Annotated in this window: 59 protein-coding genes and 1 other RNA gene (2 of these 60 running past the window's edge); 26 read left to right on the forward strand and 34 right to left on the reverse strand. The window is 46.4% G+C overall.

Going from position 1 to position 57051, the window contains the following annotated elements:
- From ileS to murJ, 4 genes are all read right to left on the reverse strand, one after another.
- A protein-coding gene (ileS, locus tag ABWW54_RS14295) for an isoleucine--tRNA ligase (protein ID WP_353413125.1) crosses the window boundary here: on the reverse strand, window positions 1–1974 show its 5' portion. The gene continues 864 nt to the left of window position 1, outside the view; the window shows 1974 of its 2838 coding nt (coding positions 1–1974); it begins with the start codon at window positions 1972–1974; its stop codon lies off the left edge, out of view.
- Window positions 1975–2122: 148 nt separating this feature from the next.
- On the reverse strand, window positions 2123–3043 hold the full coding sequence (gene ribF, locus ABWW54_RS14300; protein WP_353413127.1) for a bifunctional riboflavin kinase/FAD synthetase: 921 nt from the start codon (window positions 3041–3043) through the stop codon (window positions 2123–2125).
- A 3-nt stretch (window positions 3044–3046) separates the two neighbouring features.
- Window positions 3047–3445: a hypothetical protein gene (locus tag ABWW54_RS14305; RefSeq protein WP_353413128.1), complete on the reverse strand. Its 399-nt coding sequence runs from the start codon at window positions 3443–3445 to the stop codon at window positions 3047–3049.
- Window positions 3445–4989, reverse strand: a complete 1545-nt coding sequence (gene murJ, locus ABWW54_RS14310; RefSeq protein ID WP_353413130.1) for a murein biosynthesis integral membrane protein MurJ — start codon at window positions 4987–4989, stop codon at window positions 3445–3447. The genes ABWW54_RS14305 and murJ overlap by 1 nt, the downstream gene beginning before the upstream one ends.
- A 164-nt stretch (window positions 4990–5153) precedes the next feature.
- Between murJ and rpsT the strand changes: the two genes are divergently transcribed.
- Window positions 5154–5420 carry a 30S ribosomal protein S20 gene (gene rpsT / locus ABWW54_RS14315; RefSeq protein WP_353413132.1) on the forward strand — a complete coding sequence of 89 codons (267 nt, stop codon included), beginning with the start codon at window positions 5154–5156 and terminating at the stop codon, window positions 5418–5420.
- Between the two features lie 87 nt (window positions 5421–5507).
- Here the strand turns inward: rpsT and soxR are convergent, their stop codons facing one another.
- On the reverse strand, window positions 5508–5969 hold the full coding sequence (gene soxR, locus ABWW54_RS14320; RefSeq protein WP_353413134.1) for a redox-sensitive transcriptional activator SoxR: 462 nt from the start codon (window positions 5967–5969) through the stop codon (window positions 5508–5510).
- Window positions 5970–6079: 110 nt separating this feature from the next.
- Here soxR and ABWW54_RS14325 point away from each other — a divergent pair, with 110 nt between their 5' ends.
- Together ABWW54_RS14325 and ABWW54_RS14330 are read left to right on the forward strand one after the other, a co-directional pair.
- Complete coding sequence (locus ABWW54_RS14325) at window positions 6080–6466, forward strand: VOC family protein (RefSeq protein ID WP_353413136.1); 387 nt, start codon at window positions 6080–6082, stop codon at window positions 6464–6466.
- 75 nt (window positions 6467–6541) lie between these two features.
- Window positions 6542–7102, forward strand: a complete 561-nt coding sequence (locus ABWW54_RS14330) for an LOG family protein (RefSeq protein WP_353413138.1) — start codon at window positions 6542–6544, stop codon at window positions 7100–7102.
- Between the two features lie 6 nt (window positions 7103–7108).
- Here the strand turns inward: ABWW54_RS14330 and ABWW54_RS14335 are convergent, their stop codons facing one another.
- Both ABWW54_RS14335 and ggt read right to left on the reverse strand, forming a co-directional pair.
- Window positions 7109–8134: a PepSY-associated TM helix domain-containing protein gene (locus ABWW54_RS14335; RefSeq protein WP_353413139.1), complete on the reverse strand. Its 1026-nt coding sequence runs from the start codon at window positions 8132–8134 to the stop codon at window positions 7109–7111.
- A 490-nt stretch (window positions 8135–8624) separates the two neighbouring features.
- The gene (gene ggt / locus ABWW54_RS14340; RefSeq protein ID WP_502907821.1) at window positions 8625–10322 is read right to left on the reverse strand and encodes a gamma-glutamyltransferase; all 1698 of its coding nucleotides are present in this window, start codon (window positions 10320–10322) and stop codon (window positions 8625–8627) included.
- A 163-nt stretch (window positions 10323–10485) separates the two neighbouring features.
- Between ggt and ABWW54_RS14345 the strand changes: the two genes are divergently transcribed.
- Entirely contained in the window at window positions 10486–10980 is a 495-nt protein-coding gene (locus ABWW54_RS14345; protein WP_353413141.1) for a hypothetical protein, read from the forward strand.
- 17 nt (window positions 10981–10997) lie between these two features.
- Here the strand turns inward: ABWW54_RS14345 and ABWW54_RS14350 are convergent, their stop codons facing one another.
- Together ABWW54_RS14350 and ABWW54_RS14355 are read right to left on the reverse strand one after the other, a co-directional pair.
- Window positions 10998–11612 (reverse strand): glutathione S-transferase family protein, encoded by a 615-nt coding sequence (locus ABWW54_RS14350; protein WP_353413143.1) that lies wholly within the window; start codon window positions 11610–11612, stop codon window positions 10998–11000.
- A gap of 19 nt (window positions 11613–11631) precedes the next feature.
- A complete protein-coding gene (locus ABWW54_RS14355) occupies window positions 11632–12282 on the reverse strand; it encodes an START domain-containing protein (RefSeq protein ID WP_353413145.1) in 651 nt (216 codons plus the stop codon).
- A gap of 196 nt (window positions 12283–12478) precedes the next feature.
- On the opposite strand from ABWW54_RS14355, the gene ABWW54_RS14360 reads away from it, so the two are divergent.
- Both ABWW54_RS14360 and trhA read left to right on the forward strand, forming a co-directional pair.
- On the forward strand, window positions 12479–13054 hold the full coding sequence (locus ABWW54_RS14360; protein ID WP_353413147.1) for an HD domain-containing protein: 576 nt from the start codon (window positions 12479–12481) through the stop codon (window positions 13052–13054).
- Window positions 13055–13072: 18 nt separating this feature from the next.
- On the forward strand, window positions 13073–13684 hold the full coding sequence (trhA, locus tag ABWW54_RS14365) for a PAQR family membrane homeostasis protein TrhA (RefSeq protein WP_353413148.1): 612 nt from the start codon (window positions 13073–13075) through the stop codon (window positions 13682–13684).
- Between the two features lie 44 nt (window positions 13685–13728).
- Here the strand turns inward: trhA and ABWW54_RS14370 are convergent, their stop codons facing one another.
- Genes ABWW54_RS14370 through ABWW54_RS14385 form a run of 4 tightly spaced genes read right to left on the reverse strand, consistent with a single transcriptional unit; the run spans window position 13729 to window position 18610 of the window.
- On the reverse strand, window positions 13729–15498 hold the full coding sequence (locus tag ABWW54_RS14370; protein ID WP_353413150.1) for an N-acyl-D-amino-acid deacylase family protein: 1770 nt from the start codon (window positions 15496–15498) through the stop codon (window positions 13729–13731).
- Window positions 15499–15515: 17 nt separating this feature from the next.
- Window positions 15516–16436, reverse strand: a complete 921-nt coding sequence (locus ABWW54_RS14375; protein WP_353413152.1) for a bile acid:sodium symporter family protein — start codon at window positions 16434–16436, stop codon at window positions 15516–15518.
- 27 nt (window positions 16437–16463) lie between these two features.
- Window positions 16464–17759, reverse strand: a complete 1296-nt coding sequence (locus ABWW54_RS14380) for an aq_1923 C-terminal domain (RefSeq protein ID WP_353413154.1) — start codon at window positions 17757–17759, stop codon at window positions 16464–16466.
- Between the two features lie 53 nt (window positions 17760–17812).
- Window positions 17813–18610 carry a glycosyltransferase family 2 protein gene (locus ABWW54_RS14385; protein WP_353413156.1) on the reverse strand — a complete coding sequence of 266 codons (798 nt, stop codon included), beginning with the start codon at window positions 18608–18610 and terminating at the stop codon, window positions 17813–17815.
- A 111-nt stretch (window positions 18611–18721) separates the two neighbouring features.
- Between ABWW54_RS14385 and ABWW54_RS14390 the strand changes: the two genes are divergently transcribed.
- Window positions 18722–20071, forward strand: coding sequence for an MptA/MptB family glycosyltransferase (locus ABWW54_RS14390; RefSeq protein ID WP_353413157.1), 1350 nt, complete (start codon window positions 18722–18724; stop codon window positions 20069–20071).
- On the opposite strand, the gene ABWW54_RS14395 is transcribed toward ABWW54_RS14390, so the two are convergent.
- The gene (locus ABWW54_RS14395) at window positions 20061–20474 is read right to left on the reverse strand and encodes a hypothetical protein (protein ID WP_353413159.1); all 414 of its coding nucleotides are present in this window, start codon (window positions 20472–20474) and stop codon (window positions 20061–20063) included. The genes ABWW54_RS14390 and ABWW54_RS14395 overlap by 11 nt on opposite strands.
- An 852-nt stretch (window positions 20475–21326) precedes the next feature.
- On the opposite strand from ABWW54_RS14395, the gene ABWW54_RS14400 reads away from it, so the two are divergent.
- The 3 genes from ABWW54_RS14400 (at window position 21327) to ABWW54_RS14410 (ending at window position 24010) form a co-directional block, all read left to right on the forward strand.
- On the forward strand, window positions 21327–22523 hold the full coding sequence (locus tag ABWW54_RS14400) for an RtcB family protein (RefSeq protein ID WP_353413161.1): 1197 nt from the start codon (window positions 21327–21329) through the stop codon (window positions 22521–22523).
- 216 nt (window positions 22524–22739) lie between these two features.
- Complete coding sequence (locus tag ABWW54_RS14405; protein ID WP_353413163.1) at window positions 22740–23687, forward strand: hypothetical protein; 948 nt, start codon at window positions 22740–22742, stop codon at window positions 23685–23687.
- Between the two features lie 2 nt (window positions 23688–23689).
- On the forward strand, window positions 23690–24010 hold the full coding sequence (locus tag ABWW54_RS14410; protein ID WP_353413164.1) for a hypothetical protein: 321 nt from the start codon (window positions 23690–23692) through the stop codon (window positions 24008–24010).
- A 53-nt stretch (window positions 24011–24063) separates the two neighbouring features.
- Here the strand turns inward: ABWW54_RS14410 and ABWW54_RS14415 are convergent, their stop codons facing one another.
- The gene (locus ABWW54_RS14415) at window positions 24064–24768 is read right to left on the reverse strand and encodes a M50 family metallopeptidase (RefSeq protein WP_353413166.1); all 705 of its coding nucleotides are present in this window, start codon (window positions 24766–24768) and stop codon (window positions 24064–24066) included.
- 144 nt (window positions 24769–24912) lie between these two features.
- Here ABWW54_RS14415 and ABWW54_RS14420 point away from each other — a divergent pair, with 144 nt between their 5' ends.
- Entirely contained in the window at window positions 24913–25335 is a 423-nt protein-coding gene (locus tag ABWW54_RS14420) for a DUF302 domain-containing protein (protein WP_353413168.1), read from the forward strand.
- 13 nt (window positions 25336–25348) lie between these two features.
- Here the strand turns inward: ABWW54_RS14420 and ABWW54_RS14425 are convergent, their stop codons facing one another.
- The 3 genes from ABWW54_RS14425 to ABWW54_RS14435 all read right to left on the reverse strand — a co-directional run bounded on the left by ABWW54_RS14425 (window position 25349) and on the right by ABWW54_RS14435 (window position 28564).
- Entirely contained in the window at window positions 25349–25765 is a 417-nt protein-coding gene (locus ABWW54_RS14425) for a hypothetical protein (protein WP_353413170.1), read from the reverse strand.
- A 106-nt stretch (window positions 25766–25871) separates the two neighbouring features.
- The gene (locus tag ABWW54_RS14430) at window positions 25872–28064 is read right to left on the reverse strand and encodes a xanthine dehydrogenase family protein molybdopterin-binding subunit (protein WP_353413171.1); all 2193 of its coding nucleotides are present in this window, start codon (window positions 28062–28064) and stop codon (window positions 25872–25874) included.
- 2 nt (window positions 28065–28066) lie between these two features.
- Complete coding sequence (locus ABWW54_RS14435; RefSeq protein WP_353413172.1) at window positions 28067–28564, reverse strand: (2Fe-2S)-binding protein; 498 nt, start codon at window positions 28562–28564, stop codon at window positions 28067–28069.
- Between the two features lie 398 nt (window positions 28565–28962).
- Here ABWW54_RS14435 and ABWW54_RS14440 point away from each other — a divergent pair, with 398 nt between their 5' ends.
- The 6 genes from ABWW54_RS14440 to mgtE all read left to right on the forward strand — a co-directional run bounded on the left by ABWW54_RS14440 (window position 28963) and on the right by mgtE (window position 36011).
- Window positions 28963–30063 carry a helix-turn-helix domain-containing protein gene (locus tag ABWW54_RS14440; RefSeq protein WP_353413174.1) on the forward strand — a complete coding sequence of 367 codons (1101 nt, stop codon included), beginning with the start codon at window positions 28963–28965 and terminating at the stop codon, window positions 30061–30063.
- Between the two features lie 24 nt (window positions 30064–30087).
- A complete protein-coding gene (locus ABWW54_RS14445) occupies window positions 30088–30792 on the forward strand; it encodes a c-type cytochrome (RefSeq protein WP_353413176.1) in 705 nt (234 codons plus the stop codon).
- On the forward strand, window positions 30792–31964 hold the full coding sequence (locus tag ABWW54_RS14450; RefSeq protein ID WP_353413178.1) for a cytochrome-c peroxidase: 1173 nt from the start codon (window positions 30792–30794) through the stop codon (window positions 31962–31964). The genes ABWW54_RS14445 and ABWW54_RS14450 overlap by 1 nt, the downstream gene beginning before the upstream one ends.
- A gap of 38 nt (window positions 31965–32002) precedes the next feature.
- On the forward strand, window positions 32003–33547 hold the full coding sequence (locus ABWW54_RS14455; protein ID WP_353413179.1) for a parallel beta-helix domain-containing protein: 1545 nt from the start codon (window positions 32003–32005) through the stop codon (window positions 33545–33547).
- Window positions 33548–33568: 21 nt separating this feature from the next.
- Window positions 33569–34570 carry an NADPH-dependent aldehyde reductase Ahr gene (ahr, locus tag ABWW54_RS14460; protein ID WP_353413181.1) on the forward strand — a complete coding sequence of 334 codons (1002 nt, stop codon included), beginning with the start codon at window positions 33569–33571 and terminating at the stop codon, window positions 34568–34570.
- Window positions 34571–34670: 100 nt separating this feature from the next.
- Window positions 34671–36011, forward strand: coding sequence for a magnesium transporter (gene mgtE / locus ABWW54_RS14465; protein WP_353413183.1), 1341 nt, complete (start codon window positions 34671–34673; stop codon window positions 36009–36011).
- Window positions 36012–36057: 46 nt separating this feature from the next.
- Here mgtE and ABWW54_RS14470 read toward each other — a convergent pair whose 3' ends face one another.
- Window positions 36058–36489, reverse strand: a complete 432-nt coding sequence (locus ABWW54_RS14470; protein WP_353413185.1) for a lasso peptide biosynthesis B2 protein — start codon at window positions 36487–36489, stop codon at window positions 36058–36060.
- Window positions 36490–36558: 69 nt separating this feature from the next.
- Here ABWW54_RS14470 and ABWW54_RS14475 point away from each other — a divergent pair, with 69 nt between their 5' ends.
- Window positions 36559–37281 carry a type II secretion system protein N gene (locus ABWW54_RS14475; protein WP_353413187.1) on the forward strand — a complete coding sequence of 241 codons (723 nt, stop codon included), beginning with the start codon at window positions 36559–36561 and terminating at the stop codon, window positions 37279–37281.
- A 51-nt stretch (window positions 37282–37332) separates the two neighbouring features.
- On the opposite strand, the gene lnt is transcribed toward ABWW54_RS14475, so the two are convergent.
- From lnt to gcvH, 6 genes are all read right to left on the reverse strand, one after another.
- Window positions 37333–38799, reverse strand: a complete 1467-nt coding sequence (gene lnt, locus ABWW54_RS14480; protein ID WP_353413189.1) for an apolipoprotein N-acyltransferase — start codon at window positions 38797–38799, stop codon at window positions 37333–37335.
- Between the two features lie 50 nt (window positions 38800–38849).
- Window positions 38850–39461 (reverse strand): hypothetical protein, encoded by a 612-nt coding sequence (locus tag ABWW54_RS14485; protein WP_353413191.1) that lies wholly within the window; start codon window positions 39459–39461, stop codon window positions 38850–38852.
- Between the two features lie 59 nt (window positions 39462–39520).
- Window positions 39521–40312 (reverse strand): prolipoprotein diacylglyceryl transferase, encoded by a 792-nt coding sequence (gene lgt / locus ABWW54_RS14490; RefSeq protein WP_353413193.1) that lies wholly within the window; start codon window positions 40310–40312, stop codon window positions 39521–39523.
- A gap of 23 nt (window positions 40313–40335) precedes the next feature.
- Entirely contained in the window at window positions 40336–41274 is a 939-nt protein-coding gene (locus tag ABWW54_RS14495) for a carbohydrate kinase family protein (RefSeq protein WP_353413195.1), read from the reverse strand.
- 73 nt (window positions 41275–41347) lie between these two features.
- Window positions 41348–41842 (reverse strand): thiol peroxidase, encoded by a 495-nt coding sequence (tpx, locus tag ABWW54_RS14500; protein WP_353413197.1) that lies wholly within the window; start codon window positions 41840–41842, stop codon window positions 41348–41350.
- Between the two features lie 15 nt (window positions 41843–41857).
- Complete coding sequence (gene gcvH / locus ABWW54_RS14505; protein WP_353413201.1) at window positions 41858–42244, reverse strand: glycine cleavage system protein GcvH; 387 nt, start codon at window positions 42242–42244, stop codon at window positions 41858–41860.
- 212 nt (window positions 42245–42456) lie between these two features.
- Here gcvH and ABWW54_RS14510 point away from each other — a divergent pair, with 212 nt between their 5' ends.
- Entirely contained in the window at window positions 42457–43485 is a 1029-nt protein-coding gene (locus ABWW54_RS14510) for an extracellular solute-binding protein (protein ID WP_353413203.1), read from the forward strand.
- Window positions 43486–43515: 30 nt separating this feature from the next.
- Window positions 43516–45135, forward strand: a complete 1620-nt coding sequence (locus tag ABWW54_RS14515) for an ABC transporter permease (protein ID WP_353413205.1) — start codon at window positions 43516–43518, stop codon at window positions 45133–45135.
- A 9-nt stretch (window positions 45136–45144) separates the two neighbouring features.
- Here the strand turns inward: ABWW54_RS14515 and fur are convergent, their stop codons facing one another.
- Window positions 45145–45558, reverse strand: coding sequence for a ferric iron uptake transcriptional regulator (gene fur, locus ABWW54_RS14520; protein ID WP_353413207.1), 414 nt, complete (start codon window positions 45556–45558; stop codon window positions 45145–45147).
- A gap of 213 nt (window positions 45559–45771) precedes the next feature.
- Here fur and ABWW54_RS14525 point away from each other — a divergent pair, with 213 nt between their 5' ends.
- Window positions 45772–46650: a substrate-binding domain-containing protein gene (locus ABWW54_RS14525; RefSeq protein ID WP_353413209.1), complete on the forward strand. Its 879-nt coding sequence runs from the start codon at window positions 45772–45774 to the stop codon at window positions 46648–46650.
- Here the strand turns inward: ABWW54_RS14525 and ABWW54_RS14530 are convergent.
- Genes ABWW54_RS14530 through ABWW54_RS14540 form a run of 3 tightly spaced genes read right to left on the reverse strand, consistent with a single transcriptional unit; the run spans window position 46642 to window position 49737 of the window.
- Window positions 46642–47844 carry an FAD-dependent monooxygenase gene (locus ABWW54_RS14530; RefSeq protein ID WP_353413211.1) on the reverse strand — a complete coding sequence of 401 codons (1203 nt, stop codon included), beginning with the start codon at window positions 47842–47844 and terminating at the stop codon, window positions 46642–46644. The two genes, ABWW54_RS14525 and ABWW54_RS14530, sit on opposite strands and share 9 nt — an antisense overlap.
- 11 nt (window positions 47845–47855) lie before the next feature.
- Window positions 47856–49160 (reverse strand): aminopeptidase P N-terminal domain-containing protein, encoded by a 1305-nt coding sequence (locus ABWW54_RS14535; protein ID WP_353413488.1) that lies wholly within the window; start codon window positions 49158–49160, stop codon window positions 47856–47858.
- Window positions 49161–49167: 7 nt separating this feature from the next.
- The gene (locus ABWW54_RS14540; protein ID WP_353413213.1) at window positions 49168–49737 is read right to left on the reverse strand and encodes a UPF0149 family protein; all 570 of its coding nucleotides are present in this window, start codon (window positions 49735–49737) and stop codon (window positions 49168–49170) included.
- 393 nt (window positions 49738–50130) lie between these two features.
- Between ABWW54_RS14540 and ABWW54_RS14545 the strand changes: the two genes are divergently transcribed.
- The 5 genes from ABWW54_RS14545 (at window position 50131) to ABWW54_RS14565 (ending at window position 53368) form a co-directional block, all read left to right on the forward strand.
- Window positions 50131–50430 (forward strand): cell division protein ZapA, encoded by a 300-nt coding sequence (locus tag ABWW54_RS14545; protein WP_353413215.1) that lies wholly within the window; start codon window positions 50131–50133, stop codon window positions 50428–50430.
- Between the two features lie 65 nt (window positions 50431–50495).
- Window positions 50496–50693: non-coding RNA, 6S RNA (ssrS, locus tag ABWW54_RS14550), on the forward strand.
- A gap of 126 nt (window positions 50694–50819) precedes the next feature.
- A complete protein-coding gene (locus ABWW54_RS14555) occupies window positions 50820–51407 on the forward strand; it encodes a 5-formyltetrahydrofolate cyclo-ligase (RefSeq protein WP_353413217.1) in 588 nt (195 codons plus the stop codon).
- Window positions 51408–51540: 133 nt separating this feature from the next.
- Window positions 51541–52032 carry a peptidylprolyl isomerase gene (locus tag ABWW54_RS14560; RefSeq protein ID WP_353413489.1) on the forward strand — a complete coding sequence of 164 codons (492 nt, stop codon included), beginning with the start codon at window positions 51541–51543 and terminating at the stop codon, window positions 52030–52032.
- A 100-nt stretch (window positions 52033–52132) separates the two neighbouring features.
- Window positions 52133–53368 carry a TCR/Tet family MFS transporter gene (locus ABWW54_RS14565; RefSeq protein ID WP_353413219.1) on the forward strand — a complete coding sequence of 412 codons (1236 nt, stop codon included), beginning with the start codon at window positions 52133–52135 and terminating at the stop codon, window positions 53366–53368.
- 55 nt (window positions 53369–53423) lie between these two features.
- Here ABWW54_RS14565 and ABWW54_RS14570 read toward each other — a convergent pair whose 3' ends face one another.
- The 5 genes in view from ABWW54_RS14570 to ABWW54_RS14590 are tightly spaced (at most 42 nt apart) and all read right to left on the reverse strand, a layout consistent with a single transcriptional unit that may run on beyond the window.
- Window positions 53424–54086: a hypothetical protein gene (locus tag ABWW54_RS14570; protein ID WP_353413221.1), complete on the reverse strand. Its 663-nt coding sequence runs from the start codon at window positions 54084–54086 to the stop codon at window positions 53424–53426.
- Between the two features lie 5 nt (window positions 54087–54091).
- Window positions 54092–55387: an ammonium transporter gene (locus ABWW54_RS14575; RefSeq protein WP_353413223.1), complete on the reverse strand. Its 1296-nt coding sequence runs from the start codon at window positions 55385–55387 to the stop codon at window positions 54092–54094.
- Window positions 55388–55389: 2 nt separating this feature from the next.
- Window positions 55390–55842, reverse strand: coding sequence for a chemotaxis protein CheX (locus ABWW54_RS14580; protein WP_353413225.1), 453 nt, complete (start codon window positions 55840–55842; stop codon window positions 55390–55392).
- Entirely contained in the window at window positions 55842–56207 is a 366-nt protein-coding gene (locus ABWW54_RS14585; protein WP_353413227.1) for a response regulator, read from the reverse strand. The genes ABWW54_RS14580 and ABWW54_RS14585 overlap by 1 nt, the downstream gene beginning before the upstream one ends.
- A gap of 42 nt (window positions 56208–56249) precedes the next feature.
- A protein-coding gene (locus tag ABWW54_RS14590; RefSeq protein ID WP_353413229.1) for an ATP-binding protein crosses the window boundary here: on the reverse strand, window positions 56250–57051 show its end. 1130 nt of this gene lie beyond the right edge of the window; only the last 802 of its 1932 coding nucleotides appear in the window; its start codon lies off the right edge, out of view; the stop codon is at window positions 56250–56252.

Here is a 57051-nt window from a genome sequence, read left to right on the forward strand (position 1 = left end):
AGTCCGTTGTAGTATCTCTTTAGAGATTGTCATTTCGCTTCGATAATCAGTGGCGGCAATCCACAATCTCAGAACATCCGCCCCCAAGGAGTTAATCACCTCTTGCGGTGCCATGACATTGCCCAACGACTTTGACATTTTCTTGCCATCCTTATCGACCGTAAAACCATGCGTTAGCACTGTTTTATACGGCGCCTTTCCAGTCATGGCAACGCTGCTCAGCAAACTCGATTGAAACCAGCCTCGATGCTGATCAGATCCTTCTAAATACAGATCCGCCGGACCCTGAAGTTCCTCTCTAGCGTTAACGACACTGTTGTGCGTCACACCAGAATCAAACCAAACGTCTAACGTGTCTGTCACCTTATCGTATTGATCGGCCTCGTCACCAAGCAGCTCTGAGTCATCAAGGTCATACCAAGCTTGTATACCTTCTTGCTCAATCCGCTGCGCCGCCAGCTCCATCAACTGAACCGTATCAGGGTGCATCTTACCGGTCTCTTTATGTAAATAGATTGCAATCGGCACCCCCCAATTCCTCTGCCGAGACACACACCAATCAGGCCGGCCTTCAACCATTGTCTTAATGCGCGCCTTACCCCAGTCGGGCTCCCAATCTACCGTGTCGATCGCTTTCAGAGATTTATAACGCAGCGCTTGATCGCCTTTTAAATACTCCATACCGATGAACCATTGCGCCGTCGCACGGTAGATCATGGGTGTTTTATGACGCCAGCAGTGTGGGTAACTGTGCTCATATTCCACGTGCTTAAGTAGCGCACCTCGTTCAGCCAACACCTCAATCACATGAGGGTTAGCCTTAAACACAAACTCTCCGGCAAACAGTTCCGTAGATTCTAGGAATGTGCCGTTTGAGCCAACGGGGTTATTTACAGGAATATTGTATCGTTTACCAACCGCGAAATCGTCCCCACCATGAGCTGGCGCTGTATGAACCGCGCCAGTACCAGCCTCGATAGTGACGTGATCACCCAAAATAGCCGGCACCAACTTATCGTAAAAAGGATGCTTAAGATTTAATAATTCCAAGGCCTGCCCCTTAAAGCGAGCCAAAACCTCGATATCCCCTTCTATTTCATACCGCTCCAGCGCCGATGTCATTAACTCTTCAGCCAAAATCAGCTGTTCATCGCCCACATTCACAAGCACATACTCAAGCTCAGGATGAAGTGACACCGCCTCATTCGCAGGCATAGTCCATGGTGTGGTGGTCCAGATAACGACAGCCGGCATTCTTAATAAATCGAGCGAAACGCCTACCCGACTTGCTAAGTCCGCTAGGTCCGCTACGTCAAACTTCACGTCGATGGCGGGCGAGACCTTATCTTGATATTCCACCTCGGCTTCAGCCAGAGCCGACCCGCACGCTGGACACCAGTAAACAGGCATCAAACCGTGGTACAAATGCCCCCCTTCCACGATCTTCGACAAACTGCGAACAATGTTTGCTTCAGTTTCAAACGCCATCGTCAAATAAGGGTTCTCCCAATCGCCCTGAACACCTAAGCGCTTAAAGTCCGCCTTTTGCGTCTCAACCTGTCTTTGAGCGTATTCGCGGCACTTTTGGCGAAATGTCTTTTTATCAATTTTTTGCCCAGCCTTACCGTGCTTTTTCTCCACTTGAATTTCAATAGGCAGACCGTGACAGTCCCACCCGGGCACGTATGGGGACCGCATCCCTTGGAGGTTGCGAGACTTAACAATAATATCTTTAAGAATTTTGTTAACAGAATGACCGATATGAATATTACCGTTGGCGTACGGTGGGCCATCGTGCAGGACATAAGTAGGAGCATCGGCGCGTTGCGATTGCAGGTTATGGTAGGCATCAATTTCCGACCATTTCTTTAAAATTTGCGGTTCGCGATTCGGTAAACCAGCTTTCATCGGAAAGGCGGTTTTGGGCAAATTAATGGTGTCTTTATACTGACTGCCGGGTTTGTCTTTACTCATTTTTAAGGTCGTTCTACTGAAAGCGTATGTTTTTTGCCTACTGCCCAAGATGAACAATAAGTATTATTCGGTATAACCCTTTATTCTAAGTTACTTAGGCCCAACCACCAATCACTGATGGCAGCAATTTCACTCTTTTATCGGAGTTTTAACTGAATAGAGACCTAGCCTTGGCCGCATCTAGTCCAATTTGCTGTTTCAAAAGCTCGAAACTCTCAAATTTCTTTTCATCGCGAATTTTTTCGAGAAAAGTAACCTCGAGAGTATCTCCGTAAATTTGAGCATCAAAATCAAAAATGTGCACTTCCAACCGGTTTTCATTGCCATCAACAGTAGGTCGCTTCCCTACATTCGCAACTCCATTTAAAACACCATAGATTGAATGCGTCACCGTCACCGCAAACACGCCTGAAATCGGGACTTGAAACTGTGACAGAATCAAGTTCGCGGTCGGAAAACCTATTGTTCTACCTAATTGCTGACCTTGCTCTACTTGCCCGTTAATAGTATATGACCTACCAAGCAACTGACGAGCCAAATCGAAATCTCCTTCTTCTAGCGCCACTCTTACTCGTCCGCTACTGACTCTATCACCGTAAATTTCAAACGTGTCATGTGCTGTCACGTCAAAACCGTACTTTTGCCCGGACGCTTGCAACAACAAAAAGTCACCAACCCTATTTTTCCCAAAACGGAAGTCGTCGCCGACACACAAATACTTAACACCCAGCCCATCCACCAACACTTCTTTCACGAAGCCTTCAGGGGAGTAGCTCGCAAACGACGCATCAAAATCAATACACAACACTCGATCAACGCCCAGCTCAAACAATAATTGCGCTCGCTCTTCAATGCTTGTCAGTCGAGGAACAGACCGTGGCCGAAAGAACTCCTTAGCCAACGGCTCAAACGTAATCACCGTTGAGGGGGCGTCAAGCTCATGACTCTTATCAATCAAGGTAGAGATTACGTGTTGATGACCCTTGTGCACACCATCGTAGTTTCCGATTGACGCAACACTTGGACGGTGGCTTTCTAGTAACTTGGGTAAGCCTCGAATTAGTTCCATTGTTTACAAAGCCCAATCTGGGTCATTTTCATCTATGTAGTCGTTAAGTTTTGCCCTTATTGTATCGCCATTGGGCCGAAAAAAGGCAATTTGCAGCTCAGGATAACGCCAGTTCAATCTGCCAACTCCGACGTCAAATTCAATTACCCAAAGAGCGGCAGCCACGGCGCCCAAGCGTGCCACTTTTCCACGCCATTCACAGACCTTCAGCTCATACTCTCGCTCAACCTCTGCTCGGCGCGGATCATTTGATAACATACGATCCAACCTGTACTGCAGCGGCTCGAGCTCTACCACATAACGGGCTGTAATCTTATTTAACAATGGCAATAGCGCCTGAGCCTCAGACAAATTAAAGAGCTTATGCTCTGGCGATATTTCAACCGGTTTTACCCCCTTCATCACTCAGCCTTTTGTCTGAGCAATAGCTGCTTGGGTCGAATTCCTAGCAAATAGAGCGAAATAAAATACGAAACACCGCCACAGCCCACCAAAATCGCCAAACGAAAAAAACGCTCCGATAACGACCATTCGAACCATACCCGGTCAACTTCGTTCAAATAAGAGATCACAAAACTCATAACGCCAACCGCCATAAACACGCGCAATAAATACCAAAACCATCCAGGCTCTGGAGTATATATTCCTCGCATCCGCAAAGTGACATACAACAAAATAGAGTTCACCCAAGCTGCAATGGAAATTGCCAACGCCAACCCCGTGTGTTGCATATGCCCAACCAACGAAAAGCTAAGCAGAATATTAACCGCAACCGCAACAACAGCGATTCTCATTGGAGTTTGTGTATCTTGTCGCGCAAAAAAACCGGGCGCCAGCACTTTAACAAAAATAAATCCGCACACCCCCAACGAAAACGCCCTGAGCGCCAACGCGGCCATCTCTACATCGGCAGACTTAAACGCGTTATATTGAAAAATCGTCGATAATAAGGGTACAGCAAGAAAAAACAAGGCCATCGTAGCGGGCAGTGCAATCAGGGTTACCCAGCGTAGAGCCCAATCCATCATTTTTGAAAATTCCATTGCATTTCCGGCATCGTGCACCTTAGACAGACTTGGCAACACAACAGTTGCCAAAGCGATGCCAAAAACACCAACAGGAAACTCCATCAAACGGTCGGAGTAGTAAAGCCACGAGATGCTCCCCGTGACCAAAAACGACGCCAACCAAGTATTGACCAACATGTTTATCTGAGCAACGGAGACACTAAATATGGCTGGCAGCATCAAGCGAAATACGCGTCGTGTTGGCTCGTTAGTTTTATCAATTCTAAACGAAGGCAGATACCCTTCTCGCAACAAACTTGGAATTTGAAATGCCAGTTGGACGCCGCCAGCAATCAATACGCCACATGCCAACGCTCTTGCCGCGTTGTCAAAGAAGGGCACCAAAACGAACATCGCCAAGATCATACAGACGTTAAGAATGACCGGCGTAACCGCTGGCACCGCAAACCGGTTGAGCGTGTTTAATATACCCGCTGACATGGCTACCAATGATATGCAAAACAGATAAGGGAACATGACCCTTAACATAACGACGGTTTCCGTGAATTGAGTCGAACCGACGGAATAACCTGGTGCGTAAAGACCAACTAAGGCTGGGGCAAACAAAATACCTGCCGTCGCCAATACAAAGGTAATCAAGGCCAAAAAACCTGCGGTGGAGTTTACAAATCGCTTGGCATCTTGTGTGTTTTGCGCCGTTAACTCACTGAAAACAGGGATAAATGCTTGCGCAAAAGCGCCCTCCCCAAAAATCCTACGCAGAAAATTTGGAATGCGAAACGCCACGAAAAAAGCATCCGCCAGACCCGTGGATCCAAGGACATTAGCCATGACAACATCCCGCACCAACCCGCTAATTCGCGAAACAAGAGTCATGACACTAACAATCGCGGTCGATTTAAGTATTGCCTTGGACATTGGCCATTAAGCCCGTTGATTATCGTAAAACTGAGAGTATAACTGCAACGCAAAGCAAAAAGTCCGCGACACTTCAATTAAGTCTCGTTTTAAGCCATTATTTCACTTGACATTACTCAATCATATCGGCATATTTCGCGTTCGATTTTACGAGGTAATGAAAAGTGGCAAATTCTCCACAAGCGCGTAAGCGCGCAAAGCAAAATACAGTTCGCCGTTTGCGTAACCACTCGCAACGTTCTGCCGTTCGCACTGCGATCAAAAAGTTGGAAGCAGCGCTAGAGACTGGTGACCAAGCGAAAGCGAAAGAAGCCTATCAAGCGTCTGCCTCAATTATCGACAAGGCAACAGTCAAAGGTCTGCATCACAAGAATCGTGCTGCTCGCCTGAAAAGTCGATTGAACAAACGTGTGAAGGAAATGGCGGCTTAATCTTTAAGTGTTGTTTAATTCACAAAAATGCCTCGACATTGTCGGGGTATTTTTTTGCCTACGCATTCACCGGCTGAATGCGATTCCTCAATCTTGATTGATACCTTTAAAAAACAGGTCGGCGCCCTTTCTCTTTTTTGACACACCGTCCTCTGGGTTGTAGAGATGACAGTTTGACAACGACAAGCAGCCACAACCAATACAACCTGTCAACTTAGCCTTAAGTTGCTCTAATTCATCAACTCGACGATCAATGTCCTTCACAAACTGCTGACTCAATAGCTCCCAATCTCCTTTTGTCGGCGTTCTGCTGCTCGGCAGAGTATCTATAGCCGATCGAATATCGGCGAGCGAGTAGCCAAGTTTCTGCGATATCAATATAAACGAAATACGACGAATAACGGACCTGCGGAACATTCTATGTCCACTCGACGCTCGTACTGAAGGCACAAAACCCTGGTCGGCATAGAAGCGTACTGCAGAAACAGCGCACCCAACACGCCTTGCTACCGCGCCGATTGACATCAATGGGTCCATTTTATTATTCATTAATATTCCTCCTAACAGCCTTAACAAAAAAATAGCTCTTGACCTCAAGTTAACTTGAGATATTAGACTCAGACTACAAAAGTAAATCAACCGTTTTTAGGAGCAAACTCATGACCACAGCATGCATAGAGCACGTAAACTTAACCGTTTCACAGCCAGACACCTTGGCAGAACATTTTTGTCACTTATTTGATTGGCGCATCCGCTGGTCTGGAGCGGCTTTGTCCGATGGATACACCGTGCACGTCGGCAGTGAGAACCGATATTTTGCACTCTACACTCACCCAGATACTGCAGAGGGTAGCCGCGATCCCATGAGGATTGGCTCGGTCAATCACGTCGGGCTCGTTGTTAATGATCTCGATGAAATGGAGCAAAAGGTTCTAACTCGCGGATTTACGACAAACAATCACCGTGATTACGGGCACTGCAAAAGTTTTTACTTCATGGCCGACAACTCACTTGAGATTGAGATTGTGTGCTACAAAGGGTCATAAATAGAACACTAAAAAAACTGACCTAGCCAGTCCTGAACGTGATAGTTTACCGCTTTACAGTCAGGTAATTAAATCATGAAAACAGTGTGTGTTTATTGCGGCTCAAGCGAAGGTGTTCGCTCAAGCTATATGTCAGCGGCAACATCATTAGGTCAGGCTCTGGTGGAGAATAAACTGGACCTTGTTTACGGCGGAGCTGACGTGGGCCTCATGGGCGCCACTGCAAACGCAGTTTTGGAGAATGGCGGTTCAGTGACTGGCATTATCCCCAAAGCTCTTTTCGAAAAAGAGGTGGCTCATCAAGGCCTCAGTGAATTGCGCGTGGTTGCCGACATGCATGAACGTAAATCGCAGATGGCTGAGATGGGCGACGGCTTTATCACCTTGCCCGGTGGTCTGGGTACTTTAGAAGAACTGTTCGAAATGTTGACATGGAGCCAATTGGGCTTTCACGACAAGCCAATTGGCGTGTTAAATGTCGACGGGTATTTTGATTCGCTTCTTCAATTTATAGATAACTCCATCGAGCAGGGGTTCATCAACGCTTCGCATCGTGACTTATTTTGCGTGTCGTCATCGCCAGAAGAACTAGTCTCGAAGATGCAATGCCACAAAACCTCAAAGCACACCATTTAACTACCTTCATCGTTTACGCTTTAAAGATGAAAGTAGCCCCAAAAAACACAACCACATCAGCAACAGTCCCGTTGCGCTGATGAATAGTCGATACAACGTAGGGAGTTTGCCGGCATGCAGAGGATAGGCGAAACTCAAGCCTTGCTCAGCCATGGATTGTTCATCTTGTCGCTTAACCGTCGCAGCGCCAGAATCGTCAAAGGAAACACTACTGCTACCCATTCTATTCCAGCTTCCGGCTTCCTGAACCCCTATTGAAAACCGACTTGACCCCGGCCTCGCAAAACTGACCCAGTGTAACTTTCCTTCAGGAAATAACGCCTCAGCAACATCGAAAGCTCGTTTCCAACTAACTTTTTCGGGCAAGTTGAAGCTTTCTGTCGCCGTTGTTTTGGGAGGCAGCGGATCAGAAAACCCATCCCTTAATAGCCAACGAGATTCAGTTGGGTACACTAAAATGATGCCCGTAATCACAATCATCATGACCGGCGCGATGATGCTAACACCCGTTTCGAAATGCCCTTTCTTAATGTCGACAGCTCGCCCTGTTGCCGGCACCAGATTGAGTCGAAAACTTTTCCTCCATGGCCACCAAATCAACAAGCCAATAACCATCATAGGCAACAAAAGCAAGCCTGTGAAACCAACCATGTTCAAGCCGGCAGCATTCCCTAACAACAATCGATGGTGCAAGTCCAACAACCAATCTTCAAAGCGCTCGTTTTCTTTCCATTGCTCAACTTTCTCGCCTTGCTGGCTATGCCATGCGTAGCGTCGATCTGAAAGGTAAACCTTATGCACCCCCAATCCTTCAGCATAGAACCTTACGAACAAAAGCTCATCTGCACTGTAACTCTTCTGAATAAGGGCAACCACATTCGAAAGCTCGACGTCCTCCGCACGCAACTCGCGTGCCTCAGGGACAGTCACCCACAAATACTCTCGTTTCCATACCAACATCACACCAGTCACGCTGATAATTAGCACGATTAGACTCAAAACCAAGCCCAAATAACGATGTATTTTTTTCATTCTATTAAACCACACCCTAAAAGTTCGTGAGCTTGCCAGTTTAGAGTGACTGGTTCAAGTTAAGACTGACGCTGATTTTGACTAAACTCAAAATGCCTGAACTTTGCATCCATTTGTACTTGCTTGTAACCTCAAAATGGACGCAGGACCAAGAAACGTATCAACCCAAACGCGCAAAGCGGATTTAGGAGAAGCAAGAATAGACCGACGGCAAACTGGTCAACGATGTGAGACCACCACCTGACTACCGAGGACACTTTAAGGCTTACATGGACTGAAGCCATCAAAGGAACGACTAGTAAAATCTTCAATCAAGATCAAGACGCCCCGTTACCAGATCTTCGAAAAGTAAAAACATGTATTTTAAATGACGCAATACTAGGCCCCAAAACACGATGGTATGACGTCTAACCTTCTTGTATTTGGAGCCTCATTAATCAATTCTACTCTTTAACTACGTCCGTCATTCTATCGCTCGTAGAGAGTTGGGCTAGAACCCAGCCGCATGACCATCCTTGCGTGTTTCTGTTGCACCCCAGTAGACACCATTATCAGCACGACGGATGGCTTGATAACCACCATAGGGCCCATTAGCAAATTGTATTTTATGCCCCATTCTCATCAATTTACGAATAGTCGAGTACGGATAGCCTGTCTCGAGGTTGAGAACACCCCCATTAGTCATAACCTCTCCGGTTGGCTCCGATGACCCAGTATGATGAATTCGGGGAGCGTCACCTGCGGCCTGAACATCCATACCAAAATCAATCATATTAATGACGATTTGCGCATGCCCTTGTGGCTGCATGGCACCGCCCATCAAACCAAAACTCATCCAAGGCTTATCGTTTTTAGTCACAAACGCAGGAATGATAGTGTGGAACGGACGTTTACCACCTTCGAAGCTATTAAAATGCCCCTCCTCCAAACTGAACATTTCTCCACGATCTTGTAATATAAACCCTAAGTCAGTCGGAGCCATGCCTGACCCCATGCCGCGATAGTTACTCTGGATCAGCGAAACCATATTGCCTTGAGAGTCGGCTGTCGTCAGATAAATAGTGTCTCCCTTTTCGAGCAACTGTCCGGCAGGATAAGCTTTACTCGCACGATCCATATCAATCAGCCGCGAACGTTGTTTCGCATAACTCTTTGAGATTAGCTCTTTGACAGGAATTTTATTGAATTCCGAATCAGCGTAGTATTTTGCCCTATCTTCGAAAACCAACTTCTTCGCTTCAGTGAAGAGGTGAATATAATCCGCAGAATCATGAGTCATAGCGGAGATGTCGTATTGCTCCATGATGTTTAGGATTTGCAGAGCCGCAATGCCTTGGCCATTGGGCGGCAATTCCCAAACATCGTACCCACGATAGTTTGTACTGACAGGCTCTATCCAATTACCTTTGTGTTCTGCCAAGTCCTGATAGTTCAAAAAGCCACCATTCGCCTTCATGTAATCGGAAATGGTTCTCGCTATCTCTCCTTTGTAAAAAACATCTCGACCGCCATCGGCGATTTTGCTTAATGTATCTGCTAGGAAAGGGTTTTTCCAGATTTGCCCTTCGACAGGAGCTTTCCCATCCAGCGTGAACTGCTTAGAGAAACCAGGCCATTTTTGCAAAATTGGTACTGATCGATTCCAATAGTAGGATATTAGCTGAGATACTGGAAACCCATTATTTGCGTAGCTAATTGTGGGTTGCAGTAAACGCTTCATTGGCAGTTTACCAAAGCGCTCATGCAGCATATACCAACCATCGACAGCTCCGGGGACGCTTACTGGCAAGGGACCATGAGAGGGAATCGAAGTATGTCCATTGTCTAAAAACCATTGCCTAGTGAGGGATTTAGGTGACCGCCCAGATGCATTCAAGCCATACAGTTTCTTGGTATTTGCATCCCATACGATGGCAAACAAATCTCCGCCAATGCCGTTCCCAGTAGGTTCCACTAAGCCCAATAGTGCGTTCGCAGCGATGGCGGCATCAATCGCATTTCCTCCGGCTCTCATAACATCCAGGGCAACTTGAGTTGCTAACGGTTGCGACGTGGCTGCCATCGCCTGAGTTGCTAAGACCGGCGACCTCAATGCAAATATTTCGCCTGTGACTCTGTCTGCAGCCCGAATTGAGCCCACAGAACAGACCATAGTCATGGCCGCCAATAGAAAAGAAAACTGCCTCATTTTAATCATTTTAGACTCCTCACTCACTGTGATAATGTACTGCCTTAGTACCAATTCAACGATAGTACCAACTCAACGATAGTACCAATTCAACTATTAATTCTTATATAAGATGCCCAGTGCACTGACACTGTTGCAGCTAAATCCACTTCAGAGGTTAGGCATGTTGATTTTACAAAAACCAATACTCAGTCATTTCTTAGCCTGTTCAGGCTTGTTATTTACCACGCCCATATTTGCACAGCAAGCCCATGAGCATGGTCACGGAGCAATGCAAATATTCGACTCGCAGGGCATGTCCAACACGCCTCAATGGGTAATGATATGGATCGGTTTCATGCTCATAAGCTTTCTCGGCAGCATTGCATTTGCAAAGAACCACCCTGAAGCGCGTTGGGTCCTAGGTGGATTCATTGCAGGAATGATATTGGGATCAGTCGTATCTACACTCTTCGGAATACCTTCGTTTTCGGGGTTTATTGCTCTTATGCACGTTATTTGCTGGTCTCCTGCATTGTTCATCTTATTAAAGCGGCGGCCATTTCTTGGCCCCAGAAACGCTTTTTCGATCTGGTCAGGAGTAATGACCTTCGTCATCATCTTCTCATTCATCTTTGATATTCGAGATGCGGCCATATTCTTAAGCAACTACCGCTAGATTCTCGGGGCCGCCACTCACTCAATCGCACGCTCAATCGCACGTTGAAATGCAGGTCGTTGCATACAACGCTTGAGGTATTTTTCGAGGCTGGGGTACGCGCTAAGTTGCCCTAGCCTGCTCGCCATTGAGACAACGTAGGCGACACCAAAATCAGCACCACTAAACTCACCTAAAATAAACTCGTTATCCGCTAACTTATCTTCGATGTGGCCAAAATGAAGCGCAATTTCAGCATCACTAAAAGGACTAATCACAGGATGATCAACACCGCTACGTAGAGTCAGCATCTTCAGCAGCAAAGGAGCAAAAACGGACCCTTCAGGGTACGTTAGCCATTGCTGATAGTGAGCCCAATTAGATTGGTCGTTGTAATCAGGGTGAAACTTGTTTTCCAAATCGTATTTAGCCAATACATAACTCGTAATCACGCCAGACTCGCTCAACATTAACTCACCATCTTCTATCACTGGGCTCTTCCCCAGCGGATGAACGGCCTTTAGATCACTCTGGGAGCGCATAGTTTCTGGGTCTCTGGAATATATTTCCAGCTCATATTCCGCACCGACTTCTTCGAGCAACCACACGGTAAAAAGGGAGCGCCCTATTTTCAAATGATGGAGTTTGATCATTTCAATTCTTCTTTTTAAGTTAGTTAGTTTTAGTAGGCAAAAAATCCACCTGAGCCTTATCGTACGCGCCTGATCGCAACAGTGATCGCATACGACGAAGCGCCTTATAAGGCTCGTCAACGATAAATATATTACTGAACCAAGCGGGAATACTGCCATTCGGGTCGACGTGGGCGTAATTTTCCACAATGAGTTTACCCCCTTGTGTTGGCACAACTCGCCATCGAACCCGCGCTTTAACCACGCGAACAACCCCCTTACGCTTTGGAAATGACGCGCCAATATTGGCATCGCTATCCATTGTTACGACACCCGTTATTTCGTTAACACTCCAAGTTACCGTTGAGTAGCCATCGCGATCTCGAACAGGAAAAGGAATATCACTTAAAGAATACACAACAGCCTGAGTCTTGGTCAGTCGCCGTTCGATTCTAGCGTCTCTGCACATCCGAGCCCAACGCTTGCAATTATCAAGATCGAGCAGTAACGCAACCACGCTGTCTCGTTCTGCTTCCAGCTCCATTGTAGAAAAAACAGCTCTATCGCTAGACCCTTCAACCTTTCCTGTATAAATTTGGATATCTTTCCGATCACGCTTAAGCTGCCATTCAACGCTATCGAACAAATCTATCGCCCACCCAGTAACGGGAAACACGCAGACACTGGTCATCAAGCAAATTCGAACTAATGCTTTAGAAAGCTGGGAATGGATCAACAAAGTTCTCACGACGCTATAGTAATCTTAGGAGGCTAACACAGTGATTGCGGTGAAAATGCAGCAAATGTTACTTATATCTCGGTATTTAGAGGTATTATGCCTGACACTGTGTAAGGAAAATTGACGTTGATAAGATAGGCACGCATCCATGGTGACAAAAGCAAACTTCACACAAATGTCCGACAGCTCGGCAGAAGACTGGCAAGGGATCATGAGTGAACAACTCTCATTTTTGAGTAAGCTGCCTGATAGAATTCTGGCTCATATGCATCTGCTGGATGAGGATTACGGGGGGTTCCCTGTCGATCGGCTACAACATTGCCTACAAACAGCTGAACTTGCGGCTGAAGCCGGTGAAAACGAAGAATACATTGTCTGCGCCTTACTGCATGACATTGGTGACACCCTAGGTAGCACTAACCACGCTGATGTTGGCGCCGAGATCTTACAGCCTTTCGTCAGCGAAGCGAATTATTGGATGATCAAACATCATGCGATAGTTCAAGGTTACAATTTCTTTCATCATATTGGCCTTGACCGCAACCTTAGAGACACATTGGTAAGCCACCAACACTACGATCGAACCCAGCGTTTTGTTGATAACTACGATGATCTGGCCTTTGACTCCAACAAACCGAAACTCAGCATCAACCTATTCGAACCCATGGTACGTCGCGTTATGGAAAAACCAGTAAACAGCATCTACCAACGCGCACTCAAATAAACAGACTAAGGACAAAACATGTATAAGGGCGAAATATTTAACAGTGTCAGTCACTTAGTTGGGGCTGTTTTTGCACTCATTGGGGCATCGGTGTTGGTTACTTACGCAAGCCTGCAAGGCGACGTCACTAAGATCGTGAGCTACACAGTCTACGGGGTCACCTTATGCACTCTCTATACTATGTCCACCCTCTATCATAGTTTCAAAGGACGGGCGAAAGACATCTTCAAACGATTAGATCATTTGGCTATTTACCTTCTGATAGCGGGCACCTATACCCCTTACGCGTTGGTCGCGATAGAAGGGGCAACAGGTTGGTGGCTTTTTGGCGTGGTCTGGTCTCTCGCCGTCGTCGGAATGATCGTTGAAAATCTACCCATTAAAGGTCCCAGAATACTCCCAATTGTAATTTACCTCGCCATGGGCTGGGCCTGTGTGTTCACCATGGACGCCATGATTTCAGGAATGTCTCCCCTCGCGTTCAACCTACTTCTTGGCGGTGGCATCATTTACAGTATAGGGGTCATATTTTACGTACTTGATCACTGGTTTCCTTCAATGCACGGAGTTTGGCATTTGTTCGTTTTAGGTGGAAGTGTGAGCCACTATTTTTCTGTTTTTTTACTTTAAACCTTGCCCCAATTAGTGCATTTAATAATGTCAGACATTCCCAACTAATCTTGACCTGCACGCACTAACTTTCCAGGTCGAGCGTTGGTTATCAGGTCATTATCAATGACGACTTCACCCGACACAATAACCGCTTTGTAGCCAGCAACGGGCTGCAACAACCGTTGCCCGCCAGCCGGTAAGTCTTGCACCATCTTAGGCACACCCAAGTTTAAATTCTCATAGTCAATGACATTCACGTCGGCTTTCAACCCAACCGCGATCAGTCCTCGATCTTTTAATCCAAGATAGTCCGCCCCATCTGACGTCAGCATTTGCACAGCGCGAGTAAGCTCTATGCAACTTCGATTTTTTCTAGCTCGATCTCGGGTCCAATATGAAAGCAAGTACGTTGGAAAACTTGCATCGCAGATGGTGCCTACGTGCGCGCCTCCGTCAGACAAACCAGGCAGCGCTTTAGGGTGGGTCAACATCGTATATACATTGTCGTAATTCATTTCAGTGTAATTAAACACTGGAAAATACAACAATGCGTTGCCTTCATCCTCGAGCATTAAATCGTATACTTTCTCCCAAATTGACACCTCGTCGGCTCTCGCTCGCCCTGCTATCGATGTCTCATTTCCTTGCTCATAATCAACCTCACCGTCGTAGTCTAGCTTGAATATTTTCTCCGCCAATTCAGGAAATTGAGCAATCATCATATCGACTAATGGGGGTACGGATGACCCTGGGCCGGCCAAAGTAATTGGGGACTCAGATAGCAATTGTGCTCTAAATTGAGGGTCCCGCATTATTGCAACTCGCTCTGAAAGGCTCTTCTCTCGAATTGAAAGATAACTTGGATGCCCCATCAGCGGATGGAATGTGCAATTGAGCCCGTTAAAAACGCCGATCGCTCGTGGCGCAACCTGAACTCGAATATCTAACCCTTCCTCATTCAGCTTCTCACTGCCTGCAATGATTTTAATCCAATCATCCGGCGCGTAATCACGCTGCATCAGTGACATAGAGCCAGGACGTCCGCCAGCTTTAAAGTAAGCCTCCATGAGCTCAAACTCGTTATCAAAATTGTCTTCGGGACGCACCATATCGAAATCATTGACTGCCTGGAGTACGCCATAATCTAGACCATTAAACGCCTTAGCGATGCCAACCAGTTCTTCTCGGCTAGCCTCGCTGGCCGGCGTCCAATCTCCGTCAGCCGTCTTATGGGAATCACTTCGGCCCGTCGAAAACCCGATTGCCCCGGCCTCCATCGCTTCCCGAACAATCGACTGCATCGTCGCGATATCTTCTTCGTTTGCGGGTTCATCAAACATTGCGCGGTCGCCCATCGCGAATACCCTTAAAGGGTCATGCGGTATCATCACGGCGTAATCGATGGTGTGAGGTTTCTTTTCAATGGCATCCATGTACTCAGGAAAGCTTTCCCAATCCCATTGGATCCCCTCATGCAAGGCAGTTCCAGGAATGTCTTCTACCCCTTCCATCAACCGAATGAGACGATCTCGATCCTCTGCTTTGCAGGGCGCAAAGCCAACCCCACAATTGCCCATTACCGCTGTTGTAACGCCATGATTAATCGACGGCTGAAGCTCTTCATCCCAGGATATCTGACCATCATAATGCGTATGCACATCGATAAATCCTGGCGTTACTATCGCGCCCTTAGCATCAATAACACGTTTTGCTTCACCTAAGCAGTCCCCCACTTCAACGATCAAGCCATCCGAAATACCCACATTAGTGACTCTAGGGTCGGCTCCTGCACCATCTATAACGGAACCGTTTATTATTTTAATATCAAACATATATCTCTATTCACTCTCTAAGTTGGAGGATTAATATTTAGTTTATCTGACAATCTAAACATAGCTAACAATGCCATACCGGCCATGATGTGCCAGGTTCCCCATAACCCAGCAATAGCGGCCGTTGCGCCAATTCCGCCAAATTGAGACATAATAATAACTATGCCCAATCCAGCATTTTGAATGCCGATTTCGAAGGTAATTGCGCGGCGCGAGGGCACATCGGCTCTAGCCACTCGAGCAATAATGTAACCACACGCGTAAGCCAGAGCGTTATGCAATGCCACAATGCCAATGATCGCGCTACCAACAGCAATGATTAAATCACCAGCTTTAAGCGTTGTAATGATAATAATCAAAGTCAAAGCAATGCTCGATAAAGTAACCAATGGTTTTCTGAGCCTAGTCGCGACGGCAGGCACAAACTTTGCGCAAAGCATCCCCAGTAGTAGCGGAAGAGCCAAGATCGCCATTGTCTGAACTAAAAATGAAACAACATCCAGATTTATGGAGCTTAACATTTGCTCTGTTGGAGGATATTGGGATGTCCAGAAAAGGATGGCAATGGGCGTGAAAAACGCCGCCAGCACACTTGATGTTGCTGTTAAAGACACGGACAGTGCCGCGTTTCCTCTCGATAACAGCACCAAGATGTTCGAAACATTGCCACCCGGACAGCAGGATATCAACAGCATCCCTAATGCGATCGAAGGATGCGGATCTAACAGAAAGCAAAGACTCAATGTCAGTAAAGGCAACGCCAGGATCTGCCCTAAAAATCCTGCAATAAAGAGCCGTGGCGCGGTTTTAATGAACCCAAAATCGCTTACCTTTAGACCCAACGCTACCGCGAGCATCATACAAAATAGCGTTGCAGACATAGCAAGCTGACTGGCTTGCCCCATCTCCAACTGAAAGGTTTCTAGGTCAGGCGACACTTATTTATCCGTTCTGCTACTTGAAGATCAGCGTTTTTTGAGTTCAAGCCTTGAAACATCAGAGTACGGTACAGTGTAAGTCATGACGCCGCCGTATCGATATATTTCAATGGACAACACTTGCTCTTCAACACCAAGCAGGCGGCCTTCGATGGGAGAACGGTCTTTCGTTCGACTTACCCTGATATCACGGTCAATGTAGCTGTTAACATTGCTAAGCGTCGCTCTTTCGTAGTTATTTTTGCGCTTTCTCTTTAGCTTAGGGCGAGACCGTTCTTGAACAGTACCATCGGGAGAGTTAAGCAACTCATCCAACCCTCTACGTTTAAAGCCTTCTGAATCGACGTCTGCATCTGCCATAGAGTCGCTATCTGTCTCACCCGTTCCTATTTGACTTTGCATCGTTCTAATCGGGATTGTAGAGCCATCCAGCGACACATTCAGATTTAACATTCGAACAATCTGTAACGGCGAAGACGTACTCACAAAATTGATATTTTTAAGGCGGTCGCTCGGCGTGGATCGAACAACCAATTCTTTTCCACCTTGAATAAATTCTACAAGCCCCTTACGTGCGGCATCACCTAGGTCCATCGAAAATGAATTTGTCATAAAGCGTTTAGACTTGACCACCTGCTCTAGAAACTGTTCAGGTTTAATGTTGAACTTATTAGCGCAATAGCCGAGCATTTGATCTGCGGCCTCTTTTTCCAGAAAAAAGTCGTAGCGCATACTCTGAATGGGAATGCCATCAGACGCAATTGCGATGGGGTTCGCTTGTCTCGCATTAAAATTTACCGAGTAGCTTGTTCTGGATATTTGATCTTGCCCACTAAATTCAACACTCGCAGCGTAGGGGTCACTCAAGTCAAAAATGAGTTTGCCGCTCGTCACAATTTGATCAAATCCAGCCGTTGTATAACGCAACGTACCCGACAAGCTTTTGCACTCTTCTTCTTCGAACAGTTTTTCATACGTTGACGCAGAGAATGAGAGTTGGTCGACTGAAAAATTCAGCGCATCAGGATACTCTCCTTTTTCAAGCTGACTCTTTCCGTTGAAATGAAAAAGTAAATCAAGACCACTCAATGTAATTGACTGAACGCTAATCGTCTCAAAGGTCTCATTAGGCGTTATTCTCAGGTCTAAAAGTTCGACGGTACCATCAAAACCGACATTAAGATCATCGTAGGCTATATCCACAAACAGGCTGGCTGATTGAATGACTTTGTCGAGTTCCTGCTTATAACGATGTTCTATATAAAACTTTGCACCGACGGTGATAAGCGCAAGCAACGCGATAACTGATAAAATCTTTTTCATGACAGGATAGGTTTTGGGTTTAACCTGACCAGTCTACGAAGAACCAGTGAAAATTACAAAGGTGGATTGTGTGGTTTTTGCAATGGGTCGTTTAAGAGTATACGTGCTCGACGTACGCGAACCTGAAACTTTGCTTCACACAAATAGAGTTGAGCCACTTTACCAAATATCCCAAAGAAAGCGCCAAAGGTTCCTCTAATCGTACCACTGATCTTCGATTTACCAACTCGCCGCTTAGTGCTCACCGGTATTTCCAGGTAACGCATATTTGCTTGTATGGCTTTGACCTGCATCTCTACTGTCCAACCAAAGCGCCGATCCTCCATCGCAAGCAGCCTGAGCGATTTATACTTTATCGCTCTAAACGGTCCCAAATCAGAGACATTGACACCCCACAACCATCTAACTAATCCACTGGCCAGATGATTGCCGACGCGTTGATGAAATCCAAGAGCATGCTGTTCCTGTAGACGGCTCACTCTGGTACCCACGACAAGGTCGTTACCGACCAATATACCATCCAACAAACCCGTTAACTCTTCAGGCTTTACTGATAAGTCTCCGTCGACAAACACGACAATATCGCTTTCATTTTGTCGCTCCAATGTTTCCAATGCGCGCAAACAAGCGAAACCATAACCTTGGCGAAACTCGCTGCAGACCGTGGCTCCGGCACGTCTGGCAAGGTTTCCGGTACCATCAGTCGACGCGTTGTCACACACAATAACGCGATCAACGACGGGTTGATCATCTTCAATTAATGCAAACAACCCAGTTACAACACCAGCAATTGACTTAGCTTCATTAAAGGCCGGAATAATGGCCGTAACATTTTGTGATTTATATGGCATATAAAGTTTATCCAAGATGATGTCAGCACAGAGACTTTCTCTGGGTCTATACCTACGTGTCTTTTAAGACCTTCCTTGCTTCAAACCCATTACCTACGGTTTTTTAATGCTGTGAAATTGCAAACTACGAGCGACTTATTAACAGACGGTATTAAACGTAACGCTGCGGTATTATGTCTCGGCATCATCTCCTCCTTAGCCTGGCTATATCTGCTTGCGCACTCTCAAAGCTTTGGTCAAGCCACCCTCACACAACTTTACGCCGTTGCTGCCACCGTGGCGCTGTGTTCAATACTCGCCGGCCTGATTAATCGACAAAAAGCCAGTCAGCTTAATCTGCTGCTGATTTTGGCTTTTGCTCTACTTTTTCGCCTCATTGGTTTTTTCACTTTCCCTGTTTTGGAAGACGATTTTTACCGATTTCTTTGGGATGGGTATATGTTCGCTTCGACAGGTTCCCCTTATGGTTTACCGCCTTCGGGTTTCTTTGGTCAGGAGCTAAGCGCTCGATACAATGACGTTCTCGACACCATTAATTACCCAGACTCGGCCACAATATACGGTCCGACAAATCAATGGTTATTCTATCTATCATACTTAATCGCACCAGGAGAATTGTGGCCACTCAAAATTGTGGTCGCCGTCAGTGATATCCTTGTATTGCTGTTACTCATGAAAAGAGCGAGTTCAATGGCATTCATACTCTATGCCTGGTCGCCACTTGTTATCAAGGAGTTCATCATAAGCCTTCATCCCGATATTTGGGGAAGCATGCTGGTGTTTCTGGCGTTGATAGCATTCCAGTCAAGAAGACACTACTTAGTCGGCTCTCTGTTAGCCCTCGCTGCTGGTGTGAAGCTCTTTGCACTGGTGATCGTGCCATTCCTACTTTTATGGCATTGGCGCGCTTGGGTCTCATTCACTGGCATCGCAATCCTGATCGCTCTGCCTTTCGGCGTGAGAGAGGCATGGTTACCCGATGGCTTAAGCACAATGAGCGCTAACTGGATTTTCAACGCTCCGTTGTATGAAATTGCGTCAAATTTCATCACGATGTCGCAAGTAAAAATGGGGTTACTTTCCTTATTTATTGTTGTTGGTGCCAGCTACGGAATCCGCTGGTTGTTACAACAAATAAAAAGACCAAATACCTTACCGAGCCCCATACCAAAAATAGATTTAATCTTAGGCCTGTTTTTTGTTTGCCTTCCAGTGTTTAATCCTTGGTATCTGATCTGGCTGATTCCATTTGCCGCCTTAAGAAACCAATGCTGGGTCTGGGTAGCTTCCATCATGCTGTTTCTGTCGTACGCCACGGGTATCAACCTGAACAACCAGCAATTAGCCTACTATGAGCATCCAAACTGGATACTCGTAGTAGAGTTTGGAACGATTTTTATCGTTCTAGCTATAGAGCACGGGTTAAAAGCTAATGGAAAACAACGTCGCCCTAGCGACTGACCAAGTTCAATTTATGACGCTTGTTTAGGTAATAAAGCACGTATAACAAACTGTCCTTAGATAGCTCGTTTGCAATTAGCGTCTCCGGCTGATCACAATTAAAAAGATTTTGAGCAAGGTCGTTATACGTTTTTTTCTTAAAGCCTTTAAGCGATTTTCGTTTCACCGGAATTTTTTCATCACCACTGGCCACACAATACGCCAGTGCGGGCTCGCCTTGTTTACGGCCTTTAAAAATGGCTTTTCCTGTTTCATAGACGGTATCAACCGATCTCTGATTTGGCGTATTTGAACGGCTTCCTGAATACCCACTGCCGCCACTGTAGCCTCCAGAAGCGAGGACCGAAAAACTCAACCCTGTTGAAACCACAACAACTAAGGAAAGACCTATTAATTTCTTCATGGATATAACCCAATGCTATTTTATAAGTGTGAACCTAGGCAGACCGTTAACGCACAGACAGCATTACAAAATTCGAGATATTTATTCTGAACCATGCTTTAAGTCTTTGGCCACGAAAGCTGATCACGCTCCCTATTAGACAAAACGCCCACCAAACTCGATAAAGTTGCTGAATTTACCGAATTGTTGTTGACGCAACTAATTTATCGATTATAGTGCGCCGCAATGAAAAATATTCACAGACATATTCAGCCAACGGCAGTCGCCATGCAATCGTCGCACCAGTGCGAAAGTGTTGCTTGCCGTTTGACCTTGCTTGTAATGAATTGTCGAAAAATCGCTTATGGGTCACCAAAAACGAACTCATATACGAACAAATAGCGCGTCGCTTAAAATTAGTTTTAGGCTACGTAAGTAGCCTCTGAGAAAATTTAAAAACCTCGGTTGGTTACCACCTTCCGAGGTTTTTGTTTTTTAAGGGTCCAGTAAACCTTTGAACGTCCAAGGAAGAGAGTTTGTTGCTATTGCATGCGACCGGAAAAGCCGGGCATGGGCAACACAGTAAACAATCTACAACAACTGAAATAATTGATCTCAGTTACAGGAGGAAACATGATCATACAAAAACTAAACCTCGCAATGCTCAATGGGAAGTCAGTCTAAACCGGCCGAACACTAGCACTTTAAAGCGCCTAGAAGCCCAAACAGCTACGCGGAGGAAACGATAGATGCCCAGATACTTAGACGTGTCTGAGGCTAACAAATAAATAAACCATGTGGCGTTAAAAGGAAGACACTAAACTGTCTTAACTCAAAAACTCAACGCTACGGGAAAGCACCTAGGAGGGAGCTATGCCCATTAAAGTAACCATTAAAAAAGGCCTTGTACCAGTTAAGGTTTATACCGATGACCTAGAACCTGCGGCTTATGAGCAATTAATCAATATGGCAAAAATGCCGTTTATTCATTCTCACATCGCAGCGATGCCAGACGTACATTGTGGAATTGGAGCAACCGTTGGCTCGGTCATTCCAACCAAGGGAGCTATTATTCCTGCTGCGGTTGGTGTTGATATCGGCTGCGGGATGAACGCGATCAGGCTGAGCCTAAAAGCTGAACAGCTGCCCGACAACTTACGCGGCCTACGAAGTGTCATTGAGCGAGAGGTGCCAGTTGGCTTTGCAATGCATAAATATGACGCCGTCCCTGATTCGACCATTAGGTCTCTTTCAAACGGATTATCCAACCTATGGGAGAAACACCCTAAGCTAAAAAGCAAGCAAAAGAAACCATACCAAACTTGGATTCGACAGCTTGCCACACTTGGGGGAGGCAACCATTTTATCGAAATTTGCCTAGACGAAAACCACGATGTTTGGGTCATGCTGCATTCCGGCAGTCGTGGTGTCGGTAATGCGATAGGTCGGTATTTTATCGAACTTGCTCGGCGAGATATGGATAAAATTCAAATGAACCTGCCGGATCGAGATTTGGCCTACTTCAGTGAAGGAACTTCTCATTTCGATGACTACATTGAAGCGGTTGGTTGGGCGCAAGATTACGCGATGGTAAATCGTCGTGAAATGATGCGCCTCGTTCTTAAGGTATTAAAACAGCGACTACCAGACTTCAAAGTAACTAAGGAGGCAATTAACTGTCATCACAATTACGTCTCCGAAGAGCATCATTTTGGTGAAGATGTTTTTGTCACCCGCAAGGGCGCGATCCGTGCTGGAGCGGGCGAATATGGCATCATTCCCGGAAGTATGGGAGCCAAGTCATTTATTGTTAGAGGCAAAGGTAATACTTCTTCGTTTTGTTCATGTTCACATGGCGCAGGACGAGTGATGAGCCGAACCAAGGCAAAACGCTTATACGATGAAGATGACTTGGCCAAACAAACGGCTGGAGTTGAGTGCCGAATAGATAAATCGGTCATCGACGAGATTCCATCTGCCTATAAAGACATCGACAAAGTAATGGCTAATCAAACGGATCTAGTCGATGTGGTTCACACTCTAAAACAAGTGGTGTGTATTAAAGGCTAAATCATAACCAGAACGAGTGCCCACAAAGATAGATGGGCACTCATCAAGACAATTGAACTACCCAACGCAAATCGGCGGCAGCAGTATGCATAAATGAAACAGAAAATGACACCAACTTAACGCCTGCGACTAAGCAGGTTCAACCTATAAGGCCAACATCTGCGATTGATCCTCACGTTTGAACGGACTTCGCTTACGGCTATGACGGTAAAACACATGAACACTGATACATTAAATGATGTGATCGCCTGCTTACCAAAAGGGAAAACACACTACAGATATTTTAAAGGCGCCTATGCGCCTAAGATGTTGGAGATGTTGCTACCTGAACAAGCAAGTGTTCACGCACTAAAAAAAACACGTTTTAAACAATTACTAAATCATCCATTAACTAAACCAATAATCGGCGCTTGTGGAAGTGGGATGGTGCATCGGAACCTGTTTGAGACTGTCTGGCAGGAGCCCTCACAACCATTTCTATTGACTCTAAATCGTTGGGGAGGCAATAGAGATAGGGACTGGCATCAAACCTCTCGATTTGGCGAGAACCTAGTACTTCAACTCAATATGCCAAAAGAGCATCAGCGGCAATATGCACGTTTCATTTCAAGTTCTGGGGAGACATTAAACGGAAGGTGGTCTTCTCACCCCGTTCAATTACCAGACGATAACAGTTCATTCAGAGAAACCTTGGCTTGGTCTCGCATAGATATCGATTTCAACACCGATGAAGCCCTAATCGAGGAAATTCAAAGTGACGGTGCTCGTTATGTGGCGCGCTGGAAACGCAGGTTCACAAACTGCGGATGCAAACGCTGTATACAACGCTTGCATTACATTGATTGGATTGAGCCTTATAGAGCTTCTTGGGCTGAAGCCATGCTCAGTGCGACGATCGAATTTGTGCGTAAAGAGCTTGGAATCGAGCGTGTCTTTCTGCACACGGCTAAATCTGGCTGGAAGGTAAAGAAGATGAGTAGCACCTGGCACGCTCCTCGCTCGCTCTATTCAGACTTACCCAAAAAATTCGCTTTCAAGAGAACTTACGCTGCACCTGAGTTTCTATTGGAAACGAAGTGCTATCAAAAACTTATTCGTAAACAACCTGATATCGACTTTTTTCAATTGTCGATGGACGAACTTAAACATACATTAGGAGAATAAACATGCCAAAACTCATAGGCAATACGATCACCCCTCGAAATCCTGTGGCTAGAGCTCTAGCCAATAGAGGGGGTAGCGGAGCACACCAAGCAGCACCCAGCGGCCATAGACAACGTAGTAAAACGGCTGTTCGCAATGACATAGAAGATTGGCGTGACGACCTCGAATTTGAACGAAGTCTAAAACAAGATCTAGAAGAGGGCTCCGATTATGAGCCCTCTTCTTTTTGCACTTTCCATATCACGCATACCAGCTCCCGCCTCAACATCCGCATCGAAAACGCCACTGCCACTAGAGCATTCCAATTCGACTCTTTGTATTAATTCCCAAGAAAGGTTAAGCCTGTAACCACCAACCCTTATTAGGTAAATCGTGTCTAAAGTCGTCGCTGTAAATAGGCGTAACGAAAGCTTAGGTAAAAAATCATCAAGGCCACAAAAGCAATCGCGCTCCCCCACATCCAGTAGCCACCTCCAAGACTGTTAGCAATGTTCGCAGTATCTGAATGACGTATCTGCCCTCCAATATCAACTTGACCAGTGAACAGATAACGCATCGTTCGGGTCAAAGTATCCATCAACATATGAACCGCAAAAAAATGCACCAGGAACTGATTCAAACCTCCGCCAGTTCGCATGCCGAGCAAAAGAAAAAGGCACCCCATGCCGCCTATCAGTACTAGTCCAAAGGTGCTTCGAATCCATAGCAAACAACTCAGGAGCATCAACAAAGCGAAGCTAACTAAGATGAGCCGCGCTACATTTCTCGACCGCCCCCCAAGAATGAATAGGCCACCCACAATAGAGGGGGACAATAAACCTACTGCCGAAACAAACGCTATTCCCCATCCTGGATGCAGGTGACTGACGCTCGCCAGCCCTCCTCCGTTTTGAAACATCTGCAATTCTAAAAAGCGCCCACCCTGAGCTATTGCCGCTAAGCCATGTCCCAATTCATGAACATAGGTTGTCAACATTTCAAACGGCCACTGAATGGAATTACCATACGGCACATTAGGCAAAATCGAAAAAACAACGGCCGCAATAAGTAGACTGAAGAAGGCTTTGCTTTTATTGGTCATTAATTAATAGGCTCAAGAATAGAAGTATTTGAAAGTCCGCGGTGAGTTAATGGTCAGTGCAGCGGTCCCTGCAAGTACCTACTCGATAAAAACCAAACGAAAATGAAACTGACACTTATCAGCTCAATCATAGGATCCGTTATTATGAATTCATCCGCTGCAAATGAACAACCAGATATTGAACCTTTCATTTCTGTAACAAGTAGCTACAGCGTCCCAGAATCCGGAGATCGTCTTGAAAAAGCGTTAATAGAAAAAGGGCTGACGCTGTTCGCCCGCATAAATCACTCTGAAAACGCGGCGTCTGTGGATATGTCATTGACACCAACAGAAGTAATTATTTTTGGCAACCCAAAGGCCGGAACCCCATTAATGCAGTGCTCAGCATCGGTAGCGATAGACTTGCCGCAAAAAATGTTGATTAGGGAAGATGCCGAAGGCGTGACTCATCTAACATACAATAATCCACTTTACCTCCAAATTCAGCATGGCATCTCTGGTTGTGATGCCATGCTGAGCAAGGTAAGCGACCTGATCGCCATGCTCGCAAAGTCAGTCGCAAACTGAACATTACGAACGACTAAGGCCTCCCGCGCTTAGCGTCGATGGAAAGGTCATCAAACTCTCTAAAAGCGATGATAACCATCGAAGCAAACAGTAACGTCGTAGATGGGAAAAAAGTCAATTTAGCCCCATCGGCGATATACTTCCCGAAGGGGTCAATGATATAGACCATGATAGGCAAGATTCCTGCGATGTACCAAACCAATTGAGCTGTGTAGGAAAAAGTGCGTGCTACACCCAATGCAACCAGTGCGCCAATAATCACTTGCAGGCTACCTAACCCTAAATTGATCATTTCTCCACTCAAGTATCCTCCGTAGTACTTATCGGAAACGGCGTTTGCCATATCCACTGCAGCCAGCTTAACCATGCCCCATAGGATTAAGTAAATACCCGTGGACAGCCTAAGCAATAACAAACTAATAGCCTTCATAATTATATTCCTAGTTCTATTTTTGAAAAAATGGCGTGAGCTCCATTCAAGGCGCTTCCGCTGTAAGCCTAAGACCCGAGAAAAGGCTAAATGGTCTCAAGAATTGTTAAATTTTAATCGGTAAAGCCCTTACTCTAGTTCCCGAGGCCGCAAAAATAGCATTAGTCACCGCTGGCGCAATGGGCGGAGTCCCAGGCTCGCCGCCCCCACCTAGGGCCTCACCACTGTTTATAATTTCAACCTCGATCAGGGGTGAATCCTTCATTCGGATCATTGGATAATCATGAAAGTTACTTTGAACCACGGCACCGGACTTAATTGTAATTTCACCGAAGAGCGCGGCGGTCAGGCCAAAAACAATGCCACTTTCCATTTGCGCCTTAAACCCGTCAGGGCTAACGGCATAGCCCGCGTCTGCCGCACAAAAAACCTTTTCAACACGTAACGAGGATCCGGTCATATTCACTTCAACAACTTGCGCAACAATGGTATTAAACGAACGGTGGATGGCGATCCCTCGTCCCCAACCCGCGGGCAATGCTTCGTTCCAATTAGCCATTTTCGCAGCTGTATCAAGCACAGAGATCATTCTTTTTTCACGCCCCAACAGGCCACGTCTAAAATGATATCCGTCTTCACCAGCGGCATGAGCTAATTCATCGATAAATGATTCAGTGAAGAACGCATGCACTGAATGGTCCACACTCCGCCAAGGCCCGAATGGCACGTGTGTGGCACTGTTGGTGTAATGAATCGACTGATTTGGAATATCATAGGGTATATAGGGCGCTTCAACCGGCTCATGCTTTTCATGGAACTGGTTATCCCATGCGACTACCGCTCCATTGGAATCAAAACCACCCTTGAATCGACTGACCATTGCCTGACGGTAGTGATCGTGTTGGGTGTCCTCCTCTCGACTCCAAATAAGTTTAATCGGGGTATCTGGCAGCTCAATCGCTATCTTGGCTGCTTGCAATGAGTAATCTATGTCGGCTCTGCGTCCAAAACCGCCGCCTAAATACTGGTTGTTTACGATCACATTGTTTGCATCAATGCTAAATTCTTTAGCTAAGGAGTTTCGAACGCCAAGCGGATTTTGGGTGCCTGTCCAAACCTCCAAAAGACCGTCCCTGAACAATGCAGTGCAATTCATCGGCTCCATGGTGGCGTGCGCCAAGAATGGAACGCTATATTCTGCCTCAATAATTTTAGTCGAAGCCCCAAATGCGAGGCTCACATCCCCTTCAGAAAAATCTTCAATCTCTTGACCATCCTCGACCGCTTTATCTAAGTCCTGCTTAAAGCCTTGCGTGATCTCAACGGAAGAGAGAGAGTCATTGTCAGTTTTACTGAACACAATTTCTAACTGAGCCAGAGCTTTCTTCGCCTGCCAATACCCTTCTGCCACAACCGCGACGGCATCACCTAAATTCAAGACGCGGTGGACGGCATCAAGCTTTTGAACAGCTTGGCTATCAACAGATTCTACCGTGGCTCCGAACACTGGTGCGGCTCGAACCGTAGCAACTTTCATGCCTGGTAAGGCTACGTCGATCCCAAATTGCGCTTCCCCCGTCACCTTAGCAGGAATGTCCAGACGCTGAATATCTCGCCTTCCCATAATTTTAAATTCGGATTCGGACTTGAGTGTTGGCGTGTTCGACCCTTTTTCCTTTGCCGCCTGCTGAGCAAACTCTATATAGGCCGCCTTTTTCCCACTTCCATCATGAAATAGAAAACTGTCTTCAGTTCTCACTTCCGACGCCGCTACCCCCCAAACATCAGCAGCTGCGTTAATAAGCAATTCTCGGACGGCCGCACCAGCCACGCGCATACTGCGAACGCCGGTGGCGCGAACTGAATAACTGCCTCCTGTAATTTGCAAATCCATGATTTGGGAAATTTCCAGAAATGCGCCCTTGATCGTGTCGTCGACGAACCCGGGAACTTGTGCCGGATACACAAAGTCCCTAGCTATATCATAGGTTGCATATTCTTCGTGGGCTGGCGCCTCTTCGACCGAGACTTTACTCCAATCCGCGTCTAACTCTTCGGCCAACATCATTGCCATGGCCGTGTGCGCGCCTTGTCCCATCTCCACGTGAGGCACAATGACTTTGATTTCGTTATTCGGCAATAGCTTTACCCATGCATTCACCAAAACCTCATTCTCACCTTGCACTAATTTTGCCAACCGAGGGGTTCGGTGTCCGGGCCTTACGGCTACAGCAAGAACCAACCCACCACCGGATAACGCGCCGCCCAAAAGAAAGGCTCTTCTCGTCCATTTACCCATGATTAACCTCCCTGCTCAGCGTTGTCTAGCATAACGTCATCAGTGGATGCATCGGATGCTGACTTTATGGCCTTTTTAATTCTACCGTACATACCACAGCGACAAATATTCCCAGACATCGCCGCGTCAATTTCAGCATCAGAGGGGGCTGGCGTCTCCTGCAACAAAGCCGCAGCCGACATAATCTGCCCCGATTGACAATAGCCGCATTGAGGCACCTGTTGCTCTATCCAGGCCTTTTGTACCGCATGCAATTCACCGTTATGGCCACCCAAACCCTCAATCGTGGTAATCGATCGACCAGCTGCCGAGGCAATCGGCATAACGCAAGAGCGAATTGGCCGTCCATCCAGATGCATCGTGCAAGCGCCACACTGAGCAACACCACAGCCAAATTTAGATCCGGTTAAGTTCATCTGCTCTCGCACTGCCCACAGCAATGGAGTATCGGGTTCGATATCCAAAGACACAAGTTCGCCATTAATTGTCAATTCGATCATTTTTTCGTCTCGTAGCTAAAACAAAATCCTATTTACTTAGCAACAGCATACTAAAGAACTAAGCTAGATTGCGTGTAAACGACGCCTAAATGTATAAATCATCCAGCGGCCACCTGTACGAGCCTATCTGATTAATAGAAGCATCCTAAACTGGAATACATCGATTTTTCGCCGACGTTTTTCAAAATCGCTTAGACAGTCCCCCCATCAGGATGGAGTATTAGACGGACAGCCAGATTCAGCGCCCCCGCCAACCTAGTCGTTAACTGGGAAACCTGACTGGCTTGAGTTCTCGGTAAGTCTGTAATACGGTGAACTTAATCTGATCGCAGAGAAGCCCTTTCGAATAGCTTCAGGCCGACCGTTAAACTAAACAATAGAGAAGAACAAACTCATTAATGAGCGCAATTGCGATTATCGCCGTATCATTTGCTATCTCTCAGGTCGTGTTAAGCATTTTACTGTTGTACTGCTTACCCAGAGTGTGGTCGACACAAGAGTGGCTATTTAGTCTATTTTTGTACGCCGTGATCGCCTATTTACTCGGCCCTTTGTTAGAGCAACATTGGCTGGGCCCAACACAGATAGCTTGGCAAAACACATTGCCAGGTCTGTTTTGGTTATTTTGCGGTTCCATTTTCAATGATAAATTCAAGCTGACATGGTGGAATGTGGTGCTCGTGGCGAGCACCGTAATTCTTCCGACAATAGCCAAAAACGTAAATGTCGAGGGCTTAACCATCCCGGTTTGGCTATTTATAACGCTACCTCAGCTTGTCGAGTTTGTTTTAATAGCTTGGGCGATATTAATCGTCACTCAATCTTGGCGCGATGACCTCGTTGAAATGCGCCGAGACCTGCGGTTTTGGTTTTGCTTCATGGCGGGAATTTACATCTTTATCATGATTGCGATACGCGAAGTTTTCTACCCAAATGCCACTTGGTGGTCCGAACTGCAATTCGTTCCAATTGGTGTGATTGCATTGGCAACGAATCTTTTGATTTTGCGATATCGCGCTGGGCTCTTTCAAGAACAACATACCGCGCTGCAAAAGGCTGACTACCAAATGAGTGATACCGAAACACGCGCTCAGCCGAACTTATCTAAAGAAACAGCGGCTTCATCAGCTCAAACGGTGACGGTACCCGAAGAAATTACAAATCAACTCCACCGACTAATGAATGAACAACGTATCTACCGCGAAATGGGTTTGACGATTGGACAAGTAGCCGAAAGGCTAGACGTTCAAGAATATCGATTAAGACGAATAATCAATGCCGGGATGGGCCATCGGAATTTTAATGACTACCTAAATGGGTTTCGTATAGAAGAAGCCGGGCAACGCTTGTCTGACCCAGAGCAACATTCTGAAGCGATCCTTAATATTGCGTTAGACACCGGCTTTAGATCACTTAGCTCGTTCAATAAGGCATTTAAAGAAGTCTTCGGACAAACGCCTACCGAATATCGTAAGTTAGCTCGCTCACGAGCCCATTAATATTGCATCGACTGACAACTATTTATGAACCAAAAACCTCGCAAGACACCCCTTCAGAAGCCTGCTCGATTTAATAAACCTCATCAGCTTTGGTTTATTACTATCAATCTTCTCGTACTACTCATCCTATCTGGCGCTTCGCACAGCAATAACGCTAATCATGGAAAGCAGCTATACGCAGAGCAATGTGCAAGCTGCCATGGCCTTCAAGGACAAGGTAACACGGTGATGGAGGCGCCCGCACTTGCGGCTCAATTGCCCACTTATACTATTAGACAGATCATGAGTTTTCAAACAGGCTTAAGGGGCCCCCAAGATAGACACGCACAACAAATGTCAGCCATCGCCAATTCAGTGGGTTCCGACGACAGCTACCGAAAAATCGCATTCTACCTTGACACATTAAGCCCTGTGAATCTCGATGAAGAAGAACTGAACAAGACGCCCCAAGGTGACGTTAAACAAGGATACAAACAGTATCAAGCCAGTTGCGGCGGGTGCCATGGCGATAAGGCTCAAGGCAACGCCGCCCTTGAGTCACCTCGTCTATCAGGACTTAGCCCCGATTATCTAAAACGCCAGTACCAATATTTTTTAAACGGAAAACGAGGTTCAAGTAAGAAGAATAAATACGGAAGGCAGATGACAATGATCGCAAATACCGTACGAGATCCTAGAAAAATTGACGACATCATCGCTTACCTACAAACCCTTAACGCCGCCAAGTAATGCGTTCTTTATGTCTACACACATTTCTTTCTCTAGCGCTATTCAGTGTTAGCTTATCGTCGATCGGAACTCAAAGCAGCGCCGAACAGGCGTTTCCTCTGAACTACGAGTTAAGCAAACAGTGCCCACCCGGTTTTTCACTGGAAAACGATAATGAGTGTCGATTGAGATCGTTATATCAACTCTATTCCTCCACACAGGGGCAAGGTGTCGGCGGCACCAAAACCTCTTTACCTCAATATCGGGATGGATTCTCTCCACAGCAAATCGATCTAGGCCGGTTCTTGTTCTTTGACTCAATACTTTCCGGTGACCAAACAATTTCTTGTGCAACTTGCCACGACCCTCGTAAATCTTTTACCGATGGTCTGGCTCGTTCTATCGGCGCAGATGGTCAGCATGGAGTACGCTCGGCACCCACACTTTGGAACAGTGCATTTTTGACGCACCTAAATTGGGATGCCAGCGCTAATTCGTTTGAACAACAAGTGCAAACACCATTGTTTTCAAGGTTGGAAATGAATAACACACCGGAAAACTTGATCACGTCGCTAAAGAATATACCAATCTATCGGGTTCTCTTTAAGCAAGCATTCGCTGATGGCATCACGCTCAAAAATATTTACTCTTCTCTGGCTGCTTTTCAAGCGTCGCTGATCTCATTGAACAGCCGTTATGATGAATACGCTCATGGCAATCATTCAGCGTTAAACGCAGAGGAGATAGCCGGATTCAATATTTTTCGCTCATTTGTGGCCAGATGTTCGGAATGCCATACCCCACCACTTTTCACCAACAACCAAATCGCAGTCATCGGTGTTCCCCAACCAGAGAATCGACCATTTGATGTTGGTGCTGAATTAACATTCGCATCGCGTAAACTTCGTGGTGGTTTTAAGGTACCTACTCTGCGAAACATAAGCAACACGGCGCCGTACATGCACCAAGGAAACTTCTCAAGTCTTCGGGATGCAACCGAATTCTATAATAAGGGCCGTGGCCATGCCGCACCAAAAAACAACCCACTTTATTTGCATTGGCACATTAATGAACCGGATTTAACGAGCAACGAAATAGATTTGCTCGTTACATTCATGAAGACATTGGAGGATGAAAAGTTCATGCCGATGATTCCTAAACTACTACCGTCAGGCCTAGTGCCGCCAAATTAGACCTTGTTGGCATTCGACAATAACGAAGGAGATACCTAATGAAAACAAAAATACTCGTGTTATCACTGATCATCGCTACCGGATTGATAGGCACTTACATTGGTAAAAAGTACAGCGAACCTAAAGTCATACAAATGATATCTAAAGGTAAGAGCCCATCAAGCTCCAACACCGAAACTGCGGTTATAGACTCAAACGCTGGAAGTGAACACAGTAAACCCGCCGGCACAGCGACTAACGCCATTGTCGTCGTCAACGAGGGTGAATCCATTCAGGAGGCTGTGAAGACAGCGTCGCCAGGAACCACCATTCAAATAATGCCTGGGACTTATAACGAGACCGTCTATATTGATAAAGACAGCATTCATTTGATTGGGGTCTTCGATCAAGGTAAACGCGCGAGACTGGATGGCGAGGGCAAACTGAACGACGCCATTTTATACTCAGGAAACAATATCGCGGTTGAAAACTTGTTTATTACCGGATACAAGGGTAATGGAATCATGGGTCAAGCAGGTAACAATTTCGAAATCCGAAACAACATAATTAAAGACACTGGAGTCTATGGAATTTTCCCCCAATTGGGCAAAAACGGTATTGTTGAACACAATGTGGTCTCAGGCATCGAAGATGCCGCTATCTATATTGGGATGAGTGACAATGTCCACGTTTCGCACAACGACGTCTTCGACTCAGTTGCGGGCATAGAAATTGAGAACAGTCGACACGCCATAGTAGAAAACAACTTCGTCCAAAACAATACCGGGGGAATACTGGCGTTCATTACACCAGGCCTGCCAATTAAGACGACGTATGACGTCATCATTAGAAATAATTTTATCGCCAATAATAATCATCCGAACTTTGGCGCGCCAGGATCAACGGTCGCAGGAATCCCCGCTGGCACTGGTATCTTGGTGATGGCCGCTGACCAAGTTGTAATTGAAGACAACATTATTAAAAACAACAAGAATACCGGCATACTCATCGTCGATCATGCTAATGCCGCCAACATCACCGACGACCCAGATTCCGAACCTAACCCCGATGAGGTTTCAATTCTGAACAACACCATGCTAAATAATGGGTATGAGCCAATTGTTGAAATCAAAGGGTTGATGGCACTCGAGCTCAAAACAGGGCAACCGGACATCGTTCACGTCAGTCAAGGCTCAGGAAGTTGCATACTCAACCGCAGCCAATATGTAACCGTTGGACTTGGCGACTTTAGCGACTGTGAGTTTACACACACGAACAATATCGATAGTTATCTGTTGAATACCCCCGTCAAACCACGAAAGATCGAGGCTTCAGAACGTGGAATGATCGCCTACCTTGGTGTGTGCACCGGGTGTCACTCGTTTAACGGCAGACTTATTGGCCCATCGATTCAGCAAATTCAAGCCCTATATTTCGACAACCCCGAAGGGCTAGTTGAATACATTGCCAACCCGATCAAGAAAAGGCCTGATTATCCAGAAATGCCATCTCAACGTTACCTCGGCGACGAGACTATGATGGCGGTTGCAAAATATGTATTACAAGTGGAAAATGTTTCGCCAAGCGCTCCAGCTTCCCACTAAAGTAATGAAAGGATAAAGACTATGATTCGATCACTTGCAGTTGATGGTCCAAACAAGCCTCTTAAGCCAATGGAATTCGACCCTGGTGTCTTGCCTGATAATCAGGTGGAAATTGAGGTTCAATACTGCGGTGTTTGCCATAGCGATCTGAGCATGATGGACAATGAATGGGGAGCATCACGCTATCCGCTGGTACCAGGCCATGAAGTGGTAGGGAAAGTGGTCAAGACTGGCTCGATGGTGAGGTCATTACAAGCAGGGGATAGCGTCGGGTTGGGATGGCACTCTGATTATTGCGAACAGTGTACTTATTGTCATTCTGGTGAACACAATTTGTGCTCTGCATCTCAACCTACCATCATAGGTCGCCACGGTGGTTTCGCTGACAGAGTTAGGGCATCCGAGACCGCGGTTGTTCCGCTCCCGCCTGGCATCGATCTTAAGAGCGCAGGCCCCTTATTTTGCGGTGGCATCACAGTCTATAACCCAATCGTTCAATTCCAAATCAAACCAACCGATAAGGTTGCCGTAATTGGGATCGGAGGACTAGGTCATCTCGCTTTACAATTTCTAAGCGCTTGGGGCTGCGATGTTACCGCGTTCAGCAGTAACCCCGATAAGGCCGAACAGGCCAAAGCGTTGGGCGCCAGCCATATTCTCGATTCCACCGATATTAAACAATTGGACAGTGCTCGAGATAAGTTCGATTTTATTATTTGCACTGTGAACGTGGAATTGAATTGGACGGGCTACCTAAACACCCTAGCGCCAAAAGGGCGTTTACACTTCGTTGGCGTAATCCCTACCCCAATCGCGATTTCAGTGGGTAGTATGTTGGGCAAGCAACTGCAAATTTCCGCGTCTCCGGTTGGCAGCCCCGCCACCATATCGGAAATGCTCAACTTTGCCGTTAGGCACGATATCAAACCTATGGTGGAAGTTTTTCCATTCGATCAAGCAAATGCCGCCATAGAAAAGCTGCGCGCAGGAAGGGTGAGATACAGAGCCGTACTTGAACTATAGATCCAACCCCGTATTGGATTTTGATGGGCGCCAAAATTAAGTGCGCTCGCCCGAATAGTGCTTATAATGTGTACAGCATTAATTAGGGAACCTAATCGCCGTGCAGCAAGTTACGCCCCCCATTGAAAACATTGTAGAACTTCTTGACGAGCTCAACACGTCGGCGGTTGCTGCACAATTTGCTGAAGCACACCCAGCGGACATCGCTGATGCGTTGGAACAACTAACGCCAGCAAAACGCCCGCTAGCCTGGATTCACATACCCGAAGATGAGCGGGGCGAAGTCCTGTCAGAATTGAACGAAGGTGTGTTCAAAGACCTGGCTTACGAGTTAGACAATAATGAGCTTATTGATGCGATCAAAGTACTAGACATAGATGAAATCGCGGATCTAATACCCGATTTGCCTGAATCTGTGTTAGCAGACGTTCTATTCGCCGTTGATACTGAAACAAGAGCCAGCCTAGGAGAAGTTCTATCCTACCCAGAAGACAGTGCTGGCGGCTTAATGAACCTTGATACAATCACGGTCAGGGATAATGTATCTTTGGACGTGGCCCTACGATTTTTACGGCTAAAACCTGAGTTACCCGAGCACACTGACACCATATATCTGGTTGACCGGAACAACCATCTCACCGGTATACTTCCACTCGAAAAACTTATTACTGGTCCAGCCAGTGACCCGGCAATTAATCACGCAATAGACACTCCGGTGTCGTTTGTCTGTCTGGACCCCGAAGAGGATGTAGCCAAGGCGTTCGCCGATTACGATTTACTCTCCGCCCCCGTCGTGGACGCCAACCGAAAATTGGTCGGTCGCATTACTGTGGACGACGTCGTCGACGTGATTCGTGAGCAGGCTGAGCACGACATTATGGCGGCAGCTGGCCTACGCGAAGAAGAAGACATATTCGCGCCCGTAGGCCAAACGACCAAAAATCGGACGATATGGCTGGCGGTCAACCTGATAACCGCACTACTAGGTTCTTGGGTTATTGGGCAATTTGAAGGTTCTATTCAGAAACTGGTCGCGCTGGCTGTGCTAATGCCGATTGTAGCCAGCATGGGTGGAAACGCAGGTACTCAAACCTTAACCGTAGTTATCCGAGGAATGAGCACTGGCACCATTTCACGCGCCAACGTGTTTAATGTATTAAAAAAAGAAACCATGGTAGGCATTCTCAATGGCATGATATGGGCCGTCGTCATCGCCGCCATTGCAGCGGCCTGGTATCAAGACCCTTACTTAGGTTTAGTCATTGCCTTTGCGATGATGGCTAACTTAGTAATGGGCGCGATTGCTGGCGTCTGCATCCCAGTCGTTCTCGACAAATTTGGTGTCGACCCAGCGTTAGCAGGAGGCGTCGCATTAACGACCGTCACCGATGTGGTTGGTTACTTTTCGGTCTTAGGCCTTGCAACGTTGATGCTACTCTAAACAAGAATCCACACTTAACTTATTATTCAATAGCCGTTGGCCTGACTTAAAGACGTTTGAAGTCCATTTCTACAGATTCTGGCTCTCCAATAAGCTCTTGCATGTCGTTGAGTGTCACCTCGACCCAAGCGTGGCTAAGCAGTGCATCACTCTTCTTGGCAACGCCAATACACACGACCGCGACCATACCAAGCCCTCTGAGCATGTCGACTAGAACCAAAGACCTTGGCAAACAATTCAACGTCAAAAAATGCCACCGAGCAGCAAACCTAACGGCTTCATGCATGGCGAGCAGCTCAGGATCTGTAACTCGCCTGCCTAATGCATTGTCGGAGATGTTATTAAAGTCGACTTGTTTCTGCAGCCAAGACATTCCCAAATATCGAAGCTTGATAGAGACAACCAACAACTTAAAATACGCGCAGCAGGTCCAATAGACCGACTTGTATCTATTTTGTATGAAACTGTCTGAAGGCATATTGGTGGTTGTATCAATACCGTTGCAAAGAATTAACGAACTCTAACACGGGTTTGGATAGGGCTTTGAATGATAATCGGTTACAATCCAGTTATGGTACTTTCATCGACATTGTTAAACAACCGAACTTGGAATAGACACGGACTCAAGATAGTTTGGGGTCTTGCGTGTTTAATACTGTTCGTGGTTGTAGCCTTAATAGGCTACTTTGAGTACGATAATCGAAAAACTAGGAACTTAGAGTACGCTGCACAAGTGCTTGCGCCGATAACCGCTAATTCCACTCCCAGTTATCAAGTAACAGACATTACTTCGGCGAATTTGTTTGGTGATCCTCGCCCTAAACAGAAAGAGATCGAGAACATACGCCCAACCTCATTGAATATTAAATTAGTTGGCGTGCTTTGGGCTACCGACCCAAACTATGCCAGAGTTATTATCAAGTCTGGCAACAAGAAAGGTAAGCTCTACTCCATAGGCCAAGATATAGAGGGGGCGGGCGCGTCAGTTAAAGAAATCCTCAGCAACGAAATACTGATCAGCCGCAACGGTGCAACGGAAAAACTGCCTCTAGAGAAGAAAAAAGGCTCCAAGGGGCTTTTCTCTTTTAATGGCCAAGATGGGTCATCATTAAGCTACGCAAGCACAAATGGTTCATCAAGTAACCGAGGCACCAATGAGATACGACGAACAAGTCGTAAACCTGTCTCAGCCAACGGTGAAAACAGAAAGATCAGACGCCCGAATTTCTCTGGTCTCGACAGAGCTTTACAGAAAACAGGCGAAATATAAGGTCACTGTTGGGGTCGGTGGCCCTTATTCAATGTAGACAACAGCAACCGGTTAGCGACCTTTTCTAAGCAGGCCAAAACCAACTGGCGTAAAGATCACCAACAAAGCCAACCACACAATCCAATTCCCGATAATCATATAGGGTGTGTGCCCCGTCATAGGCTGTACATCCCTACTTGCTATCGCGACTTCGAATTGCGGCGTACTATGAAGTAATTGCCCATGATGATCTATAAACAGAGAGGGCCCAGAATTCGCTGAACGCACCATCGGCCTCCCCAACTCCCGAGCTCTCATTTGTGCAAATTGTTTCCGCTGATGAGGAGCAAGTGAGTCGCCAAACCATGCATCTTCACTGATGTTCACAAGTACATTAGCCTCGCCCAAATGTGATCGGTACTCATTGGCAAACGCATCTTCATAGCAAATCGACAACCCGACTCGAATGGAATCACCGCATTGTATGGGCTGGAGCCCTTCCCATTTTGCAAAGTCCGACATAGGCAAAGATAGGTACTCAAAAACCCATGAAAATAAAAACTGTAGCGGCTGATATTCGCCAAAGGGCACCAAATGCCTTTTTCGATACAACTGATTTTCTGCTCTATTCCCAGCGCAATTCAGCACAGCGGAGTTATAACTGTTTTTTCCATCATGATCTAAAATACCAGCGAGCACCGAAACGTCTTTCGGAACCATTGCTTTCCAAAACCTTTCATCGGTTTGATTTGCATAGTATGGGATTGCTGTCTCAGGCCAAACAACCAAATCGACGGTTGTGAGCTCAGCAGTCAAGCTTTGGTATTGATCCAACGCTTGTTTTCGCATCGTCTCCAACCATTTTTCGTCAATGGAGATATTGGCTTGAACCACGCCAACGGTAATCAATTTACCGTCTTTCTCAGTCCACTCTACCCCTGAAATCAAGATAGAAACCAGCAACACCATCGCGGCAGCAATCGGAGATCGATAGGAACGTGCGTTGATGCCGTGAAAGAGCAAAACAGCCAGGGCGATAGTGAGGAAGCTAACTAAATATATTCCACCAATTGGTGCCCATGAAAACAAAAAAGCCGGGACCTGAGTGTACCCAAAATCCAACCAAGGAAAGCCCGTCAAAACCCAACTTCGACACCATTCTCCGACAACCCAAGAAAACGGAAATAAAAGTAAAAAGTTACATTGGAATCGTCGCGCGGCCCAGCTCGCAATCAGTGTTGATAGACCAGTAAACACCGCCAACAAAGCCGCAAAGCCTATCACGGCAATAGCGCCCATCCAAAGAGGCATTCCTCCGTAAGTCGACAAGGAAACGTAAACCCATGAAACACCGCCAAGGTACAAGCCCATGCCAAAGCTAAAACCAAGAATTGCGGATGCCTTAACCGTTGCGGAGCGCGTTAAGTGCACCAATCCGGCGATCGTCAAAAATGCAAGAATGTATATTTCGAATGGTGCGAATGCAAAAACGCTCAACGCGCCTAAAGCAACGCTGAGCAAGCAGGTTTTCCAGTTCATTGTGGCTGCGTCGTGAGCGATAACGCCCACTCAAAGGTCAATTAAAACGTCTACTCAGATGCGGTTAACTCTCGATACAACTTCTTCTCAGAAGCAAACTTCTCTGATATCGATATTTTTTGCGCCTCTAAGCGCTTGAGCTCTGCGCTAAACTCGGTCACACGGCCCTTGGAGGCTTCTATTTGGGTTGTAAAGTACTCTTTTCTCTTTCCAGATAAACCTTCAGACTTAGTTTCGAGCCGTTTAATTTTGCTGTCCATTTGCTTTAAATAGGCTTTGTGAACTCGAATATTCCCTTCTACTGACGCCAATTGATTATCGCGCTGACGATCGATGTCTTCTTCTCGCTCATAAATACTCAGAACTCGATCGCGTTCCGCCTGCTTTTTCTTTAACTCAGCAAGCTCTTGTTCTTCTTTGAGTTTTATCTTAGCTTCTACTAGTTTTTCTTCCTCGGTTTTGGGCGCGTCAATCGTGTCCGTTACAAACCCTCTCTCATTTAGGTTTGTCACCTTAGAAGTTTCACACTTATCTTCAGCGTAATCACCATAGTGCCACTTACCCTCGGCATCCTTACATTTCTGGATAGCAACCGCATTCACGGAGTATGACAGCATTAATAGACTGGTGAGAACCAGGCCCAAAATCTTAGTATATTTCATAAGAAGCTCCATATTTTTAGACGGGTCAAAGTGAAATGACAATGCCCTAAAAATGATTTTCAGCGTTTTTTGCTAAACGCAATTAAAGTCAAACCCAATACAAGCATGGGCAGACTTAATAACTGCCCCATAGTAACCCAATCGAGAAACAAATAATCTAAGTGTCGATCAGGTACTCTGACAAGTTCCACTATCATTCGAGCACAAGCATAACCCACTAGAAACATTCCAGATAATATCCCTAGAGCCCGTTTTTTTCTCGAAAATAACCAAAGAATCACGAAAAGTAACAATCCTTCTAGGAGTGCTTCGTACAACATAGATGGATGCCGCGCCTGCCCATCCGCAGTAGTAAACACCATGCCCCACGGAAGGTCTGTGGGCTTTCCCCATAGTTCCTGATTTATAAAATTCCCTATCCGGCCAAAGAACAAACCGATGGGTGCAACGGGTGCTACGAAGTCGCCGATCTCAACAAAATTAATTTTCGACTTTTTACTGAATAACCAAAGCGCAAAAATAACCCCAATCAGCCCACCATGGAATGACATGCCTCCATCGCGAATACCCGTTACTATGCTGATCGGATCTGCCAAATATTCTAAAGGCTTGTAGAAAAACACATACCCCAACCTACCGCCAAGGACCGCTCCTAGCGCCCCATAAAAAAGCAAATCAGACGCTAAGTCCAAGTTCCAACGAGGATTAACCGCGGTCGCCTGATGCCTAAGCCGATAAGCCCATGCGGCGTAAACTCCAGCAAACCCAAACACGTACATCAAGCCGTACCATTGTATCGCGAGTGGCCCTACTTGAAAGACTACAGGATCAAAATTTGGGTGAACAAGCATCTATTTACCTTAACGTAGACTGATTAAAAAACGAGAGCTTCGCCAAAGGCAGTCAAATATCTCTGACTAAATTCTTGCAGACTAAACTCATGATTCTGGGTGCCAGAATGTTCGATTTTGATTGCACCACACAGCGAAGCGATTTGCGCAGACGTCTTCCAGTCCTTGCCACTAGTTAAACCAAACATCAGTCCACCTCGATAAGCATCCCCACAGCCGGTCGGGTCAACCGCCGCTGAAATCGGTGCACAGGGTACCTCGAACATGCTTCCATCCACATAGACTTCAGACCCTTTACCGCCACGAGTTACCACCAAAGCATCAACCTTAGCAGCCAATTGCTCCAACGTTAGTCCTGTCTTATCCAACAGCATTTGACTTTCGTAATCATTCACAACCGCGTAGGTGGCTTCATCTAAGAAGGTCATGCATTCGTCTCCATTAAACATTGGCAGGCCTTGGCCTGGATCAAAAATAAATGGAATGCCTAATGCTTTAAATTGAGAAGAGTGTTCAATCATTGCGTCTCGCCCATCCGGGCCCACAATGCCAAGCTGAATATCGGAAGCATCACCAATCTTATTCTGATGAGCAAAGTTCATGGCACCCGGGTGAAATGCGATTATCTGATTATTGTCGATATCGGTGGTGATGAACGCTTGCGCAGTGAAGGTATCTGGGACAACTTTTATGTGCGTTGAACTTAACCCCTTCTCGTCTAAATAACGCGAATAGGGCCCAAAATCTTCGCCTACGGTGGCCATTATCTCGGGTTTTCCGCCTAATAATTTGAGTGTGTAGGCAATATTACCAGCACACCCACCTAGATGGCGCGTCATGCCTGGTACGAGAAACGCAACATTCAAAATATGCGTTTGATCTGGCAAAATGTGGTTCTTGAACTGATCTTCAAACACCATGATGGTGTCAAAGGCCATAGAACCCGTAATAAGAGTTTTCATGATGGTTTTTTTCGGCTCAGTGGAGGCAAAAGAAAGCCCCGATCATCAGACCGGGGCTTAGATAAATTGGGGGCTAAAGTGCGGCTAACGCTGAGTCATAATCGGGTTCTTGAGCGATTTCAGGAACCAATTCCGAGTGTAAAACCTTATTGTCTTCATCCAAAACTAAGACGGCTCTCGCTGTTAAACCGGCAAGAGGGCCATCGGCCATCAACACGCCATAGCTATTTGCGAAGTCAGCGTTACGCATGGTTGATAAGGTGACGGTGGATCCGGCCGAATTTGCTTCGCAAAAACGACCTGCGGCAAATGGTAGATCCCCAGAAACAACCAGCAACTGAACATCATCTTTACTTGAAACAGCCTCATTGAACTTTTGCGTCGACGTCGCACATACAGGCGTATCAAGACTGGGAAGAATACTAATGACTTTCTTTTTACCGGCGTACTCTTCTAAAGACACATCACTCAATGACGCAGTGGTTAATTTGAAATCCGGTGCCTGCTGTCCAACTTCAGGAAAGCTGCCGTCAAGGTTGATTGGGTTGCCTTTTAAGGTAATTTGCATATTAATTCTCGTAATCTATTCTTCAACTTGTTTGTTATAGGTTTGCGCTGACAGCAGCCCATCCAGTTCTGATAAGTCGCTCGCCTTTATTCGAAACATCCAACCTTTTTCATAAGGCGACTCATTCAACAATTCAGGTTCATCGTCTAGCTCACTGTTAACTTCGGAAATCTCACCTGAAACTGGCGCATAGATATCTGAAGCCGCCTTTACAGACTCAACTGCACAGCACTCCTCTTTAGCCGTTACCTCACTTCCGACTTCCGGTAACTCAACGTACACTACGTCGCCCAATGATTCTTGAGCGTAATTGCTGATACCAACTTCAACGGTATTTTCATCTAGTTTTCGCACCCATTCATGGGATGGGGCATACAACAAATCGTCAGGGTTATTACTCATTTAAACACTCCATAAAGTGACTATTCTTACTGAACTTTTATAATATAGGTTCCGCTCTTTGCGGCGTATTATATATAAAGAGACTGAGCAAGCGATACTCAATTACTTACTCAAGAGCATCATTTCTTGCATTAACCCTGCCGATCGAGGAAAATGAGAACTATTCGCATTTATATAAAGTCATCGTCAACCTCTCACAAACTCGCAAACACATGAATCAATACTTAGTTCACTTTTCTCTGGTCATAGCCATCTCGCTTTTGCTGAGCGCGTGTGAAAAGCCATCCGCGGAAGTTAACCTTTACTCTGCACGCAAAGAAGTTCTTATTCGGCCATTGCTGGAGCAATTCACTCAAGACACAGGAATTACCGTTAATGTAATCAGCAGCAAGGCCGACGCTCTTCTCAAACGGATAGAAAGCGAGGGCATAAACAGCCCAGCTGATGTTCTTCTTACCACCGATGCGGGTCGCCTCTTTCGAGCTAAGTCGGCCGGTGTTTTTACCCCCATTGCATCTGATGTGATTGAATCAAACGTCCCTAAGCAATATAGGGACTCAGAAAACTACTGGACAGGATTATCGGTAAGAGTTCGCCCAATCATGGTGACAGAGGAAGGTAAAAAGTTTAATTTGAGCCGCTACGAAGACCTCTCTAATCCTGAGCTTTCTGGTCAAATTTGCATCCGATCGTCCAGCAATATTTATAATCAATCCTTAGTCAGCAGCCTGCTTGCCGCCTCGCCTACCGAAGAAGTTGAAACGTGGGCAAAAGGACTTGTCGGCAATATGGCAAGATCTCCTCAAGGTGGCGATCGCGATCAAATCAGAGCCGCCGCCGCAGGACAATGTTCTATTGTCGTTGCGAACACATATTATCTTGCCAGCATGATAAGTAATGAGGATAAATCCGACGACTTTAGCGCTGGAAGCGCAATGACGGTGATCTGGCCAAATCAAGTTGAGGGCCGTGGTGCTCACGTCAATATCAGCGGCGCTGGCGTAGTAAAATCAGCACCTAACAAAGACAACGCGGTCAAACTCATCGAATTTTTGTCCTCTGATAAAGCTCAAGAGATCTACGCAAATGTTAATTTTGAGTACCCTGTCAAAGCAGATATCCCACTCCATCCAGTCTTGCAGAAATGGGGAGAGTTTAACGCTGACCCTTTGAATGTAGACTATCTCGGTGAAAAGAATGCGGATGCCGTAAAGTTGATGGACAGAGCAGGTTGGAAATAACGAACTAAGGCACCCGCATTCGAATCAATTATGATCATTCGCGAGTTGAGCTGGCAACTGTCTAGCCTTGCAATTGCCAGCTTGGTTTTTTTTCCACTGGTCACTTTGTTGTGGGTCAGCGTTGACGCCAACTTAGAGGTTTTGACACATCTTGCAGCAACGGTATTGCAAGACTACGTCACCACCTCGATTTTACTGATGGTTGGTGTCGCCATCCTCACTCTTTGCGTCGGTGTTGGTTCCGCATGGTTGGTCACTCACTTTCGCTTTACTGGGGACTCCATCTTTAGCTGGGCTTTATTACTGCCACTTGCGGTTCCCACTTACATTACTGCGTATTCTTACACCGGCTTACTGGACGTTGCTGGCCCGATACAATCGTATATCAGGCAGTTCTTTGAAATAGGTGTCGGAGACTATTGGTTTCCAGAAATTCGTTCACTAAATGGCGCTATCTTTGTCATAGGCTTTGTCTTATACCCCTATGTCTATTTGCTTGCCAGATCTGCCTTTATGGATCAATCTGGAAGCCTGCAAGACGTGTCCAGGCTATTGGGTTTCTCTTCAAAACGAACCTTCTTCAAAATCACCTTACCAATAGCTCGACCGGCAATTGTTGCGGGTGTTTCTCTCGCTCTCATGGAAACTCTCGCTGACTTCGGAGCAGTCAGTTACTTTGGTCTAAGCACCTTCACCACAGGCATCTTTCGAACGTGGTACGGCTTAGATAGCGTGTCAGGCGCGGCTCAGCTCGCGTTAATGCTCTTGAGTTTTATTATCGTGCTGATGGTGATCGAAAAACACTCTCGAAAACGATCTGGCTACCAAAGCAAGATGCGTAAACAACCTCGACACACAACGAAACTCGTTGGCGCTTCCAATGCAATCGCTTTTACCTTAGCGCTAACGCCCGTTTTGCTGGGCTTTATCTTACCTATGTTGCAATTGATTGTGTGGTCGGTACAAACGCACGCAGCGCTCTACACGGCCGCCTTTTGGTCCTTAGTAGCCAACACGCTGGGGTTAGCAAGCGTCACCACCACCATCGCGTTGTTCCTAGCCTTAATCATCGCGTACGCGAATCGACTGGCGCCAAATAGGGTCACGTCGTTCAGCAAACGCGTTGCAGGCCTGGGCTATGCGGTTCCCGGTACGATAATCGCCGTGGGCACACTGATACCATTGGCGAGACTCGACAACACAATTGATGCTTGGTTCAGAATGCATTTCGACTTATCAACTGGTCTCCTCCTCAGTGGGACTCTGGCTGCGTTGATCATCGCCTACTTAGTACGTTTTCTGGCCGTTGCGTTAAGCTCTATCGATTCAGGGCTAAATTCAATCAGCCTGAATATCGACTATGCAGCGCGCTCTCTGGGTCAGGCACCGCTCAAATCAATTCAAAAAGTCCATATACCGATGCTCAAGGGCAGCTTGATAACCGCCCTGCTAATTGTCTTTGTTGACGTTATGAAAGAGCTGCCAGCAACGTTAATTCTGAGACCCTTCAATTTCAACACTCTGGCCGTCAGAGCCTACGAATTAGCAAGTGATGAAAGACTTATGGATGCGTCCCTTGCATCTTTGTTCATTGTGTTAGCCGGTTTGGTTCCCGTTATTCTGCTTACCAAAGCCAGCGTAAAACGCTAAGTACTAAATTTAAGCTTTTTGGCAGTTTTCACAAATACCGTACATATAGAGAGAATGATCCTCTAACTTGAAATTGTATTTTTGCGCTACCGCATTTTGACGCTCTTCAATTTCCGCATCGTAGAACTCCGTGACGGTATTGCACTTTACACAAACCATGTGATCGTGATGATGCCCATCATCGAGCTCAAATACGGATCGCCCGCCTTCGAAATTATGTCGTAAAACCAAGCCAGCATTCTCAAACTGAGTCAACACACGATAAACCGTCGCAAACGCAATTTCCTCACCCGCATCCAGCAATGATTTATATACTTCCTCTGCTGTAAAGTGCCCTTTAGATCCTTCCAGCACTCCTAAAATACGCAATCGCGGCAGCGTAGTCTTTAGACCAGCTTGTTTTAAATCTTTAGGAGTAGACATGGTTTAATCACCTAGCTTAATTACGTTTTCAAAATTAACAGATTCGGAGTTTATCAGTTTTCTGCTCAATTAAACTTTTAAATTGACGATAAAATAGTAAGCTCGCGGCCAAATTATTCTAAACTCAAGACCCATCCACTCAAATAAAGCATTGTTTAGTGCCAATCGTGTCGTTTAGCATACTACCGTTAACCTCTTAGTTATTACATTCGAATGCCTACTAACCGAGACCGAGCCTTGAAGCCTTACTTTTCCTACATAAATTTTGCGACAGCACTCGGTTGCGCGATGCTCGTTAGCAACGCAAATAACGCGCATGCCAAAGCTGGTAACGACGACACGGTCATCCTCTACATCCCTTTTTTGTCTTCATCGAATCCAACCTTGCAAACCAAGTTAAATGACGCCTTTAGAGAACAAGGTGTGACTGAGGTTGTGGTGCAAAATGCTGATTTTTGGCACCCTTACCAACAAGGTTTGAGACAGGGTCGTATCGGCATATATTTTGCTCAACCACATTTTGCTGCCTGGGCGATAAACAAACACAATTTCATCCCTCTGTATAAGCTCCACGGCACCCTCAAATACGTACTGGCTTCTCGAAGAGCTAAGACCAGCGTATTTGAGGTTAGTGATCTTAATGGGAAGGTTGTATGTCGTGAGCCTGGATTAAACTTGGGAACGGCCTGGCTAAATCGTCTATTAGGCCGTCGGCAGCTAAACGCCTTGACGAATGAGTATCCATCAATACCACAGGAAATGCAGAATGCGGATTCTAGTTGCTCGGCATTTGTGATAGACGACTTCTCATACGAGCAACTGAACCAAAAACTCAGCAATGAATTTATTAGGCTAAAACAAAGTGTCATTTTCAAACACTACGCTTTTGTTGCTCACCCTGAAGTAGATACAAAGGTAATTGTAAAGGTGAAAAAAGCGCTTAAGTCGAGTGCGGTTAGCTCTCTTCTAAATCCCTATTTGGCAAAGCTCAGTAAATGGCAGAATCTATTGCCAGTGCAACCAAATGACTATTCACAACAAGATTTTATGCTGCTCAATACTTATTGGGGGAACGACTCGGATTTACGTTAATTCAGATTCCTTGAGCGTTCCACTCGCCTGTTGAGCAAGCAGGGACATTAACCATTCCTGAGAATTAATTGCGTTCATTCCCACCCCTCGCAATGCCAACAATAAAGGCAAACGAGATTGAAAAGTTGCATTAAGTGCGCTCATTAACCAGTCGGTCTGTTCATTGTCGCGACGACGTTTACGCTCGTAGTGTGATGCCAACGCTAACGAGCCAACATCACCACGCTTACTAGATGTAAGTAAATCAGACAGACAATCTAAATCTTTAAACCCCAGATTTGCACCTTGACCGGCAAGAGGATGAATACTGTGCGCAGCGTCTCCGACTAACACGACCGATGGGGCCGAATACGAATCAGCACGTTGACTGAGTAACGGAAAAATTTGACGCTCACTGACTTCAAGCACGTTACCCAAACGGTAATCAAACGCGCTCGACAGGGCCGATTTAAACTCCCTGTCGGACAGGCTCACCACCTCGCTCGCAGACACACTATCCAAACTCCAGACAATGGAGCTAAAATTGTCTTTTAAAGGCAACGCCGCAATAGGCCCTGTTGATAAAAAACGCTGCCATGCGCAGTCTCGATGGCTTTCACTGGTTTTAATTTTGGCGACAACGCCATTCTGTTTGTAGTCCAAACGATTGGCAAATATTTTTGCTTGGCGCCGAACCCACGAATTCGCCCCATCCGCACCGATGACTACTCTGGCTTTTATACTTTCATCCGCTAATATGACTTCAGCTCCGTTTTGAGATAACGCCATACCCTGCAAATCAGCCCCAAAAGAAAACGACAGATTGTCGTGCAAACCAGCCAAAATATTCGTTTGAAGTGCTTTCGTGCAGGCTAGAGCATCAACCATATAGCCCAATTCAGTTTGGCCAATACTGTCGGCATTAAAGCTCAGCTCCCCATTTGAGTTTTCATCCCACACCGTCATCTGGTGATAAGGGTAAGCTTGATTCGGTGTCAGAAGATCAAAAACACCCACTCTTTTCAGCACACTAATTGCAGGCCTGCCTAGGGCCACCACGCGCTGATTACTCGCTTCGACACCATCACTTATTTCAAGCGGTGCCCCTCGCTCGAATACCCCAATCTTAAGTGAGCTTCGTTGCGCCAAATCAAGAGCCAGCGAGGCACCAATTAAACCAGCACCAACAATGACAATGTCGTAGTTCTCAACCATCACTATCCAAACTACGCGGCCATCACGGATTCAATCTCTTCGACCGTTTTCGGCGCTGCCGCCGTTAAATTTTCAAACCCAGTTCTAGTGACAAGCACATTATCCTCCACACGAATACCAATATTGTGCCACTTTTCATCCACCCCACTCGACGGGTTTACGTAGATTCCCGGCTCAACTGTAAACACCATGCCTGGTTCGAGCTCTCTCCACGCGTCTTCAACTTGATAATCACCGACATCATGCACATCCATGCCAAGCCAATGACCTGTCCGATGCATATAGAACTTTGTATATGAGCTGGTTTCCAATATCTGCTCAAGGGTCCCACTTAACAACCCTTCATCCAACAGCCCTTGAGAAATTTTCTCCACCGCGGCGTCATGCGGCTCATTCCATGTATGACCCGGGCCGCATTTTTGGAATGCGGCATCTTGCGCTTCCAACACGATGTCGTAAAGCGCCCTTTGTTCTGGGCTAAACTTTCCATTGACCGGAAACGTACGACTGATGTCGGCGGCATAGCATTCGTACTCGGCGCCAGCGTCAATTAACAGTAAGTCACCGTTTTTCAAAAGGCAGTCATTTTCAACGTAATGTAAAATGCAGGCGTTTTGACCGCCCGCGACAATTGAAGGGTAAGCATTATAATGACTGCCCGCTTTTCGAAACTCACATTCCATTTCGGCCTGAACTTGATACTCATACAAATTTGGGCGGCAGACTTCCATCGCTCGTTGGTGGCCCGCGGCTGACATTCGACCCGCCTTTCGCATCCTAGCAATTTCATCGGGCCTTTTGAATAGTCGCTGCTCATGCAATATGTGGTTCAAATCAACAAACTCATACGGCGCATGCTTTCCGCGACTGGCATCTAACTTAATCTGATTCATCCATGCCAGAAGCTGAGAGTCGAAATCAGGATACCGCCCCACCGTTGTGAAAACCTTCGCTTTCTCCTCCATCATGCTCGGGAGGATCTCATTCATGTCCTCAAATGGAAAAGCGTCGTCTACGCCGTAATCATCAATGGCGCCTTGCAGGCCAACACGACGTCCATCCCACATTTCGCGAAAAGCATCTTTTTCGCGGCAGAACAAAACAACTTCACCCTGAATGCGACCTGGACTAATCACCAATACCGCATCAGGTTCACTGAACCCACACAAGTAATGAAAATCACTGTCGGGGCGAAACTGATAGATCACATCCCCGTTACGCGCTCGCTCCGGGGAGGTTGGCACAATAACGATGTCATCCGAGCCCACTTGATTGACCAACTCAGCGCGACGACGTGCGTAGACCTCTTTATTCATCATAATTTTACTGTGTGGTTTCGGGCGCGTCTTTTGATCGCTCGGAGTAGATAAATTCGAAAATTAATTGTGACCCCACCTTCACATACTCTTGAAGTTCTGCAAGTGCCCATTCTTCTTCTGTCTCGGTGTCTTCACCGGCGCCCGCCTCAGATATTTCAATCATGTCGCGCGCGATTTCAGCACCACTTTCAGGAATTTGGTCAATACTGAATAGATCATTATACAACAGCCCCAACAAGAACCCCTTTGTCCAGGTCGCTATCCCCTCAACTTGAATACCAATCGGCTCGTCGTCGTCGGGTAGAACGAGCTCAAAACCTTCTCCGCCATTAAACAATAATTCGCTGTATTCACGGTACATCTCGTACAACATCGATGAAAGCTGGCTAAAACGCCCATCATTGGCATCCGCACTGGGCTCAACCAACTTCAATAAATCAGGGCTCATGCCTGTCTTCAAATGATTGGCAATGGCGCCTATCACAGTTCCATGCAGTTCACTCGGACTAATCTCTAATCCAGCAAGTGCGATCGTGGCTTCGATCGCTGTAAAACGGTCAACGGTATTAGTCATAATTCATACACAATAAAAATTTTGATGATTCTAACTCAAATAACGCGATTTAACAGTGTTCTAGAGCATTGACGCTTGCAGACATATTGACCTCGCCCGACGGCGCGCCTACTATTAGCGTTTTAATAAAACAATAGTTGTCATGCTCTGCAGGGGTTTGCACATGGACGCCAATATATTAGGTCTAGAACAACGAGTTGAGACTTTGATCAATGAATGTCGACGCTTGAGTAGCGAAAACAGAATATTGAAGAGCGAACAAAATTCGCTGCTTGAAGAAAAAACAAATCTCAAAGAAAAAAACAGGATAGCTTGCTCAAGGCTAGAACGCATAGTAGACAAGTTACGTACGCTTGAAGATCAATAAAATACGATTAGGAAAATAATAAGAATATGTCAGCCAAAGGCGTCAACATTTCGATATTAGGCCGTGATTTCTCAGTGGCATGCCCACCCGAAGAACAGGAGTCACTGCTAGAAGCAGCAAGCTATCTTGATACCAATATGAAAGATATCCAAAAGACTGGGAAAATAATTGGTACTGAAAGAGTCGCCATTATGGCGGCACTCAATATTTCTAATGACCTGCTCAAACTCCAAAAAGCCACTAAAGGCCAAGAGCATGTCCAGGAAAAGCTAAACTCCCTACAAGAACGAATCGATTCCGCGCTAAAAGAAGCAGAAGGTATTTAGCCTTCGATCAAATTACGCTAAATTCACCCCCACTTAGCTCTCTACTTGATATAATCCAACTCTGGCGTTGCCTGTGGTGTTTGTAGACACTTCAAATCCCTTAGAACCTAGTCTTTATTATCGGGGGTTAGACCACTTAGCTGTTGTGCGTTTAGATCAGGGTGTGTTCGCACATCCCATCCACGCGCCTGATGCTGCTTGTAGACTCCCACTTGAACCACCGGTTCAAGGCACCAAGGGTTTACGGCACTTATGGGTAACGCTCTTCCGTATCACCCGCTCATCGTGCCATATTCGTGATTGTGCTGATCAGCCTAGTGTGCACAGGGTAGAACCACGGTGTCGAACCAATTGCCAGCTAAGATGAACATCACAAAGCGCTGATCACCATGCATTCAAAACACGTCATAAGACAACACATGCGCCAACAAAGGCGATCATTGGGTAGTGCTGAGCTTCACGCCGCCGCGAATGATGTTGTTCGATCGATCAGGCAATGCCGTCAAGTGTGGAACCTCTCTAACGTTGCGAGCTACGCTGAGTTTGATGGAGAATTGTCACCAAAATACTTGCTCGAAAGCCTGACGTTTACCGAACTATATCTACCCACAATCACGTGCTCTCGATCCTGCTCCATGCATTTTTACCCCGCTCACAGGAATGTGATAATCAATCGCTTTGGAATAAAAGAGCCACGGAGGCTGGGGCAACCCATCGCAAGCAATAAGCTCGACTTAATATTGCTCCCCCTAGTCGCATTTGACCGAACTGGCAATAGAATTGGCATGGGGTCAGGCTACTACGATCGCGCTTTGGAGTCCCTCGCTCATCAACAAAGCACCAGACCTCTGCTCGTTGGCTTAGCGCATCACTTTCAAGAAGTCACCAAAATTCAAGCATCCGAGTGGGACATCAAACTAGATGCTATACTCACCGATCGTGAATACATACCTGTTTCACCCAACCTATCAATTTGAATTAATTATGCAAACAGCCCGAAGATTACTGTTCATTCTAGCCTCTTCTTGTGTCTTGCTTACCAGCGCTTGCGCGCAAGAGCTCGAAGAGATAAAACCAGCCACAAAAAAACAAACTATCACTGCTACTAATATGGTCCTACTAAAAACGTCCCTTGGCGATATAGAAATCGCTCTTGATGCTGAAAAAGCGCCCAAATCCGTCGAAAACTTTTTGAGTTATGTCAAAGATAAACATTATGACAACACGATTTTTCACCGTGTAATACCTGGGTTCATGATCCAGGGTGGTGGCTTCGAACCTGGCATGTCGCAAAAACCGACAAAAGCCCCTGTGATGAACGAAGCTGACAACGGCCTCAAGAACAATAAGTACACCTTAGCGATGGCCAGAACCCAAGATCCACATTCTGCCACGGCACAGTTTTTCATTAACGCGAAGGACAACGATTTCCTTAACTACACCGGGGCTGGTGCAGGTTGGGGCTACGCCGTATTTGGCGAAGTAGTCAACGGCAAAGACGTCGTAGATGCGATTGAAAAAGTACAAACTGGAAACGTCGGCCCGTACGGTGACGTACCAAGTGAAGACGTCGTGATTCTATCGGTTGAAGAAACTCAATAAAGAAACCATTCATATTTAATTCTTAAGGCGTTCAGCGCAAGCCGAACGCCTTTTTTATGTCTGCATGAATACCACTGCCTAAAGGTGTTAAGCTGGCCGAATGATCGACGCTAAACAAAAGAAAAGCGCAACGCGCTTTGTTCTCTTAACCGTATTCGCCTATTCAGTTGGGTTTGGCATAATCATGCCTGTACTCCCGAACCTGATCGTCGAACTGGAAGGCGTTAGCCTCTCAGAAGCCACGTTAATTGGCGGCTTTATCGCCGCAGCCTACGCCGTGTTTCAGTTTCTCCTGGGACCGTTTGTGGGCAATTTAGGTGACCGCTTCGGTCGCCGACCCGTCTTCCTATTTTCTCTGGGCGGTTTCACCATCGATTTTTTCCTCATGGGTTTTGCGCCCAGCATAATATGGCTGTTTATCGGCCGCTCGATAGCCGGCGGATTAGGAGCTATTTTTGGACCTGCTAACGCCACAATGGCTGATATTTCCAGTGAAGAAGAACGAGCCAAAAGCTTTGGAATGGTGGGGGCTGCCTTTGGAATTGGCTTTATTGTGGGCCCCGCGCTAGGTGGACTCCTGGGCGAGTTTGGTACTAGGGTACCCTTTTTTGTCGCCGCTGCAATTGCTGGTGTCGCGTTTATCTATGGTTATTTCGCCTTTCCCGAAACCATGGACAAAAGCAAACGTAGGGAATTCTCATTAAAACGTGCCAACCCAATTGGCGCGTTTATGAGTTTAAATAAATTGAGTGGCGTCGTTGGCATCGCTTTTATTTACTTTATTTGGGTTACATCAACCAATATATACCCTGTTAGCTGGTCCTATTTCGCTCAGATAAAGTATGAATGGAGTACACGCATGGTTGGTTTCTCTCTAGCGCTCGTAGGGCTGTCGATGGCGTTGGTGCAAGCCTTGGTGATCGGACGTGTGGTCGCTAAGTTTGGAGAAAGAGTCACGGCGGCGTTTGGATTGGCCTTTGCAACCGCCGCCATGCTTTGCTATGCGCTCATTGAGAGTGCCAATTTTGCATTAGGGTTTTGCCTGATCGTGGGCTTGCAAGGCGTGGTTATGCCGAGTTTGAATGCCATGATGTCGCGAAGAACGCCAGCCGATAGCCAAGGCGAGCTTCAGGGTTTTAATGGCAGCTTGGCTGCGCTCGCAGCACTGATCGCTCCGTTGATTTATAACACCACGCTTTTTTACTACACCAATCCTGTGAACCCTGTCTTCTTTCCAGGGGCTCCGTTCATTCTGTCCGCTAGCATCGCGTTCATCGCACTGATTAGCTTACTTCGGGTCGAACCAACTCAACGCCCATTAGATCAAAACAACTAAGACTGCGCAACACATCCATTGAGCGTTGACGTTTTTGTAATCAAAATAAAAACCACTAAATTAACTTTTTCGGGTCATATCGGCTGGCTTCATTGGTCTCTAATAATTGAGCAATGGCTTTGTAAGACAGGTCATCGGCCGCAATGGGCCCTACAATGTCGCAAACCAACATATAGAGCTCATGGCAAAATGTTTGGCATTCGGCGTCATTCAAATCGCGCGGAAGGTCAACCCGCGTGTCTTTAGCCTGTTTTACCGCCGCTTGTACTGAACTTGGCGCTTCAGGTAGCCCCTCATCAAGCAATATTTCATGTACCTCTTGGTAGTACTTGCCCCCAGAACGTTGCACCCCAGTCACCATGGCATGGAAATACCCTTCCGATAAAATAACATGCGGCGCTTTATTATCCACCGCCTGAAATTCAAGGTCATCGTCTTCGGTCCCCACTTCACTCCCGGCATCCAAAATGAAAGCCGGCACATTGGGTAATTCTGCTTCTGATTTCGAAGAAGCAGAGTGCATGCTCACCATCAGTATTTTCTTTTCGGCCGTACTCAGCCCTAAGAAGGTTTCAATCAATTCAACCGATTCAAACACATCTAAAGGCTTGTCTCCAAGGCTCTTAAGCCAATGTTGGAAGGCCTCTTTAATGACGGCTCGGTCCGCCGTCATTCTGGTTAACGCTGTGTAGGCAATTTTGCTGTTTAATTTACTCATATCGATTAAACGTCGGCACGTGTGTGGGTTGTCATGAAGTCACTGTAGCCAATTTCTTTATGCTCGCTTACGTCCAACCCTCGTTGCTCTTCGCGAGTATTTACGCGAATTGAATAGACTCTACTCAGAGCCCAGAAAATGGCCATGGTACTGCCCAATCCCCAAACGAACGCCGCAACGACGCCAACAAGTTGCGCAACAATCCGTTCGACATTGAACATGTCTCCTTGATAGAAGAACGCGACGGCCAAGGTGCCCCATGCTCCGCAAAAACCGTGCACCGGAATAGCACCCACTACATCATCAATTTTAAAGGAGGCCAATAGATTTGCTGAGACCACGACGATGATGCCGCCAATCATGCCAGCAACCAATGAACTGCCTAAGCCAAACACATCGGCACCCGCAGTAACGGAAACCAGACCACCCAACGCACCATTAACAATGGATGTCATGAGGAAGCCCTTCTTATTGATGGCCAACCAGAACAGTGAACCACATATTCCACCAATCGATCCCATGTGCGTGTTGATGAGGATTTTTCCTAAGTTCGACATATCTTCATTCACCGCACCACCGTTGAATCCAAACCAACCAAACCAGAGAAAAAAGCCACCGATCGCAACGTACGGCAGATTATGACCCGGTATGGTGTGAACATCGCCTTTACGGCCAAAACGACCGCGACGAGGACCTATTAGAATCAGCGCTCCCAATGCCGCCCAGCCCCCAATGGAGTGAACCACCGTTGCCCCCGCCATGTCGTAAAAACCGAGCGCGCGCAACCAGCCTAAATTACTTCCTTCACCGCCCCAAGCCCAAGCGCCAAAAATGGGATAGATAACAGCCGTGATGAAAAACGCGCCAAGCACGTAAGGCAGAAAGCGAAATCGCTCTGCTACAGCGCCGGATAAAATGGTTGCAGCTGTCGCGGCAAACACCATGTTATAAAGAATATCGACAGTTTCCGCATTCGTGCTGGCGGACGGCATAAAGTCTGACAACCCTATTAAGCCCGATTGATTAACGCCAAACATCAACCCAAAACCAACAACCCAATAACCAACGGACCCCAAACCAACATCCGTAAAGTTTTTTAGAATCACATTAACCGTGTTTTTAGAGCGAACCAAGCCCCCTTCCAGCATCAGGAAACCAACTTGCATGAATAGCACTAACGCACAACATATTCCCAACCAAATTGTGCGCACAGCGCTTGCATCCAATGACGAGGAAGCATCTTGAGCCAATGCTGATGAACTCAGGAGAGATAGCAATAGAAAGACAATGATGGATTTCATGATTAACTCTCCTCTAGGTTCACAATCAAGTTGGCTCTTTGTTGCTGCCACTCAATGGGTATTACATAGATGTTGGCGACCTCAGACACGCCCATTTCTTCGGGCTTGCCTTGTATTGTAATTGGGACTGATATATTGAAATCTTCACCAAACTCACGTCGGGCGTTTCCTGACACGGTATTGCAAATCTCCCCCACCAGATCCATCAATTTAGCGTCTTTAGACGATATCAGGCCCATGCCAGACAACACATGCACCAACATATACTTAGGGGCCGAAAAGAAAATTGACCCCTTACGATTTCCTGAAATACCGATAATTCCAGTAAAATCACTAATAAAACTATTAACCTCTTTACTTAGAAACGGCGTTCCAACCGACGCCTCATGTTCTGTTGTCGAATTGAAGTAGTTTGCGATGCCGTCCACAAAAACAGCTAAATCTTCTGATTGCATTAAATTAGATCCTCTACCAGTTCTTCTAAGGCCTCAGCCAAATCAATGTCATTAAACGGCTTACATAGAAACCCATACGCACCCAACTTCATCGCGTTGATCAAGGTTGCCTTGTCGGCCAGTGCTGAGATCACCAAAATACGAACCGAGTCATCTACGTCCATGATCGCTTGTATCGTTTCTATCCCGTCCATTAGCGGCATAGTGATGTCTAAGGTCATCACCGCAGGTTTGTGTTCTTTATATTGCTCAACCGCCTCAACCCCATTTTTAGCGGTGCCCACAAGTTCAAAGTCTTCGTTTTCAAGAATCTGAGTAATTTTCTCTCGGATGACCATCGAGTCATCCACAATCATTAATTTCATAGTGCTATATCCCCACAAGACCGCCAGTCTTGACCCTTAAAGTTATTTATTGAATCGAACTGAAAATTGGCAATACTTATTCTTCGCTTGCGCTAGACCTATTGCACCGCCAGCGTCATTGACCATTGACAGAACCGCACTCAACCCCACTCCACGTCCCGAATCCAAATCAACGTCGTCTTTCGTTGAGAAACCCGAATGAAAAATAATCTTTCCGATGCCTGCTTGGGAAACCTCGCCTTCAGGCATGGCTTTCAATAAGCCTTTCTCAACCGCCTTTTGCAAGATCCGCTCCTGATCCAAGCCGTCACCGTCATCACGAACAATCAGCGTGTGCCCCTCATCAGTCTTTGTTAGGCTTACCACGGCGGTCATATAATCAGGCTTGGATTGTGCCAATCGGTACTCCGGCGGTTTCGCTCCATGCGTCACACAGTTTCGCAATAATTGAATGGAAGCGTCACGCACGACCTTGGCAAGTTCCTCAGGAACGTCACCGTCACCCAGACCGAAGGTCTTAAGAACCACACGGACATTGTTTCTCTCCGATAGAGTTGTGACCAATTGATCAAGTTCATTTTCTAACGATGATCCGACCTGAGCTGTAGACGCTTGCGTGTTCTCTACCACAATAGGGCCTTCAGCGGTCGGCGCTGAACCGGCGCTACGTTCGACTTTGAGAACCTCCGAAAATCGAGTCACAATCGATTGCATGGAGTTGAGTTCTTTAAACACCAGCTTTAACTTGGTGACCGCTGGTAACACGTCTCGGCCTGTCACATTTCCTGGCATGGCCTGAACGTCTGCAATGGCACTTTCAAATTCATGAACGATAAACTCAAAA

The sequence above is a fragment of the Arenicella sp. 4NH20-0111 genome, from assembly GCF_040366405.1.
Taxonomy (GTDB): Bacteria; Pseudomonadota; Gammaproteobacteria; order Arenicellales; family Arenicellaceae; genus Arenicella.

Coding starts and splice junctions, on each gene's coding strand:
- ahr (WP_353413181.1), top strand. CDS start 33,569: ATGATTCGATCACTTGCAGTTGATGGTCCAAACAAGCCTCTTAAGCCA.
- ABWW54_RS14575 (WP_353413223.1), bottom strand. CDS start 55,387: ATGAAATCCATCATTGTCTTTCTATTGCTATCTCTCCTGAGTTCATCA.
- ABWW54_RS14325 (WP_353413136.1), top strand. CDS start 6,080: ATGACCACAGCATGCATAGAGCACGTAAACTTAACCGTTTCACAGCCA.
- trhA (WP_353413148.1), top strand. CDS start 13,073: ATGTATAAGGGCGAAATATTTAACAGTGTCAGTCACTTAGTTGGGGCT.
- ggt (WP_502907821.1), bottom strand. CDS start 10,322: ATGAGGCAGTTTTCTTTTCTATTGGCGGCCATGACTATGGTCTGTTCT.
- gcvH (WP_353413201.1), bottom strand. CDS start 42,244: ATGAGTAATAACCCTGACGATTTGTTGTATGCCCCATCCCATGAATGG.
- ABWW54_RS14585 (WP_353413227.1), bottom strand. CDS start 56,207: ATGAAATTAATGATTGTGGATGACTCGATGGTCATCCGAGAGAAAATT.
- ABWW54_RS14540 (WP_353413213.1), bottom strand. CDS start 49,737: ATGACTAATACCGTTGACCGTTTTACAGCGATCGAAGCCACGATCGCA.
- ABWW54_RS14405 (WP_353413163.1), top strand. CDS start 22,740: ATGAACACTGATACATTAAATGATGTGATCGCCTGCTTACCAAAAGGG.
- ABWW54_RS14545 (WP_353413215.1), top strand. CDS start 50,131: ATGTCAGCCAAAGGCGTCAACATTTCGATATTAGGCCGTGATTTCTCA.
- ABWW54_RS14450 (WP_353413178.1), top strand. CDS start 30,792: ATGCGTTCTTTATGTCTACACACATTTCTTTCTCTAGCGCTATTCAGT.
- ABWW54_RS14355 (WP_353413145.1), bottom strand. CDS start 12,282: ATGACCAGTGTCTGCGTGTTTCCCGTTACTGGGTGGGCGATAGATTTG.
- ABWW54_RS14335 (WP_353413139.1), bottom strand. CDS start 8,134: ATGAAAAAAATACATCGTTATTTGGGCTTGGTTTTGAGTCTAATCGTG.
- ABWW54_RS14555 (WP_353413217.1), top strand. CDS start 50,820: ATGCATTCAAAACACGTCATAAGACAACACATGCGCCAACAAAGGCGA.
- ABWW54_RS14510 (WP_353413203.1), top strand. CDS start 42,457: ATGAATCAATACTTAGTTCACTTTTCTCTGGTCATAGCCATCTCGCTT.
- soxR (WP_353413134.1), bottom strand. CDS start 5,969: ATGAATAATAAAATGGACCCATTGATGTCAATCGGCGCGGTAGCAAGG.
- ABWW54_RS14430 (WP_353413171.1), bottom strand. CDS start 28,064: ATGGGTAAATGGACGAGAAGAGCCTTTCTTTTGGGCGGCGCGTTATCC.
- ABWW54_RS14525 (WP_353413209.1), top strand. CDS start 45,772: ATGCCTACTAACCGAGACCGAGCCTTGAAGCCTTACTTTTCCTACATA.
- ABWW54_RS14370 (WP_353413150.1), bottom strand. CDS start 15,498: ATGTTTGATATTAAAATAATAAACGGTTCCGTTATAGATGGTGCAGGA.
- ABWW54_RS14570 (WP_353413221.1), bottom strand. CDS start 54,086: ATGAGTAAATTAAACAGCAAAATTGCCTACACAGCGTTAACCAGAATG.
- ABWW54_RS14475 (WP_353413187.1), top strand. CDS start 36,559: ATGATAATCGGTTACAATCCAGTTATGGTACTTTCATCGACATTGTTA.
- ABWW54_RS14415 (WP_353413166.1), bottom strand. CDS start 24,768: ATGACCAATAAAAGCAAAGCCTTCTTCAGTCTACTTATTGCGGCCGTT.
- tpx (WP_353413197.1), bottom strand. CDS start 41,842: ATGCAAATTACCTTAAAAGGCAACCCAATCAACCTTGACGGCAGCTTT.
- ABWW54_RS14380 (WP_353413154.1), bottom strand. CDS start 17,759: ATGAAAAAGATTTTATCAGTTATCGCGTTGCTTGCGCTTATCACCGTC.
- ABWW54_RS14495 (WP_353413195.1), bottom strand. CDS start 41,274: ATGAAAACTCTTATTACGGGTTCTATGGCCTTTGACACCATCATGGTG.
- ABWW54_RS14455 (WP_353413179.1), top strand. CDS start 32,003: ATGAAAACAAAAATACTCGTGTTATCACTGATCATCGCTACCGGATTG.
- ABWW54_RS14530 (WP_353413211.1), bottom strand. CDS start 47,844: ATGGTTGAGAACTACGACATTGTCATTGTTGGTGCTGGTTTAATTGGT.
- ABWW54_RS14360 (WP_353413147.1), top strand. CDS start 12,479: ATGGTGACAAAAGCAAACTTCACACAAATGTCCGACAGCTCGGCAGAA.
- ABWW54_RS14410 (WP_353413164.1), top strand. CDS start 23,690: ATGCCAAAACTCATAGGCAATACGATCACCCCTCGAAATCCTGTGGCT.
- ABWW54_RS14395 (WP_353413159.1), bottom strand. CDS start 20,474: ATGAAGAAATTAATAGGTCTTTCCTTAGTTGTTGTGGTTTCAACAGGG.
- ribF (WP_353413127.1), bottom strand. CDS start 3,043: ATGGAACTAATTCGAGGCTTACCCAAGTTACTAGAAAGCCACCGTCCA.
- ABWW54_RS14305 (WP_353413128.1), bottom strand. CDS start 3,445: ATGAAGGGGGTAAAACCGGTTGAAATATCGCCAGAGCATAAGCTCTTT.
- ABWW54_RS14580 (WP_353413225.1), bottom strand. CDS start 55,842: ATGCAATCAGAAGATTTAGCTGTTTTTGTGGACGGCATCGCAAACTAC.
- ABWW54_RS14565 (WP_353413219.1), top strand. CDS start 52,133: ATGATCGACGCTAAACAAAAGAAAAGCGCAACGCGCTTTGTTCTCTTA.
- ABWW54_RS14535 (WP_353413488.1), bottom strand. CDS start 49,160: ATGAATAAAGAGGTCTACGCACGTCGTCGCGCTGAGTTGGTCAATCAA.
- ABWW54_RS14560 (WP_353413489.1), top strand. CDS start 51,541: ATGGTCCTACTAAAAACGTCCCTTGGCGATATAGAAATCGCTCTTGAT.
- lnt (WP_353413189.1), bottom strand. CDS start 38,799: ATGAACTGGAAAACCTGCTTGCTCAGCGTTGCTTTAGGCGCGTTGAGC.
- ABWW54_RS14420 (WP_353413168.1), top strand. CDS start 24,913: ATGAATTCATCCGCTGCAAATGAACAACCAGATATTGAACCTTTCATT.
- murJ (WP_353413130.1), bottom strand. CDS start 4,989: ATGTCCAAGGCAATACTTAAATCGACCGCGATTGTTAGTGTCATGACT.
- ABWW54_RS14435 (WP_353413172.1), bottom strand. CDS start 28,564: ATGATCGAATTGACAATTAATGGCGAACTTGTGTCTTTGGATATCGAA.
- ABWW54_RS14470 (WP_353413185.1), bottom strand. CDS start 36,489: ATGCCTTCAGACAGTTTCATACAAAATAGATACAAGTCGGTCTATTGG.
- ABWW54_RS14440 (WP_353413174.1), top strand. CDS start 28,963: ATGAGCGCAATTGCGATTATCGCCGTATCATTTGCTATCTCTCAGGTC.
- ABWW54_RS14400 (WP_353413161.1), top strand. CDS start 21,327: ATGCCCATTAAAGTAACCATTAAAAAAGGCCTTGTACCAGTTAAGGTT.
- ABWW54_RS14350 (WP_353413143.1), bottom strand. CDS start 11,612: ATGATCAAACTCCATCATTTGAAAATAGGGCGCTCCCTTTTTACCGTG.
- ABWW54_RS14330 (WP_353413138.1), top strand. CDS start 6,542: ATGAAAACAGTGTGTGTTTATTGCGGCTCAAGCGAAGGTGTTCGCTCA.
- ABWW54_RS14515 (WP_353413205.1), top strand. CDS start 43,516: ATGATCATTCGCGAGTTGAGCTGGCAACTGTCTAGCCTTGCAATTGCC.
- lgt (WP_353413193.1), bottom strand. CDS start 40,312: ATGCTTGTTCACCCAAATTTTGATCCTGTAGTCTTTCAAGTAGGGCCA.
- ABWW54_RS14425 (WP_353413170.1), bottom strand. CDS start 25,765: ATGAAGGCTATTAGTTTGTTATTGCTTAGGCTGTCCACGGGTATTTAC.
- ABWW54_RS14485 (WP_353413191.1), bottom strand. CDS start 39,461: ATGAAATATACTAAGATTTTGGGCCTGGTTCTCACCAGTCTATTAATG.
- ABWW54_RS14385 (WP_353413156.1), bottom strand. CDS start 18,610: ATGCCATATAAATCACAAAATGTTACGGCCATTATTCCGGCCTTTAAT.
- fur (WP_353413207.1), bottom strand. CDS start 45,558: ATGTCTACTCCTAAAGATTTAAAACAAGCTGGTCTAAAGACTACGCTG.
- ABWW54_RS14345 (WP_353413141.1), top strand. CDS start 10,486: ATGTTGATTTTACAAAAACCAATACTCAGTCATTTCTTAGCCTGTTCA.
- ABWW54_RS14445 (WP_353413176.1), top strand. CDS start 30,088: ATGAACCAAAAACCTCGCAAGACACCCCTTCAGAAGCCTGCTCGATTT.